We start from the raw sequence: 57,671 nt of genomic DNA, 5'->3' as shown, positions 1-57,671 counted from the left end.
CAGGTGTTCGGCGAGGTCAATGCCCCTCTGCGTTGCTTGGCCGCGGCGGGAGGCGAGCACTCCTTCGACGACGCGGGCCAGGTCGAAGGCGTCCCAGCGGGTGACGCCGCGCTCGCTGGTGGCCAGAGCGAGCAGTGCTTGGACGAGCCGCTCCTGGTGTCCGCCCAGAGCGAGGGCCTCCTGGCAGGCCGAGCGCAGGGTGTCGGTGTCGGCATCGGGGTCGGCGAGGGCGACTTCAAGAAGGGTGCGCAGGCCGGCGAGAGGGGTGCGCAACTCGTGGGAGGCGTTGGCGACGAAGTGGCGTTGGGCGTCGAAGGCGGCTTGCAGGCGGGCGAACAGGTCGTCGAGGGTGTGGCCGAGTTCGGTCAGCTCGTCCGTGGGCTCGCCGAGGTCAAGGCGCCGGTGGAGGTCGCCGGCGGAGATGATCTGGGCGGTGGCGGTGATGGCGCGCAGCGGGTGCAGGAACCGGCCGGCGACGTACCAGCCCAGAGCCAGGGCGACGGGAATCAGAAGGACCAGGGCGACGGCGGATCCTGTGAGGAGTTGGGGCAGGCTGATCCCGGGCCCGGTTTCGGTGATCGCGCTCGATGAGGGGTGGCCTTTGGGTGTGCCCGCATCGATGCTGGCGAGCGGGACGGCGACGAGGACGAGCACGAAGACCCCGGCGGTGTAGATGCCCGCCGCGTAGGCGAGCGCGAGCCGCGTCTGCAGGGACCTCCTCGCGAGCGTCTGGGAGGTCATGACGGTCCGATGCGGTAGCCGCCTTCGCGGATGGTCTCGATCACGGGCGGGTCGCCGAGCTTGCCCCGTAACCGGTGCACGGTGTGCTTGACGGCGCTGCTGAAGGGGTCGGCGGCCTCGTCCCAGACGCGCTCCAGCAGTTCCTCGGCGGAGATGACCAGGCCGGGTACGGCGAGCAGGCATTCGAGCAGGGCGAACTCCCTGGGGCTCAGGTCAAGGCGCCGGCCGGCCCGGAACGCGATGCGGCGGGCCGGATCGAGGGTGATGTCCCCGCATGCCAGGGTGGGCGGTAGCGGCGGGGTGGCGCGGCGGGCCAGGGCACGGACGCGGGCGACCAGTTCGGCGAACGCGAACGGCTTGGGCAGGTAGTCGTCGGCGCCGAGGCTGAGCCCGTCGACGCGGTCCTCGATCGTGCCGGAGGCGGTGAGCATCAGTACGCGGGTCTCGCAGCGGCCGTGGACGAGTCGCCGGCAGATCTCGTCCCCGTGGACGCCGGGCAGGTCGCGGTCGAGGATCACCACGTCGTAGCGGGTGGCGGCCAGGCGGTCGAGGGCGGCGGTGCCGTCCAGGACGACGTCGACGGCCATGCCCTCGCGGCGCAGCCCGGTTCCGATGGAGCGGGCGAGGACCTCGAAGTCCTCGACGACGAGGACCCTCACCGCCACTCACCGTCGGTCGTCGTGCGGGCGGGGCGGCCGAACCGGCCGCCGGGTCGAGGTGCCATGGGTCAACGATGCCAGATCCCCGGTCGCAGCCGGGTCGCAGCGGCTGCGACCCGCCTGGAACCGGGTGCCGCGTACAACCGTCGGCATGAGTCCATTTTCGAACCGTTGCTCACACCGTCTCTGACCCCGGCGAGGTCATGTCAAAGGAGAGGGCGGGATACCCTGCCTGCGGTGCCTCGAACCACGTGACCGGAGGAGTCGATGCTGGGATGACGGCAGGGCGACCGATGCCCACACAGGACGACGTGCTCGGATACTTCGACACGCTGTCGAACTGGGGACGGTGGGGCGACGACGACGAGCTCGGCACTCTGAACCACATCACCGACGACGTCCGGCTGGCGGCGGCGCGGGCCGTGCGCCACGGCAGGAGCGTGTCGTGCGCATGGGAGGTTGCCGTACCGGAAGACATGGAGCGGTCGACGACGACGTGCCCGTGCGCCGCCGACATGCCGGGTGCCGAGAACATGCCGGTGCCCGGATTCCGCGCCGACCGGCGCTGGGGCTTTTCGTCCGAGCGGCTCGGCATCACGTTCCACGGCAACACCCTCACCCACGTCGACTCGCCGTGCCACATCTTCTGGGACGGCACGATGTACAACGGGCGGTCGCACTCGTTGGTCGACGCCGCAACGGGATCGGCGTGGGCGGCCGTCACGGCGGCGGCGAACGGGATCATCACGCGTGGTGTCCTGCTGGACATCGCGAGGGTCCGCGATGTGCCGTGGTTGGAACCGGGGCAGGGTGTGTTTCCCGACGATCTCGAGGAGGCCGAGCGTCGCCAGGGTGTGCGGGTGCGATCCGGCGACGCGGTACTCCTGCGGACCGGCTATGGCCGCGTCCGGCACGAGGCCGGTGAGGCCAGCGGCTTCACGCAGGCCGGCTGGCACGCGTCCTGCCTGCCGTGGCTGCATGAACGGGAGGTTGCGCTGATCGGCGCTGACACCCCCCAGGACGTTCAGCCGTCGGGGTACGACGACGTGTTGATGCCGGTTCACGCCGTGAGCCTCGTCGCGATGGGTCTGTGGATGCTCGACAACTGCGACCTGGAGGCGTGCGCGACGACGGCTGCCGAGCTCGGCCAGTGGGACTTCCACCTCGCAGTCGCGCCGGTCCGCTTCGCCGGTACGTCCGGCAGCCCGGTCAACCCGATCGCCACATTCTGACCGCGGTTCACGAGGGGTGCGAAGGGTGTGTCGAATCGATTCGGCGAATCGATTCGACTGGACGATAGGGGTGTCCGGACGGAATGGTCAAGAGCGGGAAACTCGTACGACATGGGCGCCATGCCGCCGTCATATGAGGTGTGACTCTGCGACGGGGCTCGTTGAGGGTGCGAGGCGGCGTGGCCGCGGGCGTGGGGCTGCGGCTCCGCCCCACGTGCAGGGCGATGTCTCGCAGGTCAGAGGGCGTGCCGGTGGCCGGGCGCGGGGCCGGTCGTGCTGCGTAGCGAGATCGGCGGGGCGATCAGGAGGTGGTTGTGCGTGGTGGTGGGGTCGGCGATGCGCTGGATGAGCAGCTCGACGGCGCGGGCGCCCATCTCGTCGGCGGGGATGTCGGCGGCGGTGAGTGGCGGGTGCAGGTTCTCGGCCCAGTGCCGGACGGCGACGCCGGCGATGGAGAAATCCCTGGGCACGGTGCGGCCCGACTGGGCCAGTGCGCGGTACATGCCCGGGATCGCGGCCTCGTTGATGGTGGCGATGGCGGTCAGCTCGGGGTGCTCGGCCAGGAGCTGCTCGACGCAGGCCTGCCCGGCCTGGGCGTCGTCGGCGCAGCAGACCCGCACGCCGTCCAGGCCGCGCTCGGCGACGGCACGGGTGAAACCGGCCTGGGCGCGGTGCCCGGGCCCGTAGCCGGCGGCGACCAGCTCGGCGTTGCGGTTGACCAGCGCCAGGCGCCGGTGACCGAGATCGGCCAGGTGGTGCACGCACTTGGCGAGCAGCGTCTCGTAGTCGATGTCCACCCAGGACATCTCCTCGGGCCGTCCGGTGCGGCCGATGCCGACGAACGGCAGGCCGGTCTGTCGCAGCCGGGCGACGCGGTCGTCTTCGAGGCGGATCTCCATGAGGATGACGCCGTCCACGCGGCGGCCACTGACCACGCGCTCGAACGAGCGGTCGTGCTCGCCGCCCGAGGGTGACAGCAGGACGTCCAGATCGGCTCCGGCGGCCGCGTCGACCACGCTGGCCACGAAGCCGAGCTGCATGTCGGTCAGGCGCTGGGCGGCCGGGGGGATGACCAGCCCGATGGTGCGGGTGCGGCCCTCCTTGAGCGCCCGGGCGGCGGCGTTGGGCCGATAGCCCAGCTCGTCGACGACCGCCTGGATGCGCCGCTTCGTCTGCTCCGACACCGGGCGCTTGCCGGTGAGGGCGTACGAGACCGTGCTGCGTGACACGCCCGCCCGTTTGGCGATCTCCCCGATGTTCACTCGCGCTCCTCGTCGGATCTGCCGGTTGGCGACCATCGTAGGTCGAATCGGTTCATGGAGGGGACGGCACCGGACTCCGTGGCGAGGATGTGCCAGGAGACGCAGCACGCGCAATATCTCGGCGATCCCAGCTCGCCACCCCATTGACGCCTGAGGCGAACCGGGCCTACGTTTTGTCGAACCGATTCGGCGAATCGATTCGACATCGATCAGAAACAGCCGCGTAACGCCTGTCAGCGGAGGTCAGCTCAATGAAATCAGCGGCAAGGAGCCGGCGTGCGGCCGGCGTGGGTCTGGCGGTCCTGGCCGCCGTGGGCGGGCTCGTCGCCTGCTCGTCATCGTCCAGCGGCGGCAGCGGCTCCACGAGCGCGAGCCAGGCGGCCGGTGGCGGGGCCTACACGATCTGGGACCCGTACCCGCAGTACGACAAGAGCTCGGAGTGGGTGAAGCTGCTGGAGACGTGCGGCACGCAGGCGGGGGTGAAGGTCGAGCGGACCGGTTACGACACCAGCGACCTGACCAACAAGGCCCTGCTGGCCGCCCAGCAGGGCAACTCGCCGGACGTGCTCATCGTGGACAACCCGGTCGTCTCGACGCTGGCCGAGGCCGGTGTGCTGACGACGACCGAGGAGAACAAGCTCGACGTCTCGGCGCTCGCGCCGAACCTGCTGGCCGCCGGGCAGAGCGGGGGCAAGACCTACGGGGTCCCGATCGGCGCCAACACCCTGGCCCTGTACTACAACGAGGACGTCCTGAAGGAGGCCGGGGTTGACATCGCCTCGGTGAAGGACTGGGCGTCGCTGACCGCGGCGCTGGAGAAGGTGAAGGCGGCAGGGAAGAAGGGCATCACCTTCTCGGCGATCGGCACCGAGGAGGGCAGTTTCCAGTTCCTGCCCTGGTTCTGGGGCTCCGGCGCGCAGCTCACCAAGCTCGACTCGCCCGAGGGCGTGTCGGCGGTGGCGCTGTGGACCGACTGGCTGAAGAAGGGGTACGCCCCCAACTCCGTCATCAACAACACCCAGACCACGAGCTGGCAGGAGTTCGCCGGCGGCGACTACGCCTTCGCCGAGAACGGCACCTGGCAGCTGGCCAACGCCAAGGAGGCCGGCTTCGCGTACGGCATCATCCCCGTCCCGGGCAAGGACGGCGGCAACGCGCCGGCGCCGACCGGCGGCGAGTTCGTCAGCGTCCCGGTGCAGGCCGACACCGCCCGCTACGCCACCTCGCAGAAGCTGGTGACCTGCCTGAGCAGCACCGACAACTCGCTCGCCACGACGACCACCCTGTCCTACATCGCGCCCACCGAGGCGGTGCAGGCCAAGCAAGTGGCGGCCAACCCCGAGCTGAAGGTGTGGGTGGAGGCTGTCAAGGCGGCCAAGGGCCGCACCGGCGACGACCTGGGGACGAAGTATCCGAAGATCTCCGAGCCGATGTGGGGCGCGGTGCAGGCGGCGCTGAGCGGCTCGAATTCGCCGCAGGAGGCGATGACGGCGGCGCAGTCCGCCGCGACGAGCGCGACCCAGTAGCAGTGATGAGCAGAGTCCTGCAGACGCCGGCGCGTCCCGCCCCTGTGGCGGGACGTGGCCGGCGGGCGGTGGCACGCACCCGATCGGGGCAGTGGGCCGCCTGGGCGTTCCTGGCCCCGGTCGTCGTCTACCTGCTGGTGTTCTACGCCTATCCGCTGTATCGCAACGTCGAGCTGAGCCTGCGCAACTACACGGTGCGCTCGTTCGTGCAGGGGGATGCGCCCTTCACGGGGTTCGCCAACTACGCCAGGGTCTTCGGCGACGCGACGTTCGGTCCCGCGCTGTGGCACACGGCGGTGTTCACGCTGGTGTCGCTGGCCTTCCAGTTCGGCATCGGGCTGGGGCTGGCTCTGTTCTTCGTGAAGCACTTCCGGCTGTCGGCCACGTTGCGGGCGTTGTTCCTGGTGCCGTGGCTGCTGCCGCTGATCGTGTCGGCCTCGACCTGGTCGTGGATGCTCAACAGCGACTCCGGCGTGGTCAACGCGGTGCTGACCGGGTTCGGCATCGGCCCGGTGAACTGGCTGACCTCGCCGGACTGGTCGCTGTGGTCGGTCATCATCGCCAACGTCTGGATCGGCGTCCCGTTCAACCTGGTGGTGCTGTACTCCGGGCTGCAGGCGATCCCGCCGGCCGTGTACGAGGCCGCCGCGCTGGACGGGGCCACCGGCTGGCAGCGGTTCTGGAAGGTGACCTTCCCGCTGCTGCGCCCGGTGTCGGCGATCACCATCCTGCTCGGGCTGGTCTACACGCTGAAGGTGTTCGACATCATCTGGATCATGACCAAGGGCGGGCCGAGCGGGGCCTCCACCACGTTCGCCACCTGGTCCTACCGGCTCGGGTTCGGCAACCTGGTGCCCTCCTTCGGGCCCGGTGCGGCCGTGGGCAACCTGCTGATCGTGATGGCGCTCGTCTTCGGGCTGATCTACATCCGCGTGCAGCGGAAGCAGGCACTGGCATGAGGCACTGGAAGACCGCGATCGGGCTGGTGCTGACCGGCGTGATGCTGTTCCCGGTCTACTGGATGATCAACGTGTCCTTCACCCGTGACACCGACATGCGCAAGAGCCCGCCGAACTGGTTCCCGCTCAACGGAACGCTGGAGGGCTACCGGGCGGTCCTCGACCAGCAGCTGCCGTACCTGGGCGTGAGCCTGGTCGTCGGGCTGGGCACGGTGACGGTGACGCTGCTGCTCGCGGCGCCGGCCGCGTACTCGCTGGCCAAGCTGCGCCCGCGCGGCGGCGGCGCGCTGAGCTTCGTGTTGCTGATCGCGCAGATGATCCCCGGGATCATCATGGCGATGGGCTTTTACGCCATCTTCCTCAACGCCGGCGTGCTCAACACCGTCCCCGGGCTGATCGTCGCCGACTCCACCCTCGCCGTACCGTTCGCCGTGCTGATCCTCACCACGTTCATGGGCGGCATCCCCGAAGAGCTGCTGCAGGCCGCCCGCACCGACGGCGCCGGGGTGGTACGCACGTTCTGGTCGATCGTGCTGCCGGTCAGCCGCAACTCCCTCATCACCGTGTCGCTGTTCGCGTTCCTGTGGGCGTGGTCGGACTTCATCTTCGCCAGCACCCTCGACCAGGGCGGCGACCACCAGCCGATCACCCTCGGCATCTACCACTACATCGGCAACAACAACCAGGAGTGGAACGCCATCATGGCCACCGCTGTGATCGCCTCCATCCCGGCCACCATCCTGCTCGTCGTCGCCCAGCGCTACGTCGCCGCCGGCGTCACCGCAGGCGCAGTCAAAGACTAAGAAGGGACCCTCCTTTCATGACCGTCGCCGCCTCCGGCCCGGTGTTCTCCCTGTGGGAAATCCCGTTCAGCTACCACGGATCCTGGTTCGGCTTCTCGCCCGTGGTGGCGGAGAAGACCTACGCCCAAGACGTGCACCTGGTTTCACACCAGACCGGCATGCACCCGATCCTGAGGCTGATCCCCACCGCCGAGGCGGTCGTCACGGCCGCCCCGCACCAGCTCACCTGGAGTCACGACGGCAACCGGATCGACCTCGCCTACGAAAGCGCCGACACCGTGCGCGTCAAGAGTCGCGGCCTGGGGCTGCGCCTGCTGGCCGCCGACCCCGTCCTGACCCCGTTCAGCGGCCCGTACTTCTATCGGGACCCCGTCGACGGATCGTACGTCTTCACCGTCTACCAGACCGGGTGCCGCTACCGGATCACCCTCCTCAGCGGGCAGGCAGAGCATCTCGGCGCGCAGGCGCTCGGCACCGCCGAGCGCGGCATCGTCCTGGACGGCGAGTGGGAGATCGCCATCGAGGAGTACGAGACCGCCCGTGCCCCCTATGCGAGCACGGACCCCTTCGAACAGGTCGTCAAGACGGCGAGAGCCGAATTCGACGCGTTCGCCGGGGCGGTCGCGCCCTGGCGCAGCGACCGGACGCCCGCCGCCGAGCTGGCCGCGTACGTGCTGTGGTCGGCCACCGTGCGCCCGGCCGGATTCGTCACCCGGCCTGCCGTGCTCATGTCCAAGCACTGGATGAACAAGGTGTGGAGCTGGGACCACTGCTTCAACGCCATGGCCCTGGCCGGCGGCCTGCCCGGCCTGGCCTGGGACCAGTTCCTGCTGCCCTTCGACCACCAGGACACCGCGGGAGCGCTGCCCGACTCCGTCACCCACTCCGAGATCCTCTACAACTTCGTCAAGCCGCCCATCCACGGCTGGGCGCTGCGGAATCTGTCTCCCGCGGTCGAGCCGGTGGAGACGTACCGGCTGCTGGAGCGGTGGACCACCTTCTGGCTGGACGCCCGGCGCGTACCCGGCCGGGAGCTGCCGCACTACCAGCACGGCAACGACAGCGGCTGGGACAACGCCACCACCTTCGACCCCGAGCGCGTCGTCGAGACCGCCGACCTGGCCGCCTTCCTCGTCCTCCAGATGCGCGCGCTCGTCCGCCTGGCCCCCGACCCGGGCGCGGCCGCCCGATGGACGCTGCAAGCCGACCGGATGCGCGAGGCGCTCCTCGCCGAGCTATGGGACGGCGAACGGTTCGTCGCCCGGGGCGCGCACTCGGGACGGACCTGGTCCAGCTCAAGCCTGCTCGACCTCATGCCGATCGTGCTGGGGGAGGAGCTGCCCGAAGTCGTGCGCGCCGCGCTCGCCGCCCGGATCGAGGCCCATCTGACCGCGTTCGGACCCGCCACCGAGCTGCCTACCTCTGACCACTACCAGGACGACGGCTACTGGCGCGGTCCCATCTGGGCGCCCTCGACCATCCTGATCGAGGACGGTCTGCGCCGCGCCGGATACCACCATCTTGCCGACGAGATCAGCGCCCGCTTCCGAAGTTTGTGCGAGAAGTCCGGGTTCGCCGAGAATTTCGACGCCCGCACCGGTGAAGGCCTGCGCGACCGCGCCTACACCTGGACGGCCAGCGCCTACCTCATCCTGGCCGCCGCCCACGAACGGCGAAGCGGGGAGCGATCGCGACTTTGACATGAAGGGGCGCGGCCGGCCGGTGAGATGGCGTGCTCGATGGCCGGCCGCGGTCAGGGAAGAAGGCCCGCCCGTCTGGCTGCGATCACCGTCTCCATCCGGGTGTGCGTGCCGAGCTTGCGCATCGCGCTGCGCAGGTAGCTCTTGGCCGTCTCGGGCTGCAGGCGCAGGCGCCGTCCCGCTTCTGCGTTGCTGCAGCCCACTGCGACCAGGGACAGCACGTCGAGTTCCCGGGATGACAGCGGGTTGTTCAAGGTGGGTCTGCTGCGGGACGGGGGCAGCCGGTCGCAAACGGCCTGGAGGCGGTGGCGCAGGGCAGGGTCGGTGATCTGCTGGGCGATCGAGCGTAGTTCAGCGTGCGCTTCGCGCAGTTGTTCCCATTCTGGTGCGGTGGGTGCATCCTCGCGGGCCGCGCGGGTGATCGCGGCTGTTTCCAGGTCGGCCACCCGTCGCTGCACCTCCGACCGGACGGTCAGCTCGATGCCCAGCCGCGTCGCGACCTGGCTCATGGCGTCCAGCACCCGAGTGCCGAGCGGCAGCGGCTGGCGGATGCCGCCGTACAGGACGCCGAACACGGACTCGCCCACCACGACCGGGACGGCCGCGATCGCCCGCAGGCCCTCGGCGGTCACCGGCTCGTCATATTCGTGGCTGATGCGTGCGTCGGTGGCGTAGTCCTCCACGCTGCCGGGCCGGGCGGTGACCAGGACCCGTCCGCCGAGGCCGTTGCCGGCGCGGATAACCAGCCCGCGCAGCGCATCGGTGCAGGTGCCGGTGAGCTCCGTGAGGCGCACGTTGCGGCTATTGAGCGCGACGGCGCCGCCAAAGGTGACGGGCAGGCCGGTCGCGTGCCGCATGCGGCCCAGGGCGGCCCGCAGGAGCACGCCGAGCTGAGGCACCGGGGCACCCGCCGGAGAATGTGTTACCGCCATGTCATCAGAATGTCACGCGGTCTGCGCTTCGCGGCTACCCCTGAACGGGGGTAGCGCTCCCTTCTGACCGGGCTGATGCTTCCAGACATGGGTGACTCACTGATCTCCTACGCATCCGGCGTCTCCGCGGCAGCCATGCTGGGCGAGACAATCGGAGAGAACCTGGAGCGCGCCGCGGCCCGGCACGCCGACCGTGAAGCGCTGGTCGACGTGCCCACAGGCCGGCGCTGGACCTACGCGAAGCTCGACGCCGCCGTGAACGAGGTGGCTCTCGGCCTGCTGGCGACGGGCATCGCCAAGGGTGATCGGGTCGGCATCTGGGCGCCCAACTGCGCCGAGTGGGTGCTGACCCAGTACGCCACCGCGAAGATCGGCGCGATCCTGGTCAACGTCAACCCTGCTTATCGCAGCCACGAGCTGGACTACGTGGTCCGCCAGTCTGGCATGCGCCTGCTGATCAGCGCCGTTCGGCACCGCACCAGCGACTACCGGGCGATGCTCACCGAGATCGGCTTCGAGCGCACGGTGTTCATCGGCGAGCCCGGCTGGGACGAGCTGGTGGAAACGGGCCGCCGCGCCGACCCCGCCGCCCTGCGCGAACGGGCGGCCACGCTGGCCTTCGACGACCCGATCAACATCCAGTACACCTCCGGCACCACCGGCTTCCCCAAGGGTGCGACGCTGTCCCACCACAACATCCTCAACAACGGCTACTTCGTCGCGGAAGGGCTCGACTACACCGAGGCCGACCGAGTGTGCCTGCCGGTGCCGCTCTACCACTGCTTCGGCATGGTCATGGGCGACCTGGCGGCGACCTCGCACGGCGCCTGCGTGGTGCTCCCGGCGCCCGGCTTCGACCCCGAAGCCACGTTGCGGGCCGTGGAGAGCGAGCGGTGCACCTCTCTGTACGGCGTGCCCACCATGTTCATCGCCGAGCTCGGCCACCCGCGCTTCGGCGAGTTCGACCTGTCCAGCCTGCGTACCGGGATCATGGCCGGCTCGCCGTGCCCGGTCGAGGTGATGAAGCGGGTGGCCGGCGAGATGCACATGAGCGAGGTGGCGATCTGCTATGGCATGACCGAGACCTCTCCGGTGTCCACGATGACCCGACGCGACGACGGCCTGGCCCGCCGCACCGAGACCGTCGGCCGGGTCATGCCGCACCTGGAGGTGAAGATCGTCGATCCGGACACCGGCCTGGTGCTGCGCCGCGGCGAGCCCGGTGAACTATGCACCCGCGGATACTCGGTGATGCTCGGCTACTGGAACGAGCCCGACAAGACCGCCGAGGCGATCGACGCGGCCCGCTGGATGCACACCGGCGACCTGGCCACCATGGACACCGAGGGCTACGTCAACATCGTCGGCCGGATCAAGGACATGGTCATCCGCGGCGGCGAGAACATTTACCCGCGCGAGGTGGAGGAATACCTCTACTCCCATCCCTACATCGCCGATGTCCAGGTGATCGGCGTCCCCGACAGCACGTACGGCGAGGAGCTGATGGCCTGGATCGTGATGCGTCCCGGCGCCGAGCCGCTCGCGGCCGACCAAGTCAGGCAGTTCTGCACGGGGCGCCTGGCGCATTACAAGATCCCCCGGTATGTCCACCTGGTCGACCAGTTCCCGATGACCGTCACCGGCAAGATCCGCAAGGTGGAGATGCGGGAACGCGCCGTTGACCTGCTGGGCCTGCACGACGCGGAGGACATCGCAAGCGCGTGAGAAAGGAAAACGATCACCGTAAGGCATGGAACGACCATGGCTGATGACTCGCGCCCGACAGTCCCTATCAATACTCACTCGACTTCGATCGCCCAGGAGACGCCATGGACGACGTGCCTGCCACCCCCTCCCAGAAGCCCATGGGCCGGATCGCACTCGCGAGCCTGATCGGCACAACGGTGGAGTTCTACGACTTCTTCATCTTCGGCACCGCCGCTGCACTGGTCTTCAGCGACAGCTTCTTCCCCGCCCTCGGCCCTGCCGCCGGAACGATTGCCTCGCTGGCCACCTTTGGCGTGGCCTTCCTGGCCCGGCCGTTCGGCTCGATTCTTTTCGGACACTTTGGCGACCGGGTCGGCCGGAAGGCGACCCTGGTGAGTACGTTGCTGTTGATGGGACTCGCGACCTTCGCCATCGGCCTGCTGCCCACAGCGGGGACCATCGGCGTGGCCGCCCCCATCCTGCTCGTCGCCCTCCGGTTGTGCCAGGGCCTGGCCGTGGGCGGCGAATGGGCGGGCGCGGTGCTGCTCACGGCCGAACACGCGCCGGCGCAACGACGCGGCAGGTTCGCGATGTTCCCGCAGCTGGGCCCGTCGCTCGCGTTCGTGCTCGCGAGCGCCACGTTCCTGACCACAAGCCTGACGATGAGCGGGGAACAGTTCCTGTCCTACGGCTGGCGCATCCCGTTCGTCGCGAGCTTGCTGCTGGTGCTGATCGGACTCTACGTCCGGCTGAAGATCGATGAGACCCCCGCTTTCGCGGAGATCTCATCTCGCGAATCGACCGCTCGCGTCCCGCTGTTCGAGGTGTCTCGGCGTCAGCCCCGTGAAGTGCTGCTCGCGGCCGGATCCATCACCATGCTGTTCGCGTTCTTCTACATGGGGGTCACCTACCTGACCTCGTACGGAACCACCGCGCTCGAGCTCAGCAGGCCCACGGTCCTGTCGATCGGCATCGGGGCGGGCCTGTGCTTCGCGGCCTCGACGATCCTCTCGGCGCTCTACTCCGATCGGATCGGGCGCCGACGGGTCACCATGATCGCGAACGGTGTCGCGCTGGTCTGGTCTCCCGCCCTGTTCCCGGTGCTCGACATCGGCACACCTGCCGCGTTCGCCGTGGGCGTGAGTGTCACGCTGGCCATCGTCGGCGTCGCCTATGGTCCAGCGGGGGCGCACCTGCCGGAGCTCTTCCACGCTCGCTACCGCTACACCGGCGCCGGCGTCGCCTACAACCTCGCCGGAGTGCTCGGCGGCGCGGTGCCTCCGCTGATCGCGGCGTGGCTGGTGTCCTCCTACGGCAGCCACGCGATCGGCTTCTACCTTGCGGCAATGGCCTTGCTCAGCCTGTCGTGCACTTTCGGACTGAGGGAAACGAAGAGTGTCACGATGAGCAGCCAGCCGGTCGGGCAACCAACGTTGAGCTGACCTCGGCAGCATGGAGGCCGCCTGTGCACGGGCGGTCTCTGTGCTGCGTTTGCCTCCGCGGCGATCCCAGGAGGTAACTCGTTGGCTGTCGACGGTCCTCAAGGCGGTGTCTACAGTTCCGGAACTCCTGTGGTGTGCCAATCAGCCGCCGATGAAGAACATGACAGTGGTCGTGACAGCCGATGTGACCATCAGAAATGATGGTGGTGGCTCCGGCCGATCTCGCCACGCAGACGAAACGAGTTCGACCCTTGACGATCCAATGCGGGGCGGCCATATGCCTTGTCTCTGGCGAGAATCGTTGGGAGCGCGGATGCGGAACAATATTGACAGCCAGGGCAAAGGCACCGCCGGCTCCCGCGACTCAGCGGATCGGGTCGGCTCCTACGCGAGAAAAGCCATCGTCGCGTCCGTGGCCGGCTACGCGATGGACGGCTTCGACCTGCTGATTCTGAGCTTCGCGCTCGGGGCCATCGCCAGCGACATGGGCGTCGGGCTGCCGGAGGTCGGAACGCTGACCAGCGTCACCCTGTGGGGTGCGGTAATCGGTGGTTTGGTCTTCGGGATTCTGGCGGACCGGTTCGGCCGGGTCCGGATGCTCACCCTGTCCATTCTGCTGTTCGCCGTCTTCACCGGATTATGCGCGCTGGCCCCCAACGTGGAAATCCTGGCGGTGTTCCGTTTCCTGGCCGGTCTGGGGCTCGGCGGGGAGTTCGGCATCGGCATGACGCTGGCCGCCGAGGCGTGGCCGGCCGGCAAACGGGCACGGGCGACCGCGCTGGTGGGCCTGGGCTGGCAGTCGGGCGTGCTGCTCGCCGCCCTGCTGTCCCCGTTGATCATCTCCGCCCTCGGCTGGCGCGGCCTCTTCGCCATCGGGGCGATCCCCGCGGTGCTGGCCTTCGTCCTGCGCAACAGGATGCGCGAGCCCGAGCTCTTCCTGCGGACCAGGCAGGCCGCGAAGACCGAACGCATGCCCTTCCGGCTCCTGGTCAGTGATCCGGTGACGCTCAGGGCCACCATCGGCATCCTCGTCCTCTGTTCGGTGCAGAACTTCGGCTACTACGGTGTGATGACCTGGCTGCCGACGCACCTGTCGACGACCTTCGGCTTCAGCCTGGTCAAGTCGGGTCTGTGGACCGCCGTGACCGTGGTCGGCATGGCGTGCGGGATCTACGTCTTCGGCCTCCTGGCCGACCGGATCGGCCGGCGCCCGGCCTTCTGGCTGTACCAGAGCGGGGCCATCGTCAGCCTCCTGATCTACAGCCGGCTGAGTGACGCCACGCTCCTGCTGGTGGGCGGGGCGGTCATGGGCTTCTTCGTCAACGGCATGCTCGGCGGGCTCGGCGCCCTGATGGCCGAGTCGTACACCACCGCCGTCCGCACCACCGCCCAGAACGTGCTGTTCAACCTGGGACGAGGCGTCGGAGGTTTCGCGCCGCTGGTCATCGCCCTGATCGCCGGCAGTCACGGCTTCCCCGTCGCCATCGCCCTGCTCGCCGGGATCTACCTGCTGGAAATCGTCGCGATGTTCCTGATACCCGAGCGCCGCGGGGCCGATCTGACATGAGCGTCGGGGCTCAGGAGGTGGCGCCGCCGTCCGTTCTGATCCTGAGTGATGAGGGGCCGTCAGCCGCCGAAGAGGAGCCGGTGGCGGCGCCGGTGACCAGGCCTCATCAGGGCTATCATGATCGTGATGATCAGCCCAGCCGCCTTGCGGATGTGCGCCATCTCCTGCGGTGTGGCGTACTGGTCCACCCATCCCAGCTCGAAGCGTATGTCGCCACCCTTGCGGAGGGATTTCTCCATCTCCTGCCAGTCGGGGACCGAGACGTACTTCTCGATGATCGGGAAGATCTTCCGCTCCTCCTCCTCGATGTGCTCGTCGAGGTGCTCGGAGAGCTCACGGACGGCGGCCCCGAACTCGGCGACGTGCTGACCGGCCGCGAAGCCCTGGGCCGTGGCACGCAGCCGGTCGAGCAGCGGGCCGAGTTCCGCATGGTCGTCGGAGAGGTCGGTGAGGTCCACGGCGGCCCCGGCGGACCGCTCGATGAGCGGCCAGACCACCTCGTCCTCCCTGGTGTGGTGATGGTGGATCGCCTTGCAGATGTCGGCGGCGAAGCCGGCGATCGCGGTGGCCCGGGCCTGGCCGGCGTGTTCGCGGTCGGCTTCGATCTGCCTGGCGAGCTTGACGAGCCGGTGGAGGTCGCCGCGCATGGCACGGTGCATGATGCGGAAGACGGTGAGGTCGGGGGTGGTCACGGTCGTTCTCCCTGTCGTCGGATCGGGGCGTCGGGGGATACGTGACCACGGTGGCTCACCGCGCTTGGGGCCCATTTGCCGACCACTTGGTGGGGCTGCCAAGGAATCCGCTCGTCCGCCAAGCGGGCCGCTCAGCTTCGGGACCGCACCTCGGCGAGCGCCTCGAGCGCCCGTTGCCGCCAGTGCGTGGAGCCGATCTCGGCGGCGACCTCGGCGGCGGTGGCGTAGTGCTGCGCCGCGGTGGCCGGCTCTCCCAGGAATTCCGCCAGCTCGCCCAGGGTGAGGGAGACCGGTCCGAGGGTGACCGACACGGTGTACAGGCCGGCCATCTCCTCACGGTAGGGCAGGAGCGTGCGGTAGCACTCCTCGGCCACCTCACGCACATCCAGCGCGATCGCGTTGGCCGCGCGGAGGGCGAGGCTGATCATCTGAAACGCCTCCCGCTCGGGCATGCGGTGCGCCGGCCATGCGGCCCGAGCCTCGTCCAGGCGCCCGGCGGCGACGAGCGCGCGGACGTAGAACTCGTCGAAGCGATGGGGGATTCGGTCGCGCGCGGCCGCCAGCTCGGTCACCGACTCGTGGGCGCGGCCGCAGGCCAGGCGCACCGAGAAGCGCGCCAGTGCACCGAAGATGTGGACAGCGGGCCCGGTCACCTCGGCTATTCGGTCGGTGAGGAGGGTGTAGGCGGCCTCCGCCTCGGCGAACTTTCCCGTGATCGACAGGTGGAGCGCGTCGAGGAAGGCGATGATGGCGAGGGAGAGACCGAGTTGGCCGGTGGTGGAATGCTCGGTCGCCTGGTCGGCGTGCCGGCGGGCCGTGGCCCAGTCGTTGCGGCCGAGCGCGACCACGCACAGGGCGTGGTGGCCGAGGGTCTGGTAGCCGAGCAGCCCGGCGCGGGCCGAGATCTCCAGCAGCTCATGGCCGAGGGCTTCCAGCTCGTCGCGGCGGCCGGGCGGCACCACCACCCAGTAACGGGCGTTCAGCGCCATGCAGAGCAGATGTGGATCGCCGATGCCGCGGGCGATCTCGACCGCCTCCGCGCTGGTGTCCGCCAACAGCTCCGGGCCGGCGCTCTCCATTTCCTGGACGAGGGCGATGAGCAGGCGGCACCGCATCTCGCCGGTCGCGGTGGCCAGCAGGCTCTGGATGGCCTCGACAAGGTCGGTTTCGATCTCGTGGGAGCCTTTGATCGACCAGATGACCGGCGCGTGGAAGGAGATCGCGGCACGGGCGATCGCGTCAGGGGCGCCGGTCATCTTCGCGATGGCCAGCGCGGCCGATCGGTTCGCCAGCGCGCTGGCGACGTCGCCCGCGTGGGCTTGCGCGGCGACCAGGCGGCACATCAGGTCCACCCGGAGTTCGTGGGCGGCATCGGTTGCGAGGTCGAGCGCGTCGAGGGCGCCGTGGAGCAGGGTGGCGGCCTCCCGGTGGGCGTACAGCGCCGAGGCGTGCTCGGCCGCTTTCCGCGCGTACTCGGCGGCGCTGCGTGCCGTTGCCGTGGTCGCGGCGGCCAGGGCGTGGTGGCCGAGCGCGGTGACATCGCCGGGCCGGACCCTCTCCATTGCGGTCAAGATCTTCGCGTGCAGCCGGATGCGGCGCAGCCGGGGGATGCCCTCATACAGCGTCTCGCGGACCAGGATGTGGGTGAAGCGCACGTGGCCCGGGCGGGGTTCGGTGAGCAGCCCGGCCAGCACGCCGGCCTCCAGGCCGTCGAGCACGCTCTCCTCGTCGGCGTCGGGCATGGCGATCAGCACGTCGGCCTCGGCGTCGCGGCCGAGCACGGCGGCGTTGCGCAGGGTGGTCTGGGTGGTGGCCGGCAGGCGGGCGATGCGACGGCGGATCAGGTCGCGCACGCCCGGTGGCAGCGTATGCGCGGCCGAGGGGCCCTCGACGGCCAGCAGCCGGGCGGTCTCGGCGACGAACAGCGGATTGCCCTCGGTGCGTTCGGTCACCGTGCGGATGATCGCCGCGTCCACCTGCACGCCGGAGCGTTCCACCAGCAGCTCGCGGACCTCCTCGGCATCCAGCCCGGCCAGGTCGATGTCCTCGGCGCTCTGCCCGGCCAGCGCCGCCCGGGTGCCGAGCAGATCGGCGCCGGCTTCGGCGGGCCGGTGGGTGAGCAGTACCAAGACCGCGCTCTGGGCCAGCCGGGGAGCGAGATGGCGCAGCAGCTGCAGGGTCTCGTCATCGGCGCGGTGCACGTCCTCCAGCACCACAAGCAGCGGCCGGGGCATGCCTTGCAGGTAGTCCCCAGCGGCGCGGGCGAGCCAGAACTGGCCGATCTGCTCGGCGTCATCGCTCAGCAGCGGGGCCAGCCGCGCGGCGATCTCGGGGGCGGGCCGATGGACGGCCGACAGGGAGCGCAGCACCTCGCTCCACGCCCACGCCGGCGGCGCCCCGCCGAGCGTCTCCGGGCACCGGCCGACGGCGACCTGCCAGCCCTCATCGCACAGCCGCCGCAGCAGCGCCTCAGCGAGCGTGCTCTTCCCCACGCCCGGATCACCGCCGAGCCAGGCCACCCGGAAACCGTTGCGCGTCTGCCCGGCGGCGGCCAGCAACCGGCCCAGCTCGGCGGTACGGCCGATCATCCGGGGCGAAGGCGGCGCCGCGACAGGGCCGGTGGCCGCGGGAACAGGACCGGCGGGTTCCGGAGCCTGCCGGGACGGGCCGGTCGTCACCGGGCCTGGGATGACCGTGGTCAGGTCGAGTGCCGCGGCGTGGCTGAGTATGCCGGCCTGCAGGGCGGTCAGCGCCGGCCCCGGATCCACGCCGAGCTCCTCGGCGAGCAACTGCCGGGTCCTGCGCAGCACCGCCAGGGCGTCGCCTTGCCGCCCGGCCCGGTAGTGAGCCAGCGCCAGCAGCCGCACCGCGTTCTCCCGCAGCGGATGCAGCGCGACATGCCGCTCGAGCTCCGGCCCGACCTCCAGGTGCCGGCCGAGCGAGAGCCGCGCCTCGGCGCGGTACTCCACCGCGATCAGCCGCAGCTCCTCCAACTTCGCCGCCTCGGGAACCGCCCAGGCGTCCTCGGCGAACTCGGCGTAGGCCGGGCCGCTCCACATGCCCAGCGCCTCATCGGCCATGCCCAGCGCCTTGGCCGGATCCGCGGCGGTGAGCAGGGCGGCCGCGCCCTCCACCAGGTGCGGGAGACGCCAGGCGTCCACAGCCTCCGCCGCCAACCGCAGCCGGTAACCGGGCGGGGCGCTGGCCAGCACCTGGGCCGGGGTGCGCGGGGCCCGGCCCGGCTCCAGCACCCGCCGCAGGTTCGAAACGTACGCCTGCAACGCCCCCAGCGCCTTGGGCGGCGGCTGACCGTGCCACAGGTCGTCGATGAACTGGTCGGTGGAGACCACATGACCACCGGCGCAGATCAGCCGGGCCAGCACCGCCCGCTGCAGTGGCGAGCCGGGCTCCACCCGGCGACCCGCCACTTCCACCTGGAATTGCCCGAGAATGCGTATGCGCACCATAAGGGGAGCAGCATATGGTCCCACGTATCACGACGCCAGGGGCGTCCACCACCTGCTGGAACGCGTCGATTCTGTCCCATGACACGCCACGGCCGATGGTGCGTCGCGCCGAAGGGATGAGTGCCCGCGCCGACGCTCCGGTGAGCCGGGTCAGCCGCGGCTGCGCGGTGCGCCGTACCAGCGCCAGTTCGTCCGGCGGGGGCGATCAGGCGTCTCGATGCGTCCGGTAGCCCACAAGAGGGTCGACCACGGAGTATCGGTGATGGGTACGTCGGGGAAGAGCCGCGCGAGGGCTCGCTCGCTCAAGTCCTGTGGGGGCTCCCAGGAGCGGTGCATTCCCTGAGCGATGTCGTGGGTGTGGACGAGGGTCTCGACGACGCCCATCGCGGCGAATCCCTCCGGGTCGGAGGCGTCGAAGACGTGCGGGGCCAAGGCGGTGGGGGCGGTGGTGTCGACGACTGTTGCGAGCAGTCCGCCGCAAGCCTCCACAACGGTCAGGAGTCCCTCAGGCCCTGCCTCCTCGTCGCCGAAGATGACATTGGCCGGCCCTTCGGGTCGATCACGGGAGATTCGCAGCGGCACGCGTGGCACGTCCATCGGGTGCGCGAGCCCGAACCGCAGCGCGTAGGTGAGCAGGTCGTCCGCGAGGTGCTCGAGGGTCTCCCAGCACGTCCACTCCAGGCCGCCGGCACGGACATGCCATTGGGCCGCAGGGACGCCAGTGAGGCCGTTGATGCAGTGGTCGACGGCCTGGCGCACGTGCTTCCCGCTCACCAGCATGTGCGGTTCTCCGCTCTGTGGCATGCGGCAAAGCCTACGAGGCCGGGTCGATGTGCGGATGCGGGCCGGGAGATGTTCGCGGCGGTCCCCGGCGGCCAGCACGAGCGTGACCGTGACGGAGGCCGCCGCGAGCAGCGTGATCGCCGCGGCCGGAGGCTAATTCGGTATGAATCTATCCATAAGCCTGTTCAACGGTTGTTCGGCGACCCGGTCGCAGATGAGCGCGGTGGTCACGGCGCCGACTGCGATGAGCCAGGCCGCCGGGCCGAGCGGCGTCGAGCCGAAGAAGTGGCTGACGCCGGGCGTCTGGACGATCGCGACCAGTGCCACCGCCGAGCCGAGGGCGCTGAGCAGAACGGTCCGGTCGCGTCCCGCGGCCTGCAGCGTCTGGGCCAGCTGGGTGCCGATCAGGGAGACCAGCCCGACCGTACGGGCTCGGGCCGCCGTGCCGGTGAAGCGGGCCAGCGTCCAGCCGAGCCCGGCGCCGAACGCGGTGATCAGGGCCCGCCGGGCGATGTCGCGCGTGAGCGCCTGCCCCAGGGAGCTCTCCGGACCCTCTTGCAGGAGGTTCGCCGCCTTCTCCGGAGAGGGCGCGCGCAGCGCGATGGCCAGCGCGGGCGCCAGGTCGGTGAGCATGTTGACCAGCAGGAGCTGGCGGGCCGACAGCGGGGAGGCGCCGGTGGAGAGCGCGCCGAGCAGGGTGAAGCCGATCTCGCCCACGTTGCCGCCGACCAGAATGGCCAGTGCCTCGCGGACCGAGGCCCACATGGCGCGGCCTTCGGCCAGCGCCGAGACGATGGTCTCCAGCCGGTCGTCGCTCACGACGAGGTCGGCCGCGGCCCGCGCGGCGGGGGTGCCGGTGCCGCCGAGGGCGATGCCGACGTCGGCCAGCCGGATGCCGGCGGCGTCGTTGGCGCCGTCGCCGGTCATGGCCACGACCTTGCCGAGCTGCTGGAAGGCGCGTACGACCTGGACCTTCTGCTCCGGGGTGCAGCGAGCCACCACGTCGATGGACGGCAGCCGCTCGGCCAGCTCGGGGTCGTCCAGGTCGTCCAGCTCGGCGCCGGTGAGGACGCGCGGCTCGTCGGTGATCAGCTCGGCGGCGATGGCGCCGGCCGTGCTGGGGTGATCGCCGGTGAGCATGACGATCTGTACGCCGGCCGCGCGCAGGCGGGTGACGGCAGGGCTGGCGGCGTGCCGTACGACGTCGGCAAGACCGAGCAGGCCGACGAAGGTGAGGTCGGCCACGTCGGCGTCGGCGAGCCCGCCCGCCTGCCCGCGTTCGGCCACGGCGAGGACGCGGTGCCCGGAGGCGGCCAGGTGTTCGACGCGTTCCTCGATGCGGCGCAGCTCCTTGTCGTCCAGAGGGCGCTCGGCGCCGCTCACCCGCACGCGGGCGCAGCGCGGGAGCACGGTCTCGGGTGCCCCTTTGACGCTGAGCAGGCGGGTGCGGCCGGAGCGGCCCAGGGTGGCGTGGAAGCCCCTGGACGGTTCGAACGGCAGCGCCGCCAGCTCGCGCCAGCCGCGCGCGCCCGTCCTGCGGGTCACGCCGGCGTCCTTGGCTCCGGCGGCGACGGCGGCGTCGGTGAGGTGGCTGTGCTCACCGTTGCCCTCCTCGCCCGGTGTCGCCCGCAGCCCGGCGGCGATGACCTCGCGCAGATCGCCCAGCTCGTGGAGGGGCGCCTCGCGCCGGGCGTCGCAGACGCGGGCCAGCCGGATCTCGCCCGCGGTGAGCGTGCCCGTCTTGTCGAAGCACAGCACCTCGACCCGGCCGAGCGCCTCGATGGTACGCGGATCGCGCACGTGCACGCCGTGCTTGGACAGACGCCGGGCCGCCGCCAGCTGGGCCGCGCTGACCAGCAGCGGAAGTCCTTCCGGCACGGCGGCCACGGCGAGGCTGACGCCCTCACCGAGCGTCTGGCGCAGCGGCCGGCCGCGGACCAGACCGGCCAGGGTCAGGGCCGCCGCCGAGCCGAGGGCGATCGGCGTGGTGGCCCGGGTGATCTGGGCCAGCCGGTCGGCCACCCCGCTGCGCGGCGCCGTCTCTTGCGCGGCGGCCATGGCGCTGCCCGCCTCGGTGGCGTCGCCCACGGCCACCACGACCGCCGTGGCGGTGCCGGCTGCGATCGAGGTGCTCTCATACAACACCGAACGGCGCTCGGCGACCTCGCGGGCGAAGACCGGCGCCGCGTCTTTGGTCACCGGCAGGGACTCGCCGGTCAGGGCCGATTCGTCGGCCTCCAGCCCGTCCGCCGCCACGATCCGGCAGTCGGCCGGCACCACCTGGCCCGCCGAGAGCCGCACGACGTCTCCTTCGACCAGGTCACGGGCGTCGACGTCGCGTTCCACGCCTTCGCGCAGCACCCGGGCGGGCACGCGTACGTGACCGGCCAGCTCGGCCAGCGTCCTGGCGGTGGCCATCCGCTGCACGCCCCCGGCCAAGGCCGACAGCCCCATGACGCCGGCCACCAGGGCGGCGTCGACTGGCGAGCCGACCACGGCCGAGCCGGCAGCGCCGGCGGCGAGCACGGGCGTGAACGGGTTGGCCAGCTCCGCCGCCGTCTCGCGCAGCAGTGAGGGCCGCGTGGCGGCCGCGACCGCGCGGCGGCGCCGATCGGCTTCGCCGGCGGTGAGGCCGTCGAGCCCGGTGTCCAACTCGCGCAGCACCGCCTCGACCGGCATCGCATGCCACGGCCGCGGGTCCGCCGGGGCTCGCGCGGGAGTCCGTGCCGCACGCCAGGCACGCCAGGCGCCGTGGCCCATCGACAGGAAGGTCACGACGTTCACCGCGGCCAATGCGTGCGCCGCCGACCGGGCGGCAGGGGAGGTGAGCGCGAGCAGGGCGCCGACTCCGGTGCCCGCGCGAGCCAGCCGCACGCCGTCGACAGCCACCTGGCGCGCCGCCACCACGGCAGCGATCAAGGCCACGAGCGGGCGCAGCCCGTCCCTGAACAGCACGTGGGCACCCCAGGGAACGTCCGTTCGCGCCGCGTTCGCCCGCGCCGAGCCATTCGAGGACTTCAGCGCCCGGCCGCTTGAGGACGACGGCAGCACACCGGCCCCGCAGTCGGCCTGTGCCAATGCGCGGCGGTCCGCGGACACCAGCAGCACACCGGCCCCTTCCGCCTGCAACTGCCGCACCTGCTCGGCGTCCACACCCGGTCGCACGACGAGCCGCAGCCCGGCCTTGCGCACCGCGGCGACGGCTGCCTCCGCGCCCGGCGAGCGCTGGCGGGCCGTCTCGGCGGCCGCTTGTTTCTTACCGTCGCGGGTCAACGTCAGCTTGGCGCCGCGACCGCGCAGCCGCCACGGGCCGTCCTGCCGCGTGGCGCTCGGCCGGTCGGGGTCGAACAGCCGGTAGAGCCAGGTGGCCACCTCCTCGGGGTCGGCTCCGGGCGCCGGCGTCACCTCGCTGACCACGCTGCGCGGCGACAGCAGCACCTCCTCGTCGAACACCACCGTGTCGATCCGGTCCAGCCGCCGCAGCGCGTGCCAGTCCGTGACGACCACGCCCCGGCCCGACAGCATGATGCCGAGCTCGGCCGCGAACGTCTCCCGGCCCGCGAAGGCCGCCTTGGGCGTGCAGATCATCGCGGTCTGCAGGCCGCGCCGCGCGTTCATGCTCAGCAGCGTCCCGGCCATCCCGCCCAGTGGCGCTCCGGTGAGCAACTGGTCGGCGTAACGCTCCGCCGGGCCCGGTGGCAGGGCGACCGGCCGCTCCACAGGAATCTCGGAGGCGGCCGCCCGCTCCGGCGTTCCGGTCAGGCTCTCCTCCGCCGTCCGCCAGGTGATCTCCTCGGCGTGGCGCTCGCGCAGCTGCACCAGGCGCTGAGCCACGTCCACCGCCAGCCCGGTCATACCCGGCGCGAGACCCTGCACGGCGGCGCCCGCCACAGGCAGCCACGTCTTCAACGGATGGGTGGGAATCGCGTCGTTGATCGCCTCTTGCAACCGTGGGAGGTTGTCCACCAGCCCCAGCAGACCGGCCGCCTCCGCGGGGAGTGGCGTGCGCTGGATCAGCCACTCCAGCCCGGTCGCCAGAATGCCGCCGACGTCCGCCGCGAGGACCAGCCCCGGCGGCGGCTCGTCGGGCACGACCGCTTCCGATTTCTCCTCAGTCGCTGCTTCCGCCTCGTCAAGCGCCCTCATCAGCTCGGCCGTGTCCGGCGGGGGGTCGTCCAGCGCGACGATCGCCCGGCCCAGCGGCACGTTGACCCGCGCCCATCGCACTCCCGGCACGGTCTGCAGCCTGGTCTCGATCTCGGCCTCGGGGACGGGCCTGCGCAGCAGCTCCAGATGGATGCGGCCCGGATAGCTCCAGGTGGAGCGCCCTCCGAGGGCACCGACGGTGCTCGCCATCCGGCGTAGGGGACGGGTGATGTGTCCGAGCATGCGTGTCCCCGTACCCCGCCTGCCGAGATCAGTCTGCGGTGCAGATTAAATCTCAATGAACGAGAGATTTACGGAGACGTACGCCGCCGCCCCCGCACAGCGGGTCCGCCGTCCGGCCTTACCAGTAGTCCCTTCGACACTGCCGCGCATGTGACGTCCCAGCAAGATATGCGCTGTGCGTCGTCGAACATGGCAGGATTGAGGCGGGCCGGACCGCATGAATTACCGATCAAGGATCGTCGATGTCGACTACACATGGTCTGGGCGTCATGTCCGAAATCCTTGGCAGGGACGCCACCCAATCCGGGCCAACCGCGCTGCGCATCCTCGTCGGCAGGCAGCTACGTCAGCTGCGCGAGGGGAGCGGGATCACCCGCGAAGCCGCCGCCTATCTCATCCGAGGATCACACTCCAAGATCAGCCGCATGGAAGCCGGACGCACCGGTTTCAAACTCCGTGACGTCGCCGACCTGCTCACCTTGTACGGCGTCAACGACGAAGCCGAACGCCAAGCCGTGCTCGCCCTCGCCGAACAAGCCAACGCCCCCGCCTGGTGGCGGGACCACCGCGACGTGATCCCCGACTGGTTCGAGCCCTACCTCGGGCTGGAGCGGGACGCCGCGCTCATACGCACCTACGAAGTCCAGTACGTTCCCGGCCTGCTGCAAACCGAAGACTACGCTCGCGCTGTGATCGTCGAGGGCCACAAAGGCGACACCCCGGAGCGGATCGAACGCCGAGTCGCGGTACGGATGCGCCGCCAGCACATCCTCAACCAGCCCAACCCGCGCAAACTCTGGGTCGTGCTGGACGAAGCGGCGCTGCACCGCCGCGTCGGGGGCGACGCCATCATGCGCGCCCAACTGGAACACCTCGCCCAGATGGCCGACCTGCCGCACATCACCGTGCAAGTGCTGCCCTTCACGTCCGCCGCCGCTGTCGGCGGCGTCGGACCCGTCACGATCCTGCGATTCGCCCAGAAAGAACTGCCCGACGTCGTCTACGTCGAGCACCTCACCAACGCCCTCTACCTCACCAAGAGCGCCGACGTGATGCCGTACCAGAAGCTGATGGACGAACTCGGCATCTCCGCCCCGCAGGGGCCCGCCAGTCGGGCGATCCTGCGTCAGCTCATCGACACGCTGTGACTCTCACGGTTTCCGCGCCACCCCGCAGAACGCGTCCACCTCGGCAGGCAGACCGAACACATCTGATTCCACCCGCCAGCGAGAAACCGACACGACACCCGGGTCCAGCAACTCCAGCCCGTCGAAGAAGCGCTCGATCTTCGCGGGGGTGCGCAGCTGATACTCATACACCTCGCCCTGGTCGCGGAGCCGCTCAGCCGCGGCCGCCGCTTCCGGCTTGACGGTTTTCGTGCCGTCCTCGAACACCAGATGGCTCCCCGGCGGCAGCGCACCCATCAGCTGCTTCGCCAGCGCATACGCCTCGCCGTCGTCCATGATGGTGCCCATCACACCCAAGAGCATGAGCGCGGTCGGCTGGGTGAAGTCCAGCGTCTTGGCCGCGAACTCCAAGATGGTGTCCGGGTCGCGCACGTCGGCCTCGATGTAGTCGCAGGCCCCGCGAGGGTCGCTGGCCAGCAGCGCGCGGGCGTGCACCAGCACCAGGGGGTCGTTGTCGACGTAGACGATACGGCTCGTCGGATCCACCTGCTGGGCCACCTCATGAGTGTTGTCCACGGTCGGTAGCCCTGTACCAATGTCCAAGAACTGCCGGATTCCGGCCTCGCCGGCGAGGTATCGGACAGCTCGCCCGAGAAAAGCCCGAGCGTGCCGCGCGATATCTTCCATGCCCGGATAGGTGACCGCGAGTATCGCGGCGAGTTCCCGGTCGACCGGGTAGTTGTCCTTTCCGCCCAGCCAATAGTTCCAGACCCTGGCCTGATGCGGCCTGGTGATGTCGATCCTGGCGAGAAGCTCCTGGTCCGGCAGGTGCGAATCATCGGTCACGAAGGCTTCACCTCATATGTCGCATCTGCTGGCTTTTCCGGACAGGATTCCGGCTTTCGCCTTTTCTATCAAGTCGTCACAATCCTGTCATGGCGTTACGCTCATCGTCGCCTTGGAGGGGCTCGTCAAGCCCCGATATCACGTTGACGCCGCCGGGCCGCTTCACCGGTGGCGTCGAAGAAGCTGGTCATCGCTTTCACGGTGCTGTTCAGCGTGCTGCGGTCCACCGGAACCGCAACGAACCTAGCCCGCTGACCGAGCCGCAGCACTCGGTCAGCGGGCCGCCCAAGGGTCGTCGGCGATCGGCTCGCCGCCGGCCAGGGCGGCGAACAGGTCCTCCCACAACGGCATCACCCTCTCCGGCGTGTACTCGCCGGCGGATTCGGCTGCTGCGGCGCCCAGTCGGCGGCGCAGCTCGCGATCGGTCATCAGCCGGGCCAGCGCCTCGGCCAGCGCCTCGACGTCGCGCGGCGGCACCGGCAGCCCGTTCTTACCGGGCGTCAGCAGGTCGGCGGGTCCGGTGGGGCAGTCGAAGGCGACGATGGCCAGGGCGTGGCCCATCGCCTCGATCATCGCCAACGGCAGGCCCTCGATGCGCGAGCTCAGCGCGTAGATCGACGCCTGGGCGAGCTCCTCGTCGATGCGGTCGCTGCGGCCCATGAGCCGCATCCGATCGCCCGAGCCGTGCTCGTCGATCCGCTGCTGGAGCCGGTCCTTGGACGGGCCCGTGCCGAAGATCCGCAGGCGCCACTGCGGAAACTGCGCCGCCGTCGCGGCGAAGGCGTCGATGAGCATGTCGAAGCCCTTTTGCGGCACCAGCCGGCCCACGGCGATCACGATCGGGTGGCTCTGGTCGGAGTGCGTGCGGTGCTCCACGTGCACGGCGTTGGGGATGCGCACGATCGGCGTGCGATTGAGCAGCGCCCGGTATTCGGCCCGGCTGGTCTCGGTCAGCACCGCGATCGCGTCGAAGCCGCCGTAGTGGCGGGCGATCTGCTCGCGCACTGCCGGGTGGTAGGCGGCCAGATTCATGTGCTCCTGCGCCACCCGGAGTACGCCCTTGCCGGCGCGGCGGGCGGAGATGAGATTCAGCGCCGGGCGGGTGGTGACCAGGGTGCCGTCGCGCAGTGAGGACACGTAGTCGATCGCGGCCGCCTCCACGCGTTCGGTGAAGTATTCGGCGGCGAACTCCCCGTACGGGACGATCTTGCCGCGGGCTCGCCGCCACATCTTGCGGGCCATCGAGTCGGAGGTGACGCCGTCACGCTGGTCCACCAGCGCCGACAGGCGCACCCGCGGGTCGATGGTGAACTGCGGCTTGGTGCGGCGGCGTACGACGCTGACGATCTCGACCTCGTGGCCCACCTGCGCCATCGCGTTGGCCTGGTTGATCACCGTGCGGATCGTGCCGCCCATGCCGTACGCGTGCAGCAGCATGTAGCGGATCTTCATGGCAGGTACTCCCAGATCCGGCACATGTTCCGCAGCGACTCGGGGACCTCTTCGGGCCGGGGCAGGTCGCGCCCTGGCTGCACGCTGCCGGATCGGATCTTGTCCTTCCAGTCGCCGAGCCCCTTGGTCACCACGTCGGGCGTGCCGAAGGCGAGCATCTCGGGCGCCCAGGCCAGACCGAGGAACTCGCAGATCCCGCGCAGGATCTTGTCCGGCTCGGCGGTCAGCTCCTCGTAACGCACGGTCAGGCCCGGCAGCGCGCTCCTGGCTCGTTCCACCGCCTTCATGTAGCGCAGCGCGTCGGCCGCCGCCTCCGCCGGGGTGCGCTTGTCCGGGCCGGCCTCGTGCCAGGAGGTTGCGATCGAGGCCGGGTGGCGCAGCAGGAACACGTATCGCGCGTCCGGCCAGCAGGCTGCGATCCGCTCGTAGGCGAAGGCGTTGGCCGGGGTCTTGTCCACGATGAACCGCTTGCCGCTGCGTACCAGCTCCCGATGGAGCACCCGGTCCCACAGGAGATGCTCCAGATCGGCCAGGTTGTGCCCGAGCGCGGCCATCGCCTTGTCGGCCAGCCCGGTGCCGAACTCCACGCTGAGGCGGCGTACGTGCAACTCGTGCGGGGCGTGCAGGTCGGGGTGGGCGTTGAGCATCGTCCGCAGCAGCGTCGAGCCGGATCGGACCGGCGAGATGACGAACACGGGGGCTGCCAGCAGGCGATCTGCCTCAGGGTCGGCCGGCGGCCTGAACATCGCGTCGGCGGCCTTCTTCGGCCGCCCGGAGGTGTTCTCGGCTTTCCCTACTTGTTCGATCCGAAATCCTGCGTACCTGGCCAGCGCTCCGTTGATTCTGCGCTGCCACTTCATGGTGGGGGAGATTACCGGTCCTTGCTGGGGATTGACTGAGAATCGCGAACGGCCACAGGCACCCAGCCCGCGGCCGTTCTCGCACTGCCCTCTACTTACGCCGCTTGCCGTACAGGCCGACCGACAGCGAGACGCCGAACGCGGCCAGGGCGACCTGGATGCCGAGCTCGATCCAGTCGATGCCCCTGGTGTCGGCAACCCCCAGAGCGGCCGCGATCGCGGTGCCGATCAGAGCCGCGACCACGCCGATCAGGATCGTCAGCCAGACGGGAATGCGCTGCCGCCCCGGAAGGACCAGCCGCGCCAGCGCGCCGATCACGATGCCGATGACGAGGCCGGAAATGATGCCGGTGATCTCCACGCTGAACTCCCCTGGAACTCGGTGGTCCGCCTGTCCCGCACAACGAACGCATCGCACGGACGGTTCCTGGCCCATCAAGACCAGGGTCATTTCGGCCCTGGTCGATGCGCACGTCAGCGGATCGCCACTCCGATACGTTGGGCATATGGCGACCGCCCCTCCCCAAGCCCTTCAAGCCGCGCAGACGGCGCCTCCCAGACTTGCCTGGCTGGACGCACTGCGGGGCATCGGCGCCCTCGCGGTCGTCGGAGAGCACCTGACGACCTGGGCCATGCCCTGGTTACGCCCCACCTCGTTCAACCTGGGCCTGTACGGCGTCCTGGTCTTCTTCCTGGTCAGCGGCTACATCATCCCGACCTCGCTGGAACGCCACGGCGACGTGCGGGCCTTCTGGATCGGCCGCCTCTTCCGCCTCTACCCGCTCTACCTCGCGGTCATCGGCCTCGTCCTGGCCCTGGCCTGGTGGATTCCCATACGCCAGGAGGTGCCCCGCGACGCCTCCTCGGTGGCCGCGCACGCGACGATGCTGATCGACGCGGTCGGCTCGGGCGCCGTGCTGAACACCATGTGGACGCTGTCGTACGAAATGATCTTCTACCTGATGGTCGCCGCGCTGTTCGTCACCGGCGTGCGCGACCGCCGCGGGCTGCTCCCGGTCCTGTTCGGCCTGATCGCCCTTGTCGCAGGCATCGCGCTGTCCGGGGCGCCGCTGACGGGTGGGTGGCTGGCCTGGCTGTCGCTCGCCGCATTGGTCACCGGTCTGGCCTGTGTGATCTCCGGACGCGCACGTACGGCCGGAGCCTGCGCGCTGGGCGTCATGGCGCTGGCTCTGGTGCTGCTGAGCAGCCGCGTCCCCTGGTTCGCCGCGGCGATCCTCGCCGTCATGTTCACCGGCACCGCGATCCACCGCTGGCAGCGCGGCGAAGGCCCGCTCTGGCCGGTGGCCATCGCCGCCTCACTGGTGACCTCGACTCCGCTCTGGGCCGTCAACGCCGGCTGGTGGTGGGTGCAGCCGGACGTGTGGAGCCTGACCATCGTCCTGGCGGGCGCCACCTTCGCGGCCGCCATGGCCTGGCGCGCCCGCCGGGTTCCCGCCCTCCTCGCCGGGCTCGGCACCATCAGCTACTCCCTCTACCTGGTGCACCTGCCGATCCTCCTCATCGTCATGGAGCTGGCGGGGGAGATGCGCTGGTCACCACTTCCCGCGCAGGTCGGCATCAGCGTGGCCTATCTCGGCGTGCTCCTGCCGTGCAGTTGGCTGAGTCACCGGCTCCTTGAGCGTCCGATGCAGCGCGCCGGCCGCCGCCTGGTTGAACGCCTGTCCGCTACAGGCGCGACACGTCAGCGCCGTCCTCGGGCGGCGGCAGATCGGGCATCACCCGCCGCCCGATGAAGTGCCAAGATTCAGTCGAAGGCGTGGACCGAACCGCGCCGGCCGACGCTGAACCACCACCAGAGCATCTCCACGATCACTGTGCCGGGACCGGCTACTACGCAAAACCCTGCCCCAGGGCGACGATCAGCGAGAGCAGCGCGATCGGTCCCATCACCGCGACCGACACCACCGTCGCACTGCGGCCGGGCAGGACGCGGGCGAGCGTACGCGTGGCCGCCTGGCGCACCGCCCCTGAGCCGGGCAGCACGAACAGCCCCAGCGTGAAGGCGCCCGCGGCGAAGGACTCCGCATGGCCGGCCGGCATCCGGCCGGCCCCTTGCATGAGGCTCGAGGCGAGGATGCCGAACGCCAGCGCCAGCAGCAGATGGCCCACCGTCACGAGCACGGCCTGGAACAGCGTCCGCCGGTTCTCGCCGAAGAGGTATTCGCCGATGCGCAGTGCCAGCGAGAGCGCGGCGGCCATGGTGCCCACGATGACCGGCATGACGACGGTCAGTGCCACCAGCGTGACGAGCAGGAGCACCCCGACGAACCGGCTGCTGTGCAGGAACCGCCGAGGGTCGGCGGGTGGCGTGGACGGCGGGGGCGGCGGGTCGCCCGCCACTCGCTGGTCGGCGAGCTGCGTCGGCGCCACGGCCGGGACCGGTGCGGGTACGTAGGGTGGCGGCTTCTCCTGGTGTCTCCGGCCGTATGCGACCGGTGGAAGCAGGTCGGAGAAGGTGTCCATGGTCAGCGTGCGCTCGTCCAGCCGCTGGGTGCCGCTCGGCGGGCCGGACGCGCCGGCCGGATCGAGCGCCCCGGCCATCCGCAGCAGATCCTGCGCGCTGGGCCGCCCCACCGCATCCACCTGCAACGCCCGCGACAACCAGCCACGTAACCACACCGGCGCCCGGTCGATCTGCGCCCGCCCCTCCATGATGTTGAAACAGACCGTCTCGAACGTCCCCGTGCCGAACGGCGGCAGCCCCGTCGCGGCGAAGAACAGCGTCGAGGCCAGCGCGTGCACGTCGGCCGCCTGAGTGATCTGAGAGTTGCGGATGATCTCCGGCGCCAGATAGCCCGGCGTCCCCACGAACATGCCCGACTGCGTCAGCCGGGTCGCGTTCACCAGATGCGCGATCCCGAAGTCGATGACCAGCGGTTGCCCATCGACCAGCATGACGTTGGACGGCTTGAGGTCGCGGTGGATCACACCGGCCGCGTGAATGGCCACCAGCGCCTGGCAGAGACCCTGGGCGACCCTGATGACCTCGCGCGCCTCCAGGGGCCCCTCGGTCAGCACGGTGTCCTCCAGCGTCCGCCCAGGCACGAAACGGGTCACCACATACGGCCGGCCGCCCACCAGCTCGGCGTCGATCACCTCGGCCACGTACGGGCTGCGCACCCGCCGCATGGTCTCCACCTCGCGGACCAGCCTGTCGCGCGCCTTGAGATCGGCGGCCACATGCGGGTGCAGCACCTTGATCGCGACCTCCCGGCCCGCGCCGTCGAGACCGAGGTGGACGACCCCCATGCCGCCCTCACCGATCTTCCTGACCAGCCGGTAAGGGCCGAGATGCTCCTGCGTCTGAGTGCTCATCCCCGACGTCATCCTCCCGATCTTCCCCTCAGCACGCCGAACTCCGTGCCCACTGGCCCGGAGGTCCTCCGGCGGCGTATCCCCCGAGATGCACCGTAAGCGACGAGCGGCGAGAGCGCGGCGGCGGCGACGCTCGCCTAACCGAGGAGCCTATGGCAGGGAGCGGCTCTCTCCCGCGCGTGAACCGGTATTGGCCAGAGATCGGACTGCGGAGTGGACAGTGCCGAAGAGCCCGGTACGCCCAGGTCGCGGAACGCCGCGGGCGGTGAGGAGGGTGAGCCGGCCGGGTAGCGGGGAGTGACGCCGCCCTTTGGAGGCAGGCGGGCAAGCCGGTGGTAGAGGGAGGCGACATGAGCAGGACACCGATCGGTGAGTACGCGTTGTTGTCGGATCGGCATTCCGCGGCGCTGGTGGCCAAGGACGGTGCGGTGGACTGGTGGTGCCTGCCCAGGTTCGACAGCCCATCGGTGTTCGGCGCCCTGCTGGACGAGGCCGCAGGCTCGTGGCGCATCCGCCCGGTGGGGGAGTTCGAGGTGTCGCGCCGTTACGTGGAGGCCACGATGGTGCTGGAGACCACCTTCGAGACGGCCGGCGGGGTTCTGGCGCTGACCGACGCGCTGGCGACCGGGCCGGAGCGGGACCCGCATCGGCTCGGGGCGCGGGCTCCGCATCTGCTGGTGCGCTCGGCCCGATGCGTGCGGGGGCGGATGGAGGTGGAGGTCTCCTTCGCTCCCCGGCCCGAGTACGGGCTGGTGGCGCCGCTGCTGCAGGCCGTACCGGGAGGGCTGGGCGTGCGGGGAGGCCCCGCGCGGTTGCTGCTGTCGGCGCCGGTGGATTGGGACGTCACCGCCGAGGGGGCCGTGGCACGGGCCAGGGTGGAGGCGGACCAGGTGCTGTGGTTCGCGCTGCAGTGGAGCGCGCTCGGCGATCGGCCGCCGCGCGTCCTGGCCGCGACGGAGATCGCCGCCGAGCTGGAGACCACACTGGCCTCCTGGCGGGACTGGTCGGACGAGCACCAGAACTACCAGGGCCCCTACCGTGAGCTGGTTCACCACAGCGGCCGGGTGCTGCAGGCGCTGAGCTACCAGCCCACCGGCGCGATCACGGCCGCGGCCACCACCTCGCTGCCGGAGCAGATCGGCGGGCAGCGCAACTGGGACTACCGCTACGCCTGGGTCCGGGACGCGAGCTTCACCTTGAACGCCCTGTGGGTGGCGGCCTGCCCGGACGAGGCGGGCGACTTCTTCTCCTTTCTGACCACCGCCGCCGCCACCTACCGGCCGCGCGAGGCGCTGCAGATCATGTTCGGCATCGGCGGCGAGCACGACCTGTCCGAACGCGAGCTGTCCCATCTCGGCGGCTGGCGCGGCAGCCGCCCCGTGCGGGTGGGCAACGACGCCTGGCGGCAGCCCCAGCTCGACGTGTACGGCGAGTTGCTCGACGCCGCCCACCGGCTGTCGGAGCAGCTCACCGAGCTGGACCAGCAGGCACGCGACTTCCTGGCCTCGCTGGCCGATGCCGCGGCCTGCCAGTGGCGTCAGCCTGACCACGGCATCTGGGAGATCAGGGACGAGCCCCGGCACTACCTGTACTCCAAGGTGATGTGCTGGGTGGCGCTGGATCGGGCGATCGCGCTGGCCGGCCTGCTGCGGGCCGCCGATCACGTGCCGGGCTGGCGGCGGACCAGGCGGGAGATCCGCCAGGCGGTGCTGGAGCAGGGCTGGAACGAGCGGGCCGGGGCCTTCACCCAGGCGTTCGGGTCGGCGGACCTGGACGCCTCGGCCCTGATGATGCCCATCGTCGGATTCCTGCCGGCCGACGATCCGCGGATGCTGGCCACCATCGACGCCATCGCCGGCGGCCTCACCGACGAGCAGGGGCTGGTCTACCGCTACCTGGCCGCCGACGGCCTGGCCGGCGACGAGGGGACGTTTCTGCTGTGCACCTTCTGGCTGTCGCACGCGCTGGCGCTGGCGGGGCAGACCGGGCGTGCCCGCCAGGTGTTCGAGACCGCCGCCGCCTTCGTCACCGATGTGGGACTGCTGGCCGAGGAGGTACATCCGGGCACGGGCGAGCTGCTCGGCAACTTCCCCCAGGCGTTCAGTCACATCGGCCTGATCAACGCCGCCTGGGCCATCCACCGAAGCGGGCTCTAGAGGCGTGGGCGCACCGGCAAGAATCACAACGGCCGGGCCCGGACCGGGTGCTGCCTCGAGGCCGGACAGCCGCGAGAACGCCGTCCGAGACGGCTAGGCGAGGGCCGCTTCGTCGACGAGGGCGACTCTGACGTCGGTGGGGTCGTCGCCGGAGAGGGGGATGGCGAAGACCGCCGACCGCTCGCGTGCCCCGTAGACCACGAACCGCACGCCGTCCTCGTCCCACGTCTCCCGCACGTCGGAGGTGAGCTGGGCGGACGTCGAGCAGTACGCGGGGCTGCGGCGGAGCAGGTGCAGCGAGGTCTCCAGCGGGACGTGCCGGGGGGCCGGCACGGCGAGCGGGCGGCGCAGCCGTACCAGGAGGCGCCGCGACGGGGTGAGCCAGTAGCGGTCCAGCTCCGCCGAGAGGGCCAGCAGGGCCGCGACCTCCAGAGGTACGAGGGCCGCGAGCGGCGGGTGCGGCCCCGCCCCGATCGCCAGCAGACCGGCGGCGAGCAGGAGCCCGGCACGGGCGAAGGCACGCAGATCCACAGGGCGGGAGTGCGGGCCCAGGCAGCCGCACGACGCGGCGGGCGCGGCGACGTAGGCATAGGTCAGATAGGCGAGGAAACCGGCCGACAGCACCGCGGCGGCCACGCCGTCCAGGGGGTGTGCCGGTGGCAGGAGCAGCGCGGCGGCCACCGCGAGCTCGGCCAGTCCGGCGAGCCGGAGCGCCGGGACCGCGCGCGCCGCGCCGGTCAGCCGGGCCAGGGCGATCTGCCCGGCCTGCGCCCGCATCCGCCGGCTGAGCAGCTTCATCAGGCCTGCCCAGAGAAGGAAGAGGGCGATCACGTACGGCTGCGACGCGGCGATCCCGTGCATCTGCCGGCTCCTAATGTGGGGAGAAGACGGTTGCGATGTCGACTTCGTTCGTGTCGGGCCGCCAGGCGCCCAGGATCTGCACGTGCTGGCTCACTTTCAGCATCGACAGGTCCGCGGTCGGCGGCGACTCGGAATGGACGGCTACCGACTTGCCGGCCACCACGTGGCACAGCACCTCGTGCCCGTTGTGGTCCAGGTGGATGGTCTGGCCCTTGATGTTCTTGATGTGGCCCTTGATGTTGACGATGTTGAGCCACACCGACTCGGCGGCGAGCATCCCGTCCGGCATGCGCACGCCCCTGGCGTACAGGCCGTCACCCGGCTTGGCCTGGTCGAACCCGACCGGTCCCAGTTTCCATAGGCTCGTGCCGTCCACGACCCTGATGGTGTGGAACACCATGTTCGAGCCCAGGACGAGAAGCGTGTTGTCCTTGATCGAGCGGATCCGGCCCTCGGCGAAGTTGGGGTCGGGGGTGCCGGGCTCGATCTCGGGCGCCGCGGTGGCGAAGGCCGCGTCGGGGCCGAGCGAGCCGAGCGCGGTCGCGGCGACGACGCCGGCGCCCCCGCCGAGCACGGCGGACTTGAGCAGATCCCTTCTGCTGCGCATCGTCCGCCTCCTACGCCGTCGAGATCTCGGCCGGCCGCAGGCCGGTGGAGAGGCTGGCGATCTGGCTGTACGCGGCCGGCGTGAGGTCGATCAGCCGGTTGCTCGCGCAGGTCGCGCCGCAGCAGCTGCGCTCACCGCAGAACAGGTCGGTCTGCGGGCCGCAGTCGGCGATGGCGGTGACGACGCTGCTGCCGCTGCACAGCGCCGTGGTGCGGTGGCGGAAACCGCAGGTCCGGCGGGACAGGCCGACGCCGCAGCTGTCCGGGCGGGTGATCGCCCAGCAGGCGTCGGAGGTGTTGGGCCAGGCGTGCTGCAGGCTTCCCGAGTTGCAGGTGCCGCAGGCTCCCCTGCCGGTGCTGCTGCACGGTCCCCAGGCGGTGCCGCAGCAGAACCAGGAGACCTCTCCTTGGACGGGGCCGAGTAAGTCGGCGGGCGGGTCGGGTGACTTGGTACGCGCCATGCGCGTCCTCCTTGGGTGAGCTCTGGACGATCTCAGTGAAGGGTGAAGGTTTCCGACTCGATCTATGAGTACCATGTAAGGATTTTTCGTCAATGCCCGATCGAGGCGGTCCTGCTCACGCGTCCGGGCGGAAGCGGCGGGGCGGGGTGCGGTTGTCGAAGCGCAGGTGCGGCTGGGCCAGGCCCGAGTGCGGCGGCGTGCCCGGCGTGGCCGGGCCGAGGCGTTCGAAGACGGGAAAGCTCGCGGATCAGGCCGAGTAGATCGCGATGAGGCCGATGGTGACGCCCGCGAGCGAGACGGCGGTCAGCGCCCAGCCCCCGATCGCTGCCGCCCGCAGGTGACGGCGGGTGGCGCCGGAGGACCAGTACAGGACGACGTACGGCAGGAAGCCGATCCCGCCGCCGCACAAGAAGGGCAGGGTCAGCGCGCCGAGCACGCCGCGCGGCCCCGCCATCGCCGCCCGGTCGCCCTCGGGGGTGAGCTGAGCCGGTACCGTGTCGCCCGCCTCCAGGTCTGGCGGGGCGGAGACCGGAATCGCGCGGCCGCCGTCGTCGGGCGCGAACGTGCCGTCGCAGTCGTATCTGCCCCGGCCGAGGCGCTCGCACACGCCCACGGTGAGCGTGCCCGGCGTGCCGATGGCGCCCGCAGCCAGTTGGACGGCCGGCACCCACAGCGGGATCGGCACCAGGAACATGCCCGCCCACATCAACACGATCAGCACCTTGCCGATCCGCCCAGGGCCCCGGTTCCTGGAGACGGTGATCGCGGCCGGACGGTGGCCGGTGCCTTCCGCGCGGACGTGGCTCGTGCCGTACCGGCGATGCCTGTTCGTGCCTCCACGACGGCGTTTCCTCATGGCCCCACGATGGCGGCGGCGACTTGTACGCGACTTGTCATCGGCTCTACCGACCGTGACGGCCTAGCCGGCCGAACGCCGCAAGTCCAGCCGTACCCTGGCCAGCCAGGACCCCCAGCCGTCCTGCGGCTGGCTGTCCCCGAGGCGCAGGTAGAACGTACGGGCCTCACGGCGCACCTCGTTGAGGTCCAGCGTGCGTTGCGCGCGGTTGGACAGGTCGCGCACGTTGGCGCTCTCCTGCAGCACGGTCCGCCAGCTCTGGTTGTCGGCCGAGACCTGCACCAGGAACTGGTTGCCGATGTCCAGTGTCAGCGAACCCCCTGTCACCTGGGCCGGCAGCTCGAAACGGTAGATGGCGTGACTGGTGCCGTCGGTGAAACGGGCACGCCCGTCGTACACCTCGCCGTCGAGTTGAGACCCGTCCGCCTCCAAGAGCCACGGCGCCTCGGCGGGGGTGCCGGGCGTGAACTCCACGGTGTCGCCGATCACCGTGACCGTCACCTGCTCGCCGGCCGGCCCCTGGTCGGAGGCCGCGGCGAGCCGTATCGGACGGCTGCCCGGACCCGCCGTCGCCGGCACCGCCACCTGGAACGCCAGTGCCTGTGACGCGCCCGGCGCGATGGGCCCGAAGCCGGCGGCCGCCGGCTGGACGGTCCAGCCGGCAGGTCCGGTCGCGGTCAGCCGTCCGGTGGCGGGCCGGTCGGCGTGGTTGGACACGGTCACCGGGAGGGTCACGGTCTCCCCGGGAGAAGCGAATACCCCGGCGGCCTCGATGACCAGCGGCGAGGTGGCAGGTGACTCGTGGGCGAGCAGCTCGATCTCGGCCAGCGAGGCCGGCGATGCGCCGCCGGTGAACCTGATCCGGTAATGGGCGTACGCGCCCGGCTTGGCGATCTTGAACGGGCGGGTCTGCAGCCGCCACGGGAAGCTCTCGCCGGCCCGCTCGTCGAGCACCTTCCACGAGCTGCCGTCGGCGGAGCCTTCCAGGACCCAGCCGGTCGGATCCTCGGCCGGCCGGCCGGCGCCGGAGGTGAGAGTGTAGAAGCGCGCCTGCCGGTCGCCGGCGAAGGTGTACTGGACCCATTCGGGCAGGGTCGCCCGGGTGGCCGAGTCGTCGTCGAACAGCGCGCTCACATCGGCGCCGCCGGCCGCCGACGCCGTGCCGCGCCCCGGTCCGGTGGCGTCGCGCAGCGGCGTGGGGATCCGATCGTCGTCGGTGATCGAGAGCGGGGCGGCGTCCTTGCCGGTACCCCAGCGCGAAGGCTTCGGCCCCATCTCGAACACCAGCTCGCCGCCCTTGGCGATCAGGTCGTGCGGAAGGTACGTCTTCTCGTACGCCTTGCCGTTGACCTTCAACCCCTGCACGTAGACGTTGCGCGGGCTGTTGCCGTGTGCCTTGACCACCAGCTTCCCGCCGCCCTCCAGACGCACTGTCACCTTGCTGAACAGCGGTGAGCCGATCGCGTAGTAGGGACTGCCCATCTGCAGCGGGTAGAAGCCGAGTGCGCCGAAGACCTGCCAGGCCGACATCTCCCCGTTGTCCTCATCGCCCGGGTAGCCCTGGCCGATCTCGCTGCCCAGGTACAGCCGCGAGAGCGCCTCGCGCACCTTGGCCTGGGTCTTCCACGGCTGCCCCGCGTAGTCGTACATGTAGGCGATGTGGTGCGAGGGCTGGTTGCTGTGCCCGTACTGTCCCATCCGGACATCCCGGGCCTCCCGCATCTCGTGGATGATGCCCCCGTACGAGCCGGGGAACATCGCCGTCTCCGGGGTGGCGAAGAACGCGTCCAGCTTGGCCGCGAGCTTGTCCGCGCCGCCGTACAGGTTGGCCAGGCCGCGGCCGTCCTGCGGGACGTGGAAGGCCATGTTCCAGCCGTTGGTCTCGGTGTAGTCGAAGCCCCAGGTACGCGGGTCGTACGCGCCCGGCTTGCGGCGGAAGGATCCGTCGGCGTTCCTGCCCTGGAAGAAGCGCACCGCCGGGTCGAACATGTGCACGTAGTTGCGGGCCCGGTTCCGGAAGTACTCGTACTCCTCCAGGTAGCGGGCACGCTGCGCACCCGTGGACCGCTCGGCCAGAGCCCTGGCCATGTTGGCGATGCCGAAGTCGTTGATGTACCCGTCCATCGCCCACGACATCGCCTCATCCGTCGACTGGATGCTCGTGTACCCGAGGAAGACGGAGGAGGACAGGCCCTTGCGGCCCACATGACGGGTGGGCGGGGCGACCGTGGCGTTCTTGACCGCGGCCTGGTACGCGGTCGCGGCGTCGAAACCGGTCACCCCCTTCAGGTAGGCGTCGGCGAAGGCGACGTCGGAGCTCGTGCCGACCATCAGATCGGCGTAACCGGGCGAGGACCACCGGGCGATCCAGCCGCCGTCCTCGTACTGCCGCACGAACCCGTCGGCCATCTCCCCGGCCGCCCGCGGCGTGAGCAGCGCGTACGCGGGCCAGGTGGTGCGGTAGGTGTCCCAGAAGCCGTTGTTGACGTACACCTTCCCGTCCGCCACCTCGGTGCTGGGCGGGGTACCGGTGGACGACTGCACGGCGTGCTTGTACACCGGCGCGGCCGCGGTGCCGGTGTTCTCGAAGCCCGAGTTGGGATACAGGAACAGCCGGTACAGGTTGGAGTAGAGCGTGACCAGCTGATCCCGGCTCGCTCCCTCGACCTCGATGACGCCCAGCTTGGCGTCCCACGCCTGCCGCGCCCGCTCGCTGACCGTCTCCAGCGTGTCCGAGGCGCCGATCTCCAGCTCCAGGTTCCGCCTGGCCTGGTCCACGCTGATCAGCGAGGAGGCGATGCGCATGGCGACCGTGCGGGTCGCGCCGGCGTCGAAGGCCAGGTATCCCAGCACGTTGTCACGTCCCTGGCCGGTCAGGCTGCCGCCGCCGGTGACCGGACGGTCGAAGACGGCGTAGAAGAACATCCGCGTGGCCCCGGTGGACAGGCCGCTGCGCACGTCCGAATGGCCGGTCACCACGCCGCCGGACACGTCCAGGGTCAGGCCGCCGTTGTTGTCGACGTTGTCGAAGATCAGTTTGGCCGAGGAGCCGGGGAAGGTGAAGCGGGCGACCGCCGCGTGGTCCGCCGGGGCGATCTCGGTCTTGAGCCCGTTGTCGAAGGTGACCGCGTACAGATGCGGCTGCGCGACCTCCCGCTCGTGGCGGAAGGGCAGCGCGCGGGCGGCACGGGACGGGTCCGGCACCCCTTCGGCCGCCGAGGGCATGAACTGGAACGTCTGCCGGTCACCCATCCACGGGCTCGGCTCGTGGCTGGCGGTGAAGGCCTGGATCTCGGGCAGGTTGGCCGCGTTGTTGGCCCGGTGGTACTCGTAGAGCCAGCTCAGCGAGCCGGCATCGGTCATCGGCGTCCAGAAGGTGAACCCGTGCGGCACGGCGGTGGCCGGGAAATTGTTCCCCCGCGAGAACCCGCCCGTGGAATGCGTCCCCCGGGTGGTCACCACGTACTGCGAAGGTCCCGGCCTGTTCTGCCACGCCCGGCCGTCGTACGGCTGCCGCTTCCGTTCCGTGACGATCTTGATGTCGTCCACCCACCCGCGAAACCCTGCCGGTCCGGCGGGACCGTCGTAGGCCACCAGGATGCGGCTGATCCGCTTGCCCCTGGCCACCTCGCCGATCTGAGCGCGCTTGTAGTTCCACTGGTCGGCGTACAGGGTCTTGGACTCGCCCTGCGCTCGCGGCGCCAGCCGGACCCCGTGCTGGTCGACGGCCCTCAGATCGCTGAGGTACGTGCCGTCCCGGAAGGCCAGGTCCACCGAGACGTACGTGCTGGGATAACGCAGGTCGGCCGCGGTGAACTCGGGGAAGACGACGTAGGACAGCTCCGTCGCGGAGGTGACCGGGATGTCCACCTCGAACACCTTGTTGGTGGAGTGACCGCCGTCCTGCGCGGTGGTGCTGCCCGCGTACTGGAACGCTCGCAGCCCGGAGAAGCCGGCGCGCGGCTTGGAGACGAACCCGCCGTTCGGCCCGGCGCCCACCTGGCTGCGCATGTCGCCGGCCGGTCTCGGGCCGGTCTGCCCGTCCGACAGCTCCCACTCGGCCAGCTGCAGGATCGAGCCGCCGCCGATGCGGGTGATGGTCAGCCGGTAGTGGGCGTAGGCCGTCGTATTGGCGAAGCGGTACTCCTTGCGCTGCAGGCGCGCCGTGAACGTCTCGCCGGCCCGGGCGTCCAGGGTGGTCCAGTTCTGCCCGTCCTGCGAGCCCTGCAGGTGCCAGTCGCGCGGGTCACGCTCGGGCGCGTCGCCGGCGGAGGTCAGCGCGTAGTGCACGACCGCGACCGGGCCGGACAGGCCGTACTGCGCCCAGCCTGTGCTGGTGAACACCAGCCACTTGGTGTTCGCGTCACCGTCGGACAGGTTCTCCTTCACCTCGCCCGAGGCCGCGTACTCGCCGCTGGCGCTGACCTGGATGATCTTGTCCGAAATGCTGCCCTCGATGCCCCCGGGCAGGGTTCCGGTGATGTTCGCGGCCTTCTTGCGGCCCCGGGCGTCGGTCTCGGTGGTGTTGACCCACGTCGGCTGCGGATCACCCGGCTCGAAGGAGGAGGCGAAGGCCGTCCCCTCGGCCTGGGCCAGCATCTGCCCGTCCTGCGCCGCTCGCCGTACTTCGGCCGGGAGGGATCGTCGGTGAGGGTGCTTCATCGGGGGGAACCTTTCGTGCGTCAACCGGTACGGGGACTCGGCAGGCCCGCCATCAGCAACCGCCGGGCGAGGTCCGGCGGGCCCACGCCGAGTTCGTCAGTCCCGCTCACGCGTCCGGGCGGAAGCGGCGGGGCGGGGTGTGGATGTCGAAGCGCAGGTGCGGCTGGGCCAGGACCGAGTGCGGCGGCGTGCCCGGCGTGATCAGACCGAGGCGTTCGAAGACGGGAAAGCTCGCGGAGGCGGCGGCGAGATGGCGGGGGCGCATGACCGGGTGCCAGATGCTGTAGGTCCCTACCCTGCCGTCACGGCGCCGGTACCAGCCCAGGGTGGGATGGGTGAGCAGTTCCAGCCAGTCCGACTCGTCCGTGAAACCGTCCAGGAGGCCGAGCGGCCGGGGGAGCTCGGCCGCGTCGCAGGAGGCGTCCCCGGCATCGAGCAGCCAGTGTGCCGGCGTGCGGTCCCAGTCCGCCTCGATGCGGATGCGGTCACGGCGCCACGGCATGCCCCAAAGGTGCTGCGGGATCGCGACGACCGGGTGGTCGAGGCGGGTTCCGAAGAACCAGACGCCCGGCTTGCCGTACGCGGTGACGTAGGCCCGGTAGTTGATCTGACCGCAGTCGATGCTCACCTGCGGAAGGCATCGGAAGTGGAAGTCCCGGTCCTTGAAGGCGACCGCGGAGATCAGGGCATCGGGTCCGTCGCCGAAGGTCACCTTCATCGGGGCGAAGCCCTCGGGCAGGTGCCGGGCCAAGGCGTCGGCGTCCACCCGGTAGCTGACGATGGCGAAGTCGTCCAGGTCTGTCTGCGCGTGATACCAGCGCGGGCGCGGCTGGGGCGTTCCGGCGAAGCTCATGATTCGAACAGTAGGGTCAACGGGGCTCGGGGTGCAGGGTCGCCGTCCCGGTGACGGACACGCCCGTCTCCTCTCCCGGCCGGACCCCGGCCGGGCTGGGCACCCGGACCGGCACCGGGTCGGGCAGGCCGTCCACCGCCACGTGGACCATCGCGTCGTGGCCGTAGTAGCGGACGTCCACCACCGTGCCGCGCGTGCCGGGCTCGCCCAGCACGAGCTGTTCGGGCCTCAGCACGACCACGCCGCCGCCGTGCGCCGGGGCCGCCAGCGGGACGCGGCCGAGCGGGGTGCCGGCCGCGCCGCCCTCCGCCACGGCGGGCAGGAACACCGCCTCGCCGACGAATCCCGCCACCCACAGGTCGGCCGGCCGCTGGTAGACCTCCTCGGGCGTGCCGCACTGGGCGACCCTGCCCTCCCTGACCACGGCGACCAGGTCGGCGGTGGACAGGGCCTCCTGCTGGTCGTGGGTGACCAGCACTCCCGTGGCTCCCGTGGCCAGCAGCGCGGCGCGTACGTCGGCCCGCAGGCCCGCCCGCAGAGCGCTGTCGAGCGCGTTGAACGGCTCGTCCAGGAGCACCAGGTCGGGCGCGGGCGCCAGAGCGCGGGCGACGGCGACGCGCTGCTGCTGCCCGCCGGACAGCTCGTGTGGCATCCGCTGCCCGAACCCGGGCAGCCCGACCAGCTCCAGCATCTCGCCGGTACGGCGGCGCCGCTCCGCGCGGCTCGTACCGCTGACGCCGAAGGCCACGTTGGCCGCCACGCTGAGGTGCGGGAACAGCGCGCCCTCCTGCGGGACGATGCCGACGCGGCGCCGCTCCGGCGGCAGGTGCACCCCCGGCCCGCACACGACGCGGCCGCCGAGCTCCACGGCGCCGGCGTCGGCGCGCAGGAACCCGGCCACCACGCGCAGCAGCGTCGTCTTGCCGCAGCCCGACGGGCCGAGCACGGCGGCCAGCAGGCCCGCGGGGACGGAGAGGTCCAGGCCGTCGAGCACCCGCGCCGGCGGCTCGTAGCACTTCACCAGCCCGCCGATCTTCAGATCCGTCATGAGCGCCGCCTTCCGAGCAGGTACGAGGGGACGGCCGCGATCAGGATCAGCATGGCCGCGTACGGGGCCGCCGCGGCGTAGGAGGCGGTGGTCGTCTCGGCCCACAGCCGGGTGGCGAGGGTGTCCACACCGGTGGGCCGCAGCAGCAGCGTGGCGGGCAGCTCCTTCATGCACACCACGAACGTCAGGGCGGCCCCGGCCGCGATGCCCGGCGCGGCGAGCGGCACCGTGACCCGGCGCAGCACCCGCAGCGGCGGGTCGCCGAGCGAGCGGGCCACGTCCTCCAGCACCGGCGGCGACTGCAGCACGGCGGCGCGGGTGGCGGCCACGGCCACCGGCAGGAACAGCACCGCGTAGCAGAGCACGAGCAGCGGCAGCTCCTGGTAGAGCGGGTAGGCGTAGCGCACCGCGAGGAACACCATGGCCAGCGCCACGGTGATGCCGGGCACGGCGTGCCCGGCGTACGCGGCCTGCTCCAGCAGGTGGATGACGCGACCGCGGTGGCGGGCGGCGAGAATGCCGACGGGCAGGGCGCAGGCCGTGGTCAGCGCGGCGCCGAGGGCGGCCACGGCGAGCGTGGTTCCGGACATCTCCAGCAGCCTGCCCGGCTCCCAGGCGCCCGACCTGCCGGCCGTCAGCCAGTAGCCCAGCATGGCCAGCGGGAAGAGCACACCGGCCGCGGCCACTGCGGAGCACCAGCCGAGCGCGGCCCACCGCAGCCGGCCGAGCCGCGCGCGAGGGGCGGGCCGGGCGCTGCCCCCGCCGGTACGCGAGTGGCGCGCCCGGCCGCGGGTGCGCGCCTCTGCCGCGACGAGCAGCACGGTCATCACCACCAGCACGCAGCCGAGCGCGGCGGCCGGGGTGCGGTCGAAGCTCGCCCGGTAAGAGGTGAAGATCGCCCGGGTGAACGTCTCGTACCTCATGATCGAGACGGCGCCGAAGTCGGACAGCACGTAGAGCGCGACGAGCAGCCCGCCGCCCGCCGCGGCCGGGCGCACCTGCGGGAGCGTGACGCGCCAGAACGTGCGCAGCGGGCCGTGCCCGAGTGAGCGGGCCGCCTCCTCCTGCGCCGGGTCGATGCCGCCCAGCGTCGCCGCCACCGGCAGGTAGACGTACGGGTAGCTGACCAGCGTCAGGGTGATCGCCGCGCCCGCGAAGCCGGCCAGGCGGTTGGTGGAGATCCATGCGAACGCCGCGACGTAGCTGGGCACGGCGAGCGGCAACGTGGCCAGCACGGACCAGGCCCGGGCCCCCGGCAGCGCGGTCCGCACGGTCAGCCAGGCCAGCGAGACGCCCAGCAGCAGGCAGGCGGCGACGACCACGGCGGCGAGCCCGAGGCTGCGGGCCAGCAGCTCGAGGGTGCGACCGGTGGCGACGAGCCGCCAGGCGTGTGCGGGGCCGTGTTCCAGCGCCCGCACGCCCAGGTAGACCAGCGGCAGCAGGGCGAGCGCCGCCGCGACGCAGGCCCAGCCGACCAGGAGCGGCGGCGGCCTGCGCCCGGCATCGGGGGAGGGCCTGTTCGCGGGCACGCCGGGTCAGACCATCCCGGCTTCCTGGAGCATGACCAGGGTCTCCTGGAGGGAGCTGAGCTTGCTGAGGTCGATCTTCGGCGCGTCGATGGACTCCAGCGGCGGCAGGCCCTCGACCTTGCTGGTGACGCCGGCGGCCAGCGGGTATTCCTTGGTCGTGTCGGCGAAGTAGGTCTGCGCCTCGGCCGACAGCAGGTAGTCGACCGCCTTGCCGGCCGCGGCGGCCTGGTCGGCGCCCTTGATGACGCCGACGCCGGCCACGTTGACGAGCGCGCCTGGGTCGCCGTTGGCCGGGAAGTGCAGCTTGGCGGTCATCTTGCCGGGGCCGACCTCGGCGGCCTTCTCGAACCAGTAGTAGTGGTTGATCAGGCCGAGGGCGATCTCGCCGGAGTCGACGGCGTCGAGGATGGCGCCGTTCTTCTCGTACACCTTGGGGTCGTTGGCCTTGAAGTCCCGCAGCCACTTGCGGGTGGCGTCGTCGCCGTCCAGGACGCGCATGCCGGTGACGAACGCCTGGAAGGAGGCGTTCGTCGGAGCGTAGCCCACCTTGCCCTTCCACTCCGGCTTGGTGAGCTCGCGAACGCCGGCGGGAGCCTTGGCGACCTTGTCCGGGTTGTAGGCGATGACCCGGGCCCGGCCCGACAGCCCGACCCAGGTGCCGTCCTCGGCGCGGTAGGCCTGGCCGACCTTGTCCAGCGACTGCTGGGGCAGCGCCTCCAGGCGGCCCTGCTGGGAGAGCGCGCCGAGCGCGCCCGCGTCCTGCGACAGGAACAGGTCGGCCTGCGTCTTGTCACCCTCCTCCAGCAACTGCGCGGCGAGCTCGGCACTGTCGCCGTAGCGGACCTCGACCTTGCTTCCGGTAGATCGTTCCAGCTTCTGGAGCAGCGGAGCGATCAGTTTCTCGTCGCGTCCGGAGTAGACGACGAGGGTCGGGGTCTGCGGGGCCGCCGTGGCGGTGGATCCGGCGTCCGCCTGCGTGCCTTGGTCGCCGCACGCGGCTGTGAGCGTGGCGAGGAGTGCGGCGGCCGCGAGTGTGGCGAGCCGGCTGATGGTGGTGGCCATGACGTGCCTTCCTAGGTCTTGCGAGGACCCCATGATTAGGTATGCCTAACCTAAGCGTCAATGGCTGTGGCCAATACGAGACCGGACTTGACCTGGTTCGATGTGCCGTTGGTCAAGGATGACGAAGTCTTCGCCATCGGTCACCACGGCCCGGACGCGGTCCCGGGTCAGACGCCTTTCACCGCGTACGTCACCAGCGTCGTGAGCACTTCCTTGACCGAATCGCGCTCGCGCACGTCGCACAGCACGATCGGGGTGGACTCGTTCAGCCCGAGCGCCCGCCGCACCTTGGCCGGGTCGTAGCGGCGGGCGCCCTCGAAGCAGTTCACGCCGACCACGAACGGGATGCCGCGCTGCTCGAAGTAGTCCACCGCGGGGAAGCAGTCCTGCAGGCGGCGGGTGTCGGCCAGCACGACGGCGCCGAGCGCGCCGAGGGCCAGCTCGTCCCACATGAACCAGAACCGGTCCTGCCCGGGGGTGCCGAACAGATAGAGCCACAGCCCCTGGCGGATGGTGATGCGGCCGAAATCCAGCGCCACAGTGGTAGTGGTCTTGGCCTCCACTCCCGAGATGTCGTCCACCCCGATGCCTCGCTCGCTCAGCAGCTCCTCGGTGTGCAGCGGCCGGATCTCGCTGATCGTTCCGACCATGGTCGTCTTGCCGACGCCGAAGCCCCCCGCGATGAGGATCTTGATGGCCAGGGCCGAGGCGACCGCGGTCGCACCCGGCTCAGAGGCTGCGTAGTCCATCCAGCACTTCCCTGTAGATGCGTTCGTCGATCGTCTGGGCCGCGGGGCGCGGGCGCTCGATGGTGATCAGGCCCTCGCGCCGCAGGTCGCCCAGGATCACCCGGGTGATGTTGAGCGGCAGCCTGAGGTGCGCGGCGACATCCGCCACGGGCGTGGGCCTCCGGCACACTGAGAGCACGGTGCGATGCTCCGGGATCAGGTCCGCGGGCTGGTAGGAGCCGCCGACCGTCGTGACGATGGCCACCAGGTCGAAGGTCTCGCCCTGCGGGCGCGCCCTGCCCCCGGTCAGCCCGAACAGCCTGATCAGCGGCCCCGGATCCTCCCCGGTCACGGTCTCGCGCCGTTCCAGGCGGGTGCCGGTGCTGCCCCCCTCGGCTGCGCGGTGAGGTGCTCGCCGACCCGCTTGACCAGGAGCGCCATCTCGTACGTGACCATACCGAGCTCGGCGTCGCCGGAGGCGAGCACGGCCAGCCGGGCGCCCTGGCCGGCCGCGGTGACGAACAGGAAGCCGCCCTCCATCTCGATGATCGTCTGCCGTACGCCGCCCAGGCCGAAATGCCGCCCCGCGCCCATGGCGAGGCTGTGGCTGCCGGCGGAGATGGCGGACAGGTGCTCGGCGTCCTCCCGGGTCAGCTCCCGGGAGCCGCCCATGGCCAGCCCGTCGGCGGACAGCACGATGGCGTGCCGGATGCCGGGGACGCGCGTGGTGAGGTCGTCGAGTAGCCAGCTCAGTTCACTTCTGGGGTCGGGCATCGGGATGGTCGTCCTTTCCGTTCCGAGCGTCATGTCCCTGCTCCGCCTGGTGGCGGCCTTGCTGCCAGCCGCGTTGCATGGACGACATGAGCTGGGCGAGTTCCTCCGGCGAGCGGACCGAGACCGCGCGCCGCTCCGCGCGCCGGGCGGCACGCAGCTGGGGAGCCATGTTGGTCTGCGGCACCCGCATCGGCAGCCCGTCCAGGTCCTCGTCCGCCTCCTGGGCCGGCACCGTGACGCTCCACTCGGTGGGCGGGCCGGAGGGCATGGCGGATCCGGGAACCGGCCTGGTGATCGGCCCGGTCCCCGATTCGGGTGTCGGCCTGGGCCGCCGTGCGGGGCCGGCCTCGAACCAGGTCGCCCGCTCGGGCTCAGCGGCGCGGGCGGGCGCGTCCGGCCAGCCGTCCAGAGCGGACGGGCGCCCGCGGTCACTCCAGGCCTCCGCCTCGCTCGCGGTCTCCGGATCGAGGGACGGGAAGGGCTCCGGGGCGAGCGATGGTAAGGGCTCCGGGGCGATGGCCACCCCGCTGGGCCGGGTCTCGGCGGGCGCCGTGCCGAGCGCGCGCAAGGGCCTGCCCGCTCGGGCCGCGGCCTGGTCCACCGCGGCGGGCGGGGACTCGGTATTGGCGAGCAGCGCGGAGGGCAGCAGCACGATCGCGGTGGTCCCGTCGTACGGCGAGCGGCGCAGTGCGATCTTGATGTTGTGCCGGGCCGCGAGCCTGGACACCACGAACAGGCCGAGCCGGTCGCTGTCGGCCAGGTCGAACTCCGGCGGGTCGGCCAGCCGGGCGTTGATCTCGTCGAGGGTGGCCTGGTTCAGCCCCAGCCCCCGGTCCTCCACCTCGAGCGCGAAGCCGTTGGCCGCCGTCATGCTGCGGATGTGCACGGTCGTGTCGGGCGGGGAGAAGACGGTGGCGTTCTCCACCAGCTCGGCGATCAGGTGGATCACGTCGGTGACCGCGGCGCCGACCAGCAGCGGGGCGTTCGGCATCGGCGCGACGATGACGCGGGTGTAGTCCTCGACCTCCAGCACGGCCGCGCGTACCACGTCGAACAGCGGCACCGGGTCGCGCCAGCGGCGCGCCGGGGCGGAGTCGGACAGGATGATCAGGTTCTCCGCGTGCCGCCGCATGCGGGTGGTCAGGTGGTCGAGCTTGAACAGGTCCTCCAGGACCCCCGGGTCATCCACCCGGCGCTCCATGGTGTCCAGCAGCGCGAGCTGGCGGTGGAGCAGCGCCTGGTTGCGCCAGGCCAGGTTGAGGAAGACCTGGCCGACGCCCTTGCGCAGGGTCGCCTGGCCCACCGCGGCCTCGACCGCCGTGCGGCGTACCGCGGAGAGCGCGTTCACCACGCGATCGACCTCGGCGGTGTCGGCCGGATCGAGGCCGGGGGCCTCGGTGGCAGGGTCCACGTCGTCGCCGCGGCGCAGACGCTCGACCAGCCGGGGCAGCCGCACCTCGGCCAGCTCCGCCGCCGACGCCTGCAGCCGCTTGAGCTCGTTGATCAGCGAGCTGCCGAACCGGTACGACAGCGCCACCGACAAGACCACCGCGGCCAGGCCCAGGACCAGGACCAGCCCGATCCGCCAGTACGCCCCGGCCTTCTGCGCAGCCGTCTGCGCCGCGGCGCGGTCGAGCTCCTGCTGTGTGTCGAGGTAGATCACGCCGAGCATGGAGTCGGCGTCGCTCTTCCACTGGGCGGGGTCGACAGGCGGCGGGCCACCGGTGGTGTCCCAGTTGAACAGCCGGTCCTCCACTTCCAGCAGCCGTTTGTACGGGGTGCCGTTGACCAGCTTGTTGAATTGCACCCGCAGTTCGGGGCCCACGTCGCGCTCGGCGTTGGCGAAGACGGTCCTGCGGCTGTTGAACGCGGCGATGAACGCGGCCCGGTCGGTGGGGGTCATCTTGCGGTTCACGATCGTGCTGGTGATCACGGCGTGCTCCCGGCCCAGGTATTCCGCCGTGGCCTGGTAGGCGGCCATGCCGCGTACCGAGCGGAAGGCCGAGACGTCGCTCAGGGCGTCGCGGTCGTCGAACTGCTTGTTGGCGACGCTGATCAGGTTGTTGTACGCGTCGATGATCTTCCGCGGCGGGGACAAGATCCCCGCGTCGGCGGACTCGCGCAGCGACCGCAGCCCGTCGAGCGCCTGCACCAGCGCCCGCACCTGGGCCGGCGTCTCCGCGCCCTCCGCGTCGACGTCAAGGGATCCGATGACCTGGCGCAGCCGCTCGGCCTTGGCGTCGGTGACTCGCCGCTGATGGGTCAGCGGCACGGATTCCGCGGTCCCACGCGGTGCCTCCGCCGAAACCTGGCGCTCCCGCTGTAACTCGCCGATCAGCTGCAGCACCGGCGACCCGATGGCCTCCCAACGGTCCTGCGCCTGGGAGACCGTGACGATCTCCTCCACACTGGAATAGGCGATGAATCCCCACAAAGCGACCATGGAGACCAGCGGAAGCAGGAGGATCCTGAGCAGCTTGGTACGGATCGGCGGGGGCGAGCTCATCCATCATGTCCAATTCCGCGCGTGGTGATGCGCCGCTGGGCAGTCGTGTACTGGTACCGGCCCCCGAGGACGCCCGCCACGACTGGTGCTGTGGTCCGTCCACTATGCCGATGGGGCACATGGACTTCAAGGTACGGATGCGAAGAAACATCACGAATGGCGGGTTGACTCTTTGTCAGCACACGGTTCGTAACCGTAATCGCGGGAGTTTCACAGGCGGTGACGACCGTCGCGGTCTGGCGGAGGTTGATGTCACCGACCTGCGGGTTCTGATCAGTGACTGGCGTCGTCCTTGGAGCCCCCGGATGGGCAGGTCACCAGGTCCAGATCCCCACCCGTACCGGCACGCCGGGGGAGGCGTGCACGACGGGAGGCCGGTCCGGGGCGGGAAGGCCGGCGCTCTGCAGCAGGTCCTGGTCCAGGCGAATCAGGCGGGCGTGGTGGAGCGGCCAGGGAGGGTGCTCGACCTCGGCGGCGGCGAGCCGGTTCGCCCTGAGGGTGAACAGCCGGTAGCGGGCGGTCAGGAAGTGCGACAGTTCGTCACGTTCGCTCGCCGTCAGAGGAGTTCCCATCTTCGTCTCCGCGTCGCAACGGGAGCCGCGGGGTCCCGGCCAGCGTCGGCGGCACCGGTATCGCGTGAAAGGGCCGTCGCCGTGCACCGACATGTCCGACCAGAAATAGGGAAGCCCATAGCCGGCACGGCCGCCGAGCACGGCGGGAAGGTGCCCGGCGTCCAGCGACAGGAACCAGATCCCGCTGCGCCCGCGGGCATCGCGTACGTAAGTCCGCAGATTGGTCTCCGGGAACCGGGACAGGTAGGGGAGGGCGGGCGTGCAGGGCGCTCGCACGCCTTCCATGAGAAAGGGCGTCAACCCGATCCAGGCGTCCCCGTCGTGGCGCTCGACCGTGAGGAAATCCGGCACCAAGGACTGCACGAGAGCGACGGGATACCGCCAGTGAATGAAGGTCATTTTCGACCAGTGGTGGTACATCACCGGCCAGGTGACGCGGGGCGACGACGGAGCTCGCACCCTTCGCTCCTGCCCCGCCGCGGCCGCGGCATTCAAGGCCCGCACCGTCTAACCGTGGCGCCACTCGCCTGAGTCGAGCGCTCCGCCGGCCTGCGGTCCCATCAGCCCGAGGCCGCCGTCGACGAACAACGTCGCTCCGGTGATGTAGGAGGCGGCGGGACCGGCCAGGAACGCCAGGACGGCGGCGACCTCGCGAGCGTCGCCCGCCCTGGCGATCGGATACCCCGGCCTGCTGCCCATCTGCGGTGGCCGGTCTTCCTGCCCGGTCATGGGCGTGGCGATCTCGCCGGGGGCCACGGTGTTGACGGTGATGCCGTACTCGGCCAGCTCCAGAGCCAGAACCCGGCTGAACATCCGCAGCCCGCCCTTGGCCGCGCAGTACGGCCCCGCCCCCACCTTGGGAAACTCCTCATGCACGCTGGTGACATTGATGATCCGGCCGCCCCTGCCGGAGTCGACCATGCGCCGGGCGGCTCGTTGCGCACACAGGAACGGCCCATCGAGGTCGACGGCGAGGACATCCCGCCAGCGCCGGTAGTCCATGTCAAGGACGGGCTCGGCGGTGCCGGTGCCCGCGTTGTTGACCAGCACACCGAGGCCGCCCAGTTCCTCGGCAAGCTCGTCCACGACATATGCCGCCCCCTCCGGGTCGGTCAGATCGTGGCGCCGCACCGCCGCCGCCTTCCCCATTCCCTTCACCAGGTCCGCGGAGTCCTCTGCGCTCTTCTCGTCGGTGTGGAAGGTGATGCCGACGTCGAAGCCCTGCTCGGCCAGTGCCACGGCGGTGGCCTTGCCGATTCCGGAGTTCGCTCCCGTGACGATGGCGACCCGGTCGTATCCCTTACTCATGATCTCTCCTCGTCATGACGGCACGTTTCCTTCCCCCCTGCCCTGTGATGCCGTGACGTCGCCACCACGCGGCAAGCGGTTTGCGCCGCCGCCGCGCCGCTCACGCATGACGTGAGGCGTGCCGGGCAGTAGGTGCTTTCGGGCGCGAAGAGTGTTCGAAAACGCCTGGCCGGCGGCGGTCGCGATCATGTTGACCAGACGCCGGATTGAGGGGGCCAGGATGAGTGACCAGTTCGAGGACACGGCCGAGCGGCCGGTCGAGCGGGGAGGCAGCGAAGAAGCGGCGCGTACCCCTGTGACTCCGGCTGAGGAGGAGTCGTCGAGGCGTCCAGCGGATGTCACACCCGATGCCACCCCGGACTTCGACGAGAGCGATGTACCCTTTGGAGCCGACCTGGATGAGTTCGACGCGGCCTTCATGAGGAGTAAGGAACTGAACCCGGACGACTTCGAGTAGCCGCCACGGCGTCCACGGGGGTCGTTGAACGGCAGGCCCTGCCGCTCAACGGGAAGCGCGCCAGCTCCTGCTCTTCCCTGGTCATGGCTCGTCCTTCCTCATTCCGGTTCCACCCGCATGGCGGACTCCTCGGCGGTGTAGCCGCCGCCGTCGGGGCCGAGCTCTCTGGCCACTTCGTCCGGCTCGGCATCGGTGTGGGCGCCCTCGTCCGGGGCGACCAGCCGGCCGGCTCTGCGCGGGTCGTCCCAGACCGCGCCGGAGGGCTCCTCCGGCTGCGCCTGCCAGTCGGGGTCCACCCCGTCGCCGGGCTCGAACTCGGTGTCGAGGTCGGAGCCGACCCCGAGTCCGCTGTCCTGGGTCAGGGCGGGCTCTTCCGCAGTGCTCTCCTCAGGTGCGGTGACCGGCTCGTCCTCACCGTAAAGCGGCTGCTCCTCCGGCAGCTCTCGGCCGAGGCGGCTGTCCAGAGGTTCTCCCTGGATCTGCTCGTCGGTCGTGGTCCCGTACTCGTCCACGGCCGTCGGATGGTCGGCGGGAAGCGGCGCCTCCTGGGGATCGACCGCCCACTGCTGTTCCGGCGTGCCGTCCTGGAGGTCCGGGATCCCCTCGTCCTCGAACCGCGAGCGCGGGTCGTGCTCGGGTGTGTGCTGGCTCATCATGTCCCCCTTCCGTTACTGGGCATCTGGGCCAGCTACCCCCGATGGCCGCAACGTCACCAGTTCGCCACCCGACCCGGGTACGCGCGGTGGCGGCCACATCCAAGCCGGGCGGCTCCGGCCCGCCGCGCAGGTCGAGGGCCACTTGCGCGTCGGCATCGCCACTCCCGACCGTCGCAGACCCCGGCGTGCCTACCCTGCAAGGAGGCGGAGTGACGGGCACGGCGCTCGCCGGAGGACGGCCGGTTTCGTGGCCGAGCGGCGGGTAGCGGGACGGATGAGTTCCAATGCGACGAAAGGCAAGCCATGACGTTGACCATGGGCCGCGGACCGCTGTCAACGACGCCTCCCGCTACGACGAACTACGTGATCAACGGACCCGGCCACCGGCTGCTCTTCCAGGACTTCCCGCGGCGGGTGCGCGCGGTGTTCGGCGGAGAAACGGTGGCCGACACCCGCGAGGGCAAGCTCCTGCACGAAACCGGCTCGCTGCCACAGCTGTACGTCCCGGAAAAGGACCTGCGCATCGAACTGCTCGAGCCCAGCGAGCACGCCCCGACCTGCCCGTTCAAGGGCCAGGCCACCTACTGGTCGATCCGCGCCGCCGGCCGTACGGCGGAGAACGCGGCGTGGGCCTACGGCGCCCTGGAGTGGATGCGCGGCTACGCCGGGATCTCCTGGGAGGCCATGGACGCCTGGTACGACGAGGCCGAAGAGGTCCACGGCCAACTGCGGGACCCGTATCACCGGGTGGACGTCCGCGCCTCCAACCGCCGCGTCCGCGTCCGCCTCGACGGCCGGATCATCGCCGACACCGGCGCGCCGAGGGTGCTGTCGGAGACCGGGCTGCCCAACCGGCTCTACATCCCCCCACGTGACGTCCGCCTGGAGGTGCTGGAACCCAGTCCGACCCGGGCCGTCTGCCCGTACAAGGGCGAGGCCGTCTACTGGTCGCTGCGCCTGGGAGACGAGCGCCTGGTGGACGTCGCCTGGTCCTATCCCGACCCGCTGGAGGACGCGATGAAGGCGGCGGGATACCTGTGCTTCGCCCACGACCGGCTGACGATCGAGGAACTGCCTTACTGACGGCCAGGCGACGGGCGGGCGAGTGAGGATGGGAAAGGATGAGCATGACCAGCGGCGAGTACTGGCCCTATGGCTTCGGCCCGATGGACGATCTCCTGGCCCGGTTCTTCGGCTTCGGCCGGCCGGGGTTCGCCCGGCGGGTGGACCTCGGCCGCCTGCTGAGCGAGGACGCGATCGAATTGCTGCGGACCGCGGCGGAGCGCGCGACCTCGTGGGGGGCGGACTATCTCGACACCGAGCACCTGCTGTGGGCGGCCACCCGGATGGAGGCGACCCGAGGGCCGCTGGAGCAGGCCGGGGCCGATCCGGCGGCGATCGCCCGCGCGGTGGAGGAGGCGGCTGAGCAGCGCGAGCCGCGCGAGGGACCGATACCGCTCGCCCCCGCGGCCAAGCGGGCGTTGCTGGACGCCCGGCAGCTGGCGCACGCCACGGGAGCGTCGTACATCGGGGCGCCTCACTTGGTCCTGGCCCTGTCGGCCAACCCGCAGTCGATGGCCGGCCGGCTGTTGAGCGGCTCGCGCGTCACCCCGCAGTCGCTGGGCGCGGAGGCCGAACCGGTCCCCGGTCGCCGGCCGCCCAGCAGCACCCCGACGCTCGACCAGTACGGCGACGACCTCACCGCCAGGGCCCGCGAAGGCGGCATCGACCCGGTGATCGGGCGGGACGACGAGATCGCCCAGGCGGTGGAGGTGCTGTCGAGGCGGACCAAGAACAACCCCGCACTGCTCGGCGAGCCGGGCGTCGGCAAGACCGCGATCGTCGAGGGACTGGCGCAGCGCATCGTGGACGGCGAGGTGCCGGAGACGCTCAAGAACAAGCGCGTGATCCAGGTGGACCTGCCCGGGATGGTGGCCGGGACGAAGTTCCGGGGTGAGTTCGAGGAGCGCCTGACCAAGGTCATGGAGGAGATCCGCGCGCACGCCGAGGAGCTCATCATCTTCATCGACGAGCTGCACACGGTCGTGGGCGCGGGCGGCGCCGAGGGCGCCATCGACGCCTCGAACATGCTCAAACCGGCCCTGGCCCGCGGCGAGCTCCACGTGATCGGCGCGACCACGCTGAACGAGTACCGCTGGCACGTGGAAAAGGACGCCGCGCTGGAACGGCGCTTCCAGCCCATCCTGATCCCCGAGCCGGGCGTCGCCGACACCATCGAGATCCTGCGTGGGCTCCGCGACCGGTACGAGGCCCACCACCAGGTCAAGTTCACCGACGACGCGCTGGTCGCGGCGGCGGAGCTGGCCGACCGCTACATCTCCAGCCGGTTCCTGCCCGACAAGGCCATCGACCTGATGGACCAGGCGGGAGCCCGGGTGGCGCTGCGTTCCAAGACCACCCCGAAGGACACCCGCGAGCTGGAGCAGCGCCTCGACCAGTGCCGGCGCGAGAAGGACCAGGCGGTGGCAAGTGAGCACTACGAGCGGGCCCGCGAGCTGCGCGACGAGATCGCCGAGCTCGAGCAGCGGATCGAGCAGGCGCGCGGCGGTCGCCGGGGCGTGCCGGAGGTCACCCCGAACGAGATCGCCGAGGTGGTCTCCCGCGCCACCGGCATCCCCGTGGCCCAGCTCACCCAGGAGGAGAAGGACCGGCTGCTGGCGCTCGAGGAGCACCTGCACCAGCGCGTGGTCGGCCAGGACGAGGCGGTGGCGGCGGTCGCCGAGGCCGTGCGCCGCTCCCGCGCCGGGCTGAGCGACCCGAACCGGCCGATCGGCTCCTTCCTGTTCCTCGGGCCCACCGGCGTGGGCAAGACCGAGCTCGCCCGGGCGCTGGCCGAGACGCTGTTCGGCGAGCAGGACCGGATGATCCGGCTGGACATGAGCGAGTTCCAGGAGCGGCACACCGTCTCGCGCCTGGTCGGGGCGCCACCCGGCTACGTGGGGTACGAGGAGGCCGGTCAGCTCACCGAGCAGGTGCGGCGCAAGCCGTACTCGGTGGTCTTGCTGGACGAGATCGAGAAGGCCCATCCGGACGTGTTCAACGTGCTGCTGCAGGTGCTGGACGACGGGCGGCTGACCGATGCGCAGGGCCGTACGGTGGATTTCAGGAACACCGTGCTGATCATGACGTCCAACATCGGCGCCGACCTCATCATGGGTCATCCCGGAGAGGACGCCGGCGGGCTGCGCGGCCGGCTCATGCGGCTGCTGCAGCAGCGGTTCAGGCCGGAGTTCCTCAACCGCGTCGATGAGACCATCATCTTCCACCGGCTGGGCGCCGAGCAGTTGCGGCAGATCACGGTCCTGCTGCTGGAGGACACCCGGCGGCGGCTGCATGCCCAGGACGTCACCCTGGAGGTCGACCCCGCGGCCGTCGACTGGCTGGCCCACGAGGGCTACCAGCCGCACTTCGGCGCCCGGCCACTGCGCCGCACCATCCAGCGCAAGCTCGACAACACCCTGTCGCGGCTGCTGCTGGACGGCACGCTCAAACCGGGCCAGCGGGCGCACGTCGGCGTGCGGGACGGTGATCTGGCGATCACGGTTCTCGATCAGGGGACGCAGCCGAGTCCGGAGATCGAGCCGGACGTCCTGACCAGTCCCGAGGCGCGCCTGGACCGGGAACAGCCGCCCGAGACCGGGCCCTACCTCTGATCGGACGGCCCGTGCCTGGTAGCCGCCTGACCGGGTAGGCGTATGGGGTCCGACGCCGAGGGGGTGGCCGTGATGCGCAGGGCCGAGCCGCACGAGCCGTATGACGAGCCGGACCTGCTGGGACAGTACCTGGGTCAGATCGGCAGGACGCGGTTGCTCACCGCCGAGCAGGAGGTGGAGCTCGCCAAGCGCATCGAGGCGGGAGCGTACGCCCGCCACCTCCTCGACGAGGGCAGGGCCGACGAGGAACTGGAGGCGGTCGCGGCGGACGGCGAGGCGGCCAAGGATCACATGCTGCGGGCGAACCTCCGCCTGGTGGTGTCGGTCGCCAAGAAGTACTACCACCGCGGCTGGCCGCTGCTGGACCTCATCCAGGAGGGCAACCTCGGACTGATTCGGGCGGTGGAGAAGTTCGACCACACCAAGGGCTACAAGTTCTCCACCTATGCGATGTGGTGGATCCGGCAGTTCATCGATCGCGGACTGGCCGACAAGAGCCGCGCCGTACGCCTGCCCATCCACGTCGTCGAGCAGGTCTCCAAGGTCAACCGGCTGGAACGCGAGCTGGAGGTCCGGCTGGGGCGCGAGCCGGCCGACGCGGAGCTCGCGGAGGCGGCCGAGCTGACCCTTGAGGGACTCGCGCGGCTGCGTGCGCTGAGCCGCGACGTCGTCAGCCTGGACACCCCGCTGGGAGGCGAGGAGGACACCCGGATCGGCGACCTGATCGCCGACGCACAGGTCTCGCCGGTGTCGGAGGTGATGGAGCACCGGGCGCTCGCCGAGGAAGTGCGCGCCCTGGTCGACCGCCTGCCGGAAAGGGAGGCCCTCGTCATCACGCTGCGCTACGGGCTGAACGACGGCAGGACGCACACGTACCAGGAGATCGGTGACCGGCTCGGGGTGACCCGCGAGCGGGTACGCCAGCTCGAACAGCGCGCCCTGCGCTCGCTGCGCCGTCCCGAGCAGGTGGAACCCCTGCTGGACTGGGCGAGCTGATCGGCCCCTCACCGCGACGGCGCGCACAGGCCGGGGCTCAGCGGGTCTCGCACAGCCAGTCGACCGGGGCTCAGCGGAGCTCGCTCCATCCAGTCGACCGGGAGCTCAGCGGGTCTCGCGCAGCCAGTCGAGCAGCGACGTGCGGGCGGGATTCCAGCCGAGGAGCCGCCTGGTCTTGGCCGAGGAGACGTCCTGGTCCCGGGTGAACAGGTCGGCGAGGCCGCCCAGCTCGGCCCTGGCCTCGGCGAGGGGCCAGGACTCGGCACGGCCTCCGCCGAGGACGGCGGCGATCGCGTCCAGGCGCACGGTCTCGCTCATGCCGTGCCAGACCGTGCCCGGCGCGGCCCGGCCGGCCACGGCGAGGTACAGGCCGGCGAGGTCCTCCACGTGCACGACGGGCCAGCGCACTCCCGGCTCGCCGATG

46 protein-coding genes (2 of these 46 only partly in view) are annotated in these 57,671 nt (G+C 70.8%); 16 read left to right on the top strand and 30 right to left on the bottom strand.

The features are described from left to right. Together EJK15_RS01590 and EJK15_RS01585 are read right to left on the bottom strand one after the other, a co-directional pair. A protein-coding gene (locus tag EJK15_RS01590; protein WP_138708526.1) for a sensor histidine kinase crosses the window boundary here: on the bottom strand, nt 1–741 show its 5' portion. It extends 375 nt beyond the left edge of the window; 741 of the gene's 1,116 nt are visible here — the first part of the coding sequence; its start codon is at nt 739–741; the stop codon falls past the left edge of the window. Continuing rightward, complete coding sequence (locus EJK15_RS01585; protein ID WP_138708525.1) at nt 738–1,400, bottom strand: response regulator transcription factor; 663 nt, start codon at nt 1,398–1,400, stop codon at nt 738–740. The genes EJK15_RS01590 and EJK15_RS01585 overlap by 4 nt, the downstream gene beginning before the upstream one ends. A 275-nt stretch (nt 1,401–1,675) precedes the next feature. Here EJK15_RS01585 and EJK15_RS01580 point away from each other — a divergent pair, with 275 nt between their 5' ends. Next, complete coding sequence (locus EJK15_RS01580) at nt 1,676–2,632, top strand: cyclase family protein (protein WP_240776699.1); 957 nt, start codon at nt 1,676–1,678, stop codon at nt 2,630–2,632. A gap of 236 nt (nt 2,633–2,868) precedes the next feature. On the opposite strand, the gene EJK15_RS01575 is transcribed toward EJK15_RS01580, so the two are convergent. Beyond that, the gene (locus tag EJK15_RS01575) at nt 2,869–3,894 is read right to left on the bottom strand and encodes a LacI family DNA-binding transcriptional regulator (protein WP_138708523.1); all 1,026 of its coding nucleotides are present in this window, start codon (nt 3,892–3,894) and stop codon (nt 2,869–2,871) included. Nucleotides 3,895–4,145: 251 nt separating this feature from the next. On the opposite strand from EJK15_RS01575, the gene EJK15_RS01570 reads away from it, so the two are divergent. Genes EJK15_RS01570 through EJK15_RS01555 form a run of 4 tightly spaced genes read left to right on the top strand, consistent with a single transcriptional unit; the run spans nt 4,146 to nt 8,882 of the window. Next, nucleotides 4,146–5,420 (top strand): sugar ABC transporter substrate-binding protein, encoded by a 1,275-nt coding sequence (locus EJK15_RS01570; protein ID WP_138708522.1) that lies wholly within the window; start codon nt 4,146–4,148, stop codon nt 5,418–5,420. A 5-nt stretch (nt 5,421–5,425) separates the two neighbouring features. Continuing rightward, nucleotides 5,426–6,379, top strand: coding sequence for a carbohydrate ABC transporter permease (locus EJK15_RS01565; RefSeq protein ID WP_138708521.1), 954 nt, complete (start codon nt 5,426–5,428; stop codon nt 6,377–6,379). Continuing rightward, nucleotides 6,376–7,182: a carbohydrate ABC transporter permease gene (locus EJK15_RS01560; protein ID WP_138708520.1), complete on the top strand. Its 807-nt coding sequence runs from the start codon at nt 6,376–6,378 to the stop codon at nt 7,180–7,182. The genes EJK15_RS01565 and EJK15_RS01560 overlap by 4 nt, the downstream gene beginning before the upstream one ends. Nucleotides 7,183–7,199: 17 nt before the next feature. Continuing rightward, complete coding sequence (locus tag EJK15_RS01555) at nt 7,200–8,882, top strand: amylo-alpha-1,6-glucosidase (RefSeq protein WP_138708519.1); 1,683 nt, start codon at nt 7,200–7,202, stop codon at nt 8,880–8,882. Nucleotides 8,883–8,935: 53 nt separating this feature from the next. On the opposite strand, the gene EJK15_RS01550 is transcribed toward EJK15_RS01555, so the two are convergent. Further along, nucleotides 8,936–9,814 carry a helix-turn-helix transcriptional regulator gene (locus tag EJK15_RS01550; RefSeq protein WP_138708518.1) on the bottom strand — a complete coding sequence of 293 codons (879 nt, stop codon included), beginning with the start codon at nt 9,812–9,814 and terminating at the stop codon, nt 8,936–8,938. 87 nt (nt 9,815–9,901) lie between these two features. Here EJK15_RS01550 and EJK15_RS01545 point away from each other — a divergent pair, with 87 nt between their 5' ends. From EJK15_RS01545 to EJK15_RS01535, 3 genes are all read left to right on the top strand, one after another. Further along, nucleotides 9,902–11,539: an AMP-binding protein gene (locus EJK15_RS01545; protein ID WP_138708517.1), complete on the top strand. Its 1,638-nt coding sequence runs from the start codon at nt 9,902–9,904 to the stop codon at nt 11,537–11,539. Nucleotides 11,540–11,643: 104 nt separating this feature from the next. Further along, the gene (locus EJK15_RS01540; RefSeq protein WP_138708516.1) at nt 11,644–12,963 is read left to right on the top strand and encodes an MFS transporter; all 1,320 of its coding nucleotides are present in this window, start codon (nt 11,644–11,646) and stop codon (nt 12,961–12,963) included. Between the two features lie 313 nt (nt 12,964–13,276). Then, a complete protein-coding gene (locus EJK15_RS01535; protein ID WP_138708515.1) occupies nt 13,277–14,530 on the top strand; it encodes an MFS transporter in 1,254 nt (417 codons plus the stop codon). Between the two features lie 59 nt (nt 14,531–14,589). Here the strand turns inward: EJK15_RS01535 and EJK15_RS01530 are convergent, their stop codons facing one another. The 4 genes from EJK15_RS01530 to EJK15_RS01515 form a co-directional block, all read right to left on the bottom strand. Continuing rightward, entirely contained in the window at nt 14,590–15,222 is a 633-nt protein-coding gene (locus tag EJK15_RS01530; protein ID WP_240776697.1) for a hemerythrin domain-containing protein, read from the bottom strand. 131 nt (nt 15,223–15,353) lie between these two features. Next, nucleotides 15,354–18,689: an ATP-binding protein gene (locus EJK15_RS01525; protein WP_138708513.1), complete on the bottom strand. Its 3,336-nt coding sequence runs from the start codon at nt 18,687–18,689 to the stop codon at nt 15,354–15,356. 150 nt (nt 18,690–18,839) lie between these two features. After that, nucleotides 18,840–19,493: a DinB family protein gene (locus EJK15_RS01520; protein ID WP_138708512.1), complete on the bottom strand. Its 654-nt coding sequence runs from the start codon at nt 19,491–19,493 to the stop codon at nt 18,840–18,842. A gap of 132 nt (nt 19,494–19,625) precedes the next feature. Continuing rightward, entirely contained in the window at nt 19,626–23,828 is a 4,203-nt protein-coding gene (locus tag EJK15_RS01515; protein ID WP_206060593.1) for a cation-translocating P-type ATPase, read from the bottom strand. A gap of 302 nt (nt 23,829–24,130) precedes the next feature. Between EJK15_RS01515 and EJK15_RS01510 the strand changes: the two genes are divergently transcribed. Next, nucleotides 24,131–25,009 carry a helix-turn-helix domain-containing protein gene (locus tag EJK15_RS01510; RefSeq protein ID WP_171074043.1) on the top strand — a complete coding sequence of 293 codons (879 nt, stop codon included), beginning with the start codon at nt 24,131–24,133 and terminating at the stop codon, nt 25,007–25,009. Between the two features lie 3 nt (nt 25,010–25,012). Here the strand turns inward: EJK15_RS01510 and EJK15_RS01505 are convergent, their stop codons facing one another. From EJK15_RS01505 to EJK15_RS01490, 4 genes are all read right to left on the bottom strand, one after another. Continuing rightward, the gene (locus tag EJK15_RS01505; RefSeq protein WP_138708509.1) at nt 25,013–25,834 is read right to left on the bottom strand and encodes an SAM-dependent methyltransferase; all 822 of its coding nucleotides are present in this window, start codon (nt 25,832–25,834) and stop codon (nt 25,013–25,015) included. 273 nt (nt 25,835–26,107) lie between these two features. Beyond that, complete coding sequence (locus EJK15_RS01500) at nt 26,108–27,286, bottom strand: glycosyltransferase family 4 protein (protein ID WP_138708508.1); 1,179 nt, start codon at nt 27,284–27,286, stop codon at nt 26,108–26,110. Further along, a complete protein-coding gene (locus tag EJK15_RS01495) occupies nt 27,283–28,146 on the bottom strand; it encodes a sulfotransferase family protein (RefSeq protein WP_138708507.1) in 864 nt (287 codons plus the stop codon). The genes EJK15_RS01500 and EJK15_RS01495 overlap by 4 nt, the downstream gene beginning before the upstream one ends. A 91-nt stretch (nt 28,147–28,237) precedes the next feature. Next, complete coding sequence (locus EJK15_RS01490) at nt 28,238–28,507, bottom strand: GlsB/YeaQ/YmgE family stress response membrane protein (RefSeq protein ID WP_138708506.1); 270 nt, start codon at nt 28,505–28,507, stop codon at nt 28,238–28,240. Between the two features lie 145 nt (nt 28,508–28,652). Here EJK15_RS01490 and EJK15_RS01485 point away from each other — a divergent pair, with 145 nt between their 5' ends. Next, nucleotides 28,653–29,900, top strand: a complete 1,248-nt coding sequence (locus EJK15_RS01485) for an acyltransferase family protein (RefSeq protein ID WP_138708505.1) — start codon at nt 28,653–28,655, stop codon at nt 29,898–29,900. A gap of 97 nt (nt 29,901–29,997) precedes the next feature. Here EJK15_RS01485 and EJK15_RS01480 read toward each other — a convergent pair whose 3' ends face one another. Further along, a complete protein-coding gene (locus tag EJK15_RS01480) occupies nt 29,998–31,482 on the bottom strand; it encodes a serine/threonine-protein kinase (protein WP_138708504.1) in 1,485 nt (494 codons plus the stop codon). A gap of 350 nt (nt 31,483–31,832) precedes the next feature. Between EJK15_RS01480 and EJK15_RS01475 the strand changes: the two genes are divergently transcribed. Continuing rightward, nucleotides 31,833–33,638, top strand: coding sequence for a glycoside hydrolase family 15 protein (locus EJK15_RS01475; RefSeq protein ID WP_138708503.1), 1,806 nt, complete (start codon nt 31,833–31,835; stop codon nt 33,636–33,638). Nucleotides 33,639–33,731: 93 nt separating this feature from the next. On the opposite strand, the gene EJK15_RS01470 is transcribed toward EJK15_RS01475, so the two are convergent. The 14 genes from EJK15_RS01470 to EJK15_RS01405 all read right to left on the bottom strand — a co-directional run bounded on the left by EJK15_RS01470 (nt 33,732) and on the right by EJK15_RS01405 (nt 50,519). After that, nucleotides 33,732–34,499 carry a MauE/DoxX family redox-associated membrane protein gene (locus EJK15_RS01470; RefSeq protein ID WP_138708502.1) on the bottom strand — a complete coding sequence of 256 codons (768 nt, stop codon included), beginning with the start codon at nt 34,497–34,499 and terminating at the stop codon, nt 33,732–33,734. A gap of 10 nt (nt 34,500–34,509) precedes the next feature. Beyond that, complete coding sequence (locus EJK15_RS01465) at nt 34,510–35,106, bottom strand: cell wall protein (protein ID WP_138708501.1); 597 nt, start codon at nt 35,104–35,106, stop codon at nt 34,510–34,512. A 10-nt stretch (nt 35,107–35,116) separates the two neighbouring features. Beyond that, nucleotides 35,117–35,566, bottom strand: coding sequence for an RlpA-like double-psi beta-barrel domain-containing protein (locus tag EJK15_RS01460; protein WP_138708500.1), 450 nt, complete (start codon nt 35,564–35,566; stop codon nt 35,117–35,119). A 247-nt stretch (nt 35,567–35,813) separates the two neighbouring features. Then, nucleotides 35,814–36,422, bottom strand: a complete 609-nt coding sequence (locus EJK15_RS01455; protein ID WP_240776695.1) for a hypothetical protein — start codon at nt 36,420–36,422, stop codon at nt 35,814–35,816. Nucleotides 36,423–36,485: 63 nt separating this feature from the next. Further along, a complete protein-coding gene (locus EJK15_RS01450; RefSeq protein ID WP_138708499.1) occupies nt 36,486–41,084 on the bottom strand; it encodes a GH92 family glycosyl hydrolase in 4,599 nt (1,532 codons plus the stop codon). Between the two features lie 106 nt (nt 41,085–41,190). Then, nucleotides 41,191–41,937, bottom strand: coding sequence for a DUF2071 domain-containing protein (locus EJK15_RS01445; protein ID WP_138708498.1), 747 nt, complete (start codon nt 41,935–41,937; stop codon nt 41,191–41,193). A gap of 16 nt (nt 41,938–41,953) precedes the next feature. Then, nucleotides 41,954–42,985 carry an ABC transporter ATP-binding protein gene (locus tag EJK15_RS01440; protein ID WP_138708497.1) on the bottom strand — a complete coding sequence of 344 codons (1,032 nt, stop codon included), beginning with the start codon at nt 42,983–42,985 and terminating at the stop codon, nt 41,954–41,956. Continuing rightward, nucleotides 42,982–44,514, bottom strand: a complete 1,533-nt coding sequence (locus EJK15_RS01435) for an ABC transporter permease (protein ID WP_138708496.1) — start codon at nt 44,512–44,514, stop codon at nt 42,982–42,984. The genes EJK15_RS01440 and EJK15_RS01435 overlap by 4 nt, the downstream gene beginning before the upstream one ends. Before the next feature lie 6 nt (nt 44,515–44,520). Further along, nucleotides 44,521–45,576, bottom strand: a complete 1,056-nt coding sequence (locus EJK15_RS01430) for an iron ABC transporter substrate-binding protein (protein WP_138708495.1) — start codon at nt 45,574–45,576, stop codon at nt 44,521–44,523. Nucleotides 45,577–45,743: 167 nt separating this feature from the next. Further along, nucleotides 45,744–46,325 carry a GTP-binding protein gene (locus tag EJK15_RS01425; protein ID WP_138708494.1) on the bottom strand — a complete coding sequence of 194 codons (582 nt, stop codon included), beginning with the start codon at nt 46,323–46,325 and terminating at the stop codon, nt 45,744–45,746. Further along, on the bottom strand, nt 46,306–46,656 hold the full coding sequence (locus tag EJK15_RS01420; protein ID WP_206060592.1) for a DUF742 domain-containing protein: 351 nt from the start codon (nt 46,654–46,656) through the stop codon (nt 46,306–46,308). The genes EJK15_RS01425 and EJK15_RS01420 overlap by 20 nt, the downstream gene beginning before the upstream one ends. Continuing rightward, a complete protein-coding gene (locus EJK15_RS01415) occupies nt 46,653–47,078 on the bottom strand; it encodes a roadblock/LC7 domain-containing protein (RefSeq protein WP_138708492.1) in 426 nt (141 codons plus the stop codon). The genes EJK15_RS01420 and EJK15_RS01415 overlap by 4 nt, the downstream gene beginning before the upstream one ends. Then, nucleotides 47,059–49,584: a sensor histidine kinase gene (locus EJK15_RS01410; protein WP_138708491.1), complete on the bottom strand. Its 2,526-nt coding sequence runs from the start codon at nt 49,582–49,584 to the stop codon at nt 47,059–47,061. The genes EJK15_RS01415 and EJK15_RS01410 overlap by 20 nt, the downstream gene beginning before the upstream one ends. A gap of 314 nt (nt 49,585–49,898) precedes the next feature. Continuing rightward, entirely contained in the window at nt 49,899–50,519 is a 621-nt protein-coding gene (locus EJK15_RS01405) for a YqjF family protein (RefSeq protein WP_240776694.1), read from the bottom strand. A 25-nt stretch (nt 50,520–50,544) separates the two neighbouring features. Here EJK15_RS01405 and EJK15_RS76105 point away from each other — a divergent pair, with 25 nt between their 5' ends. Continuing rightward, nucleotides 50,545–50,667, top strand: a complete 123-nt coding sequence (locus tag EJK15_RS76105; protein WP_276615345.1) for a hypothetical protein — start codon at nt 50,545–50,547, stop codon at nt 50,665–50,667. On the opposite strand, the gene EJK15_RS01400 is transcribed toward EJK15_RS76105, so the two are convergent. Beyond that, nucleotides 50,664–51,464, bottom strand: a complete 801-nt coding sequence (locus tag EJK15_RS01400) for an SDR family oxidoreductase (RefSeq protein WP_138708489.1) — start codon at nt 51,462–51,464, stop codon at nt 50,664–50,666. The two genes, EJK15_RS76105 and EJK15_RS01400, sit on opposite strands and share 4 nt — an antisense overlap. A gap of 220 nt (nt 51,465–51,684) precedes the next feature. On the opposite strand from EJK15_RS01400, the gene EJK15_RS01395 reads away from it, so the two are divergent. Continuing rightward, the gene (locus EJK15_RS01395; RefSeq protein WP_138708488.1) at nt 51,685–51,921 is read left to right on the top strand and encodes a hypothetical protein; all 237 of its coding nucleotides are present in this window, start codon (nt 51,685–51,687) and stop codon (nt 51,919–51,921) included. A 98-nt stretch (nt 51,922–52,019) separates the two neighbouring features. On the opposite strand, the gene EJK15_RS01390 is transcribed toward EJK15_RS01395, so the two are convergent. Next, a complete protein-coding gene (locus tag EJK15_RS01390; protein WP_138708487.1) occupies nt 52,020–52,577 on the bottom strand; it encodes a DUF5709 domain-containing protein in 558 nt (185 codons plus the stop codon). A gap of 363 nt (nt 52,578–52,940) precedes the next feature. On the opposite strand from EJK15_RS01390, the gene EJK15_RS01385 reads away from it, so the two are divergent. Genes EJK15_RS01385 through EJK15_RS01375 form a run of 3 tightly spaced genes read left to right on the top strand, consistent with a single transcriptional unit; the run spans nt 52,941 to nt 57,247 of the window. After that, nucleotides 52,941–53,660, top strand: a complete 720-nt coding sequence (locus tag EJK15_RS01385; RefSeq protein WP_240776693.1) for a DUF427 domain-containing protein — start codon at nt 52,941–52,943, stop codon at nt 53,658–53,660. Between the two features lie 44 nt (nt 53,661–53,704). Then, nucleotides 53,705–56,251, top strand: coding sequence for an ATP-dependent Clp protease ATP-binding subunit (locus EJK15_RS01380; protein WP_138708543.1), 2,547 nt, complete (start codon nt 53,705–53,707; stop codon nt 56,249–56,251). A gap of 42 nt (nt 56,252–56,293) precedes the next feature. Continuing rightward, nucleotides 56,294–57,247 carry a sigma-70 family RNA polymerase sigma factor gene (locus tag EJK15_RS01375; RefSeq protein ID WP_138708485.1) on the top strand — a complete coding sequence of 318 codons (954 nt, stop codon included), beginning with the start codon at nt 56,294–56,296 and terminating at the stop codon, nt 57,245–57,247. A 105-nt stretch (nt 57,248–57,352) separates the two neighbouring features. Here the strand turns inward: EJK15_RS01375 and EJK15_RS01370 are convergent, their stop codons facing one another. Beyond that, nucleotides 57,353–57,671, bottom strand: partial view of an NAD-dependent epimerase/dehydratase family protein gene (locus EJK15_RS01370; protein ID WP_138708484.1) — the final stretch only. It continues 491 nt past the right edge of the window; the window shows 319 of its 810 coding nt (coding positions 492–810); the start codon falls outside the window, past its right edge — the gene reads right to left on this strand; the stop codon is at nt 57,353–57,355.

Origin of the sequence: Nonomuraea basaltis, assembly GCF_005893125.1 — a bacterium.
Lineage (GTDB): Bacteria > Actinomycetota > Actinomycetes > Streptosporangiales > Streptosporangiaceae > Nonomuraea > Nonomuraea basaltis.
The sequence above is the reverse complement of the archived record's forward strand: the minus strand, read 5'-3'. Positions and strand labels throughout refer to the sequence as shown.

Excerpts from the sequence above, each read along its gene's own strand:
- EJK15_RS01430 (WP_138708495.1), bottom strand. The coding sequence starts at position 45,576 with ATGGCCACCACCATCAGCCGGCTCGCCACACTCGCGGCCGCCGCACTC.
- EJK15_RS01445 (WP_138708498.1), bottom strand. The coding sequence starts at position 41,937 with ATGAGCTTCGCCGGAACGCCCCAGCCGCGCCCGCGCTGGTATCACGCG.
- EJK15_RS01580 (WP_240776699.1), top strand. The coding sequence starts at position 1,676 with ATGACGGCAGGGCGACCGATGCCCACACAGGACGACGTGCTCGGATAC.
- EJK15_RS01450 (WP_138708499.1), bottom strand. The coding sequence starts at position 41,084 with ATGAAGCACCCTCACCGACGATCCCTCCCGGCCGAAGTACGGCGAGCG.
- EJK15_RS01475 (WP_138708503.1), top strand. The coding sequence starts at position 31,833 with ATGAGCAGGACACCGATCGGTGAGTACGCGTTGTTGTCGGATCGGCAT.
- EJK15_RS01555 (WP_138708519.1), top strand. The coding sequence starts at position 7,200 with ATGACCGTCGCCGCCTCCGGCCCGGTGTTCTCCCTGTGGGAAATCCCG.
- EJK15_RS01535 (WP_138708515.1), top strand. The coding sequence starts at position 13,277 with ATGCGGAACAATATTGACAGCCAGGGCAAAGGCACCGCCGGCTCCCGC.
- EJK15_RS01375 (WP_138708485.1), top strand. The coding sequence starts at position 56,294 with ATGGGGTCCGACGCCGAGGGGGTGGCCGTGATGCGCAGGGCCGAGCCG.
- EJK15_RS01395 (WP_138708488.1), top strand. The coding sequence starts at position 51,685 with ATGAGTGACCAGTTCGAGGACACGGCCGAGCGGCCGGTCGAGCGGGGA.
- EJK15_RS01565 (WP_138708521.1), top strand. The coding sequence starts at position 5,426 with ATGAGCAGAGTCCTGCAGACGCCGGCGCGTCCCGCCCCTGTGGCGGGA.
- EJK15_RS01480 (WP_138708504.1), bottom strand. The coding sequence starts at position 31,482 with ATGAGCACTCAGACGCAGGAGCATCTCGGCCCTTACCGGCTGGTCAGG.
- EJK15_RS01525 (WP_138708513.1), bottom strand. The coding sequence starts at position 18,689 with ATGGTGCGCATACGCATTCTCGGGCAATTCCAGGTGGAAGTGGCGGGT.
- EJK15_RS01440 (WP_138708497.1), bottom strand. The coding sequence starts at position 42,985 with ATGACGGATCTGAAGATCGGCGGGCTGGTGAAGTGCTACGAGCCGCCG.
- EJK15_RS01500 (WP_138708508.1), bottom strand. The coding sequence starts at position 27,286 with ATGAAGATCCGCTACATGCTGCTGCACGCGTACGGCATGGGCGGCACG.
- EJK15_RS01540 (WP_138708516.1), top strand. The coding sequence starts at position 11,644 with ATGGACGACGTGCCTGCCACCCCCTCCCAGAAGCCCATGGGCCGGATC.
- EJK15_RS01515 (WP_206060593.1), bottom strand. The coding sequence starts at position 23,828 with ATGGCGAGCACCGTCGGTGCCCTCGGAGGGCGCTCCACCTGGAGCTAT.
- EJK15_RS01455 (WP_240776695.1), bottom strand. The coding sequence starts at position 36,422 with ATGAGGAAACGCCGTCGTGGAGGCACGAACAGGCATCGCCGGTACGGC.
- EJK15_RS01425 (WP_138708494.1), bottom strand. The coding sequence starts at position 46,325 with ATGGACTACGCAGCCTCTGAGCCGGGTGCGACCGCGGTCGCCTCGGCC.
- EJK15_RS01510 (WP_171074043.1), top strand. The coding sequence starts at position 24,131 with ATGTCCGAAATCCTTGGCAGGGACGCCACCCAATCCGGGCCAACCGCG.
- EJK15_RS76105 (WP_276615345.1), top strand. The coding sequence starts at position 50,545 with ATGAAGGTCATTTTCGACCAGTGGTGGTACATCACCGGCCAGGTGACG.
- EJK15_RS01570 (WP_138708522.1), top strand. The coding sequence starts at position 4,146 with ATGAAATCAGCGGCAAGGAGCCGGCGTGCGGCCGGCGTGGGTCTGGCG.
- EJK15_RS01460 (WP_138708500.1), bottom strand. The coding sequence starts at position 35,566 with ATGGCGCGTACCAAGTCACCCGACCCGCCCGCCGACTTACTCGGCCCC.
- EJK15_RS01465 (WP_138708501.1), bottom strand. The coding sequence starts at position 35,106 with ATGCGCAGCAGAAGGGATCTGCTCAAGTCCGCCGTGCTCGGCGGGGGC.
- EJK15_RS01550 (WP_138708518.1), bottom strand. The coding sequence starts at position 9,814 with ATGGCGGTAACACATTCTCCGGCGGGTGCCCCGGTGCCTCAGCTCGGC.
- EJK15_RS01485 (WP_138708505.1), top strand. The coding sequence starts at position 28,653 with ATGGCGACCGCCCCTCCCCAAGCCCTTCAAGCCGCGCAGACGGCGCCT.
- EJK15_RS01495 (WP_138708507.1), bottom strand. The coding sequence starts at position 28,146 with ATGAAGTGGCAGCGCAGAATCAACGGAGCGCTGGCCAGGTACGCAGGA.
- EJK15_RS01415 (WP_138708492.1), bottom strand. The coding sequence starts at position 47,078 with ATGCCCGACCCCAGAAGTGAACTGAGCTGGCTACTCGACGACCTCACC.
- EJK15_RS01410 (WP_138708491.1), bottom strand. The coding sequence starts at position 49,584 with ATGAGCTCGCCCCCGCCGATCCGTACCAAGCTGCTCAGGATCCTCCTG.
- EJK15_RS01380 (WP_138708543.1), top strand. The coding sequence starts at position 53,705 with ATGACCAGCGGCGAGTACTGGCCCTATGGCTTCGGCCCGATGGACGAT.
- EJK15_RS01400 (WP_138708489.1), bottom strand. The coding sequence starts at position 51,464 with ATGAGTAAGGGATACGACCGGGTCGCCATCGTCACGGGAGCGAACTCC.
- EJK15_RS01390 (WP_138708487.1), bottom strand. The coding sequence starts at position 52,577 with ATGATGAGCCAGCACACACCCGAGCACGACCCGCGCTCGCGGTTCGAG.
- EJK15_RS01545 (WP_138708517.1), top strand. The coding sequence starts at position 9,902 with ATGGGTGACTCACTGATCTCCTACGCATCCGGCGTCTCCGCGGCAGCC.
- EJK15_RS01560 (WP_138708520.1), top strand. The coding sequence starts at position 6,376 with ATGAGGCACTGGAAGACCGCGATCGGGCTGGTGCTGACCGGCGTGATG.
- EJK15_RS01520 (WP_138708512.1), bottom strand. The coding sequence starts at position 19,493 with ATGCCACAGAGCGGAGAACCGCACATGCTGGTGAGCGGGAAGCACGTG.
- EJK15_RS01470 (WP_138708502.1), bottom strand. The coding sequence starts at position 34,499 with ATGCACGGGATCGCCGCGTCGCAGCCGTACGTGATCGCCCTCTTCCTT.